The following is a 57,671-nucleotide window of genomic DNA, read 5'->3' as shown; positions in this document are numbered from 1 at the left end:
TAGACATCACTCACATTGAACCCTTTACCGAACATCCCACCAGACCCAATAGCCATTAAAGCATAAGCTAGTTGGAAAGACTGGCCTTGAGTATCGTGAAACGGATCTAACCAAGAATCGATACGTGCAAACTGATATTCTTTAAAGCCGACATTATAGAGAAACTCTCGTCCCATATCTGTTGTAACTAAAAAGATGGTCCCGCCCCCTATCAAAACAAAAGCGGCGATAACTGGGATCACGATCTGCCAAGAAATCCCCGACATCAAAAAGATCCCACCAAAAATAGCTAAGAAAACTAACATCGTTCCAAAGTCTTTTTGCAGCATGACTAAAACTAGGACCGGAATGGTTACAGCTAACATTTTAGCGATCAATAAGCCATCCGTCTTTAAATCTCGATCTCGATGACGAACATTGTGATGGGTGACCACCAGCGCCAACATCATGATAAAGGCAATCTTCATCAATTCCGAAGGCTGGATCGTAAAGGAGCCAAAACGCAGCCAGTTTCGCGAGCCCGTAGAGTCGGCTAACCCTGCATCATAGAACTTCAAGAGACCCAGCATTACCAGCAATCCTGCTCCGTAAATATAGGGAGTCAACTTCCACAACCACTTGGATTTTATATGCATGATCACTATAATTGCGATAACTCCTAGTACATACCATAAAGCTTGAAATCCTAAGGTTTTTCCCACGGATGGATTCCTTGGATCATTCGTCAATGCGACATACAATGACGCAAACCCAATCAAGCACAATAAAAATACGGGTAATATCACACCGTAGTCAATTCGATTATCATTCTTTTTTATTCGTGTATTTTCCATGCCCACACTCTCTTCTGTAGAATCTTTATCCATTATAGTGATGTTTGCGCAGAAAAGAAAGGATTCCCCGTTCTCATTCAGAAAAAATTTAGAAACTTTAAAGTTTTCTCTAAAAAAATCATCTAAAAAAAGAAGCAGTCTAATTAGACTGCTTCAATGCCAGCTGCAGGATTCGAACCTGTGACCTACGCGTTACGAGTGCGTTGCTCTACCAACTGAGCTAAGCTGGCAACTAACACAAAGAAGATTATAAGAAAAAAACACAACTTTGTAAAGAGAAGTTTAGGGAAAAAATAGGATTACTGAAAATTTTCAAAAAATGTGGTATAATTTAACTATATCAAGGAGGTTTTTACATGGCAACATTTGGTAAGTTCGAAACAACCGTTGTCCCGTCAGCTGAAGGTGCAAATTTTGAGGTCGCTACTCCTGTCATGTTCACGATCCATGGAATAAAACAAACCGGTACAGTCACTAAGCAGCTTAAGAACTCTGCGGTTGTTGAATTGAATCAGACAGCGGAGAATCAAAAGCTTGTTACACAAAGTAATGGTGTATTGATCATTAATTATAAACAGTTAACGAAAATGTAGTTCGTTCAAAAGGAGACTGGGACAAAAGTGGTAATCTCCAAGAAATAAGGAGGAATACACGGAAATTGCTTTTCAAATGTTTGAGTAGTTTTTGAGTAGTTCGATTTATTTCCGAAGGAGTTGCTCCTACTCCCAGCGTTTAGACGTGTTTAGAGCGTGGAACAAAAGTGTTTTTCACTTTTTGTTCCACGCTCTTTCTTTTATTTTGTTCCAAACAAACGGTCACCAGCATCGCCTAATCCAGGAACGATGTAGCCATGTTCATTCAAGCGGTCATCTAAGCTTGCTGTGTAGATATCCACATCAGGATGGGCATCCTGCAATGCTTTCACACCTTCTGGCGCAGCAACTAGGCAAACAAACTTCATGTTAGAAGCACCGCGTTTTTTCAACGCATCGATGGCCATGATCGCTGAACCACCAGTTGCTAACATTGGATCAACAATAAATAACTGACGAGTGTCGATGTCTTCAGGCAATTTAACGAAATACTCATGTGGTTCAAGGGTTTCTTCATCACGATACATACCAATGTGTCCTACTTTAGCCGCTGGGATCAACTCTAGAATACCGTCGACCATGCCTAGTCCGGCCCGTAGAATCGGTACGATTGCTACTTTTTTACCACTAAGTGTTTTTTGGGTCGATTCTTCGATCGGTGTTTCGATCACTACATCTTCGAGGGGCATATCCCGTGATACTTCATACGCCATCAACATGGCGATTTCATCGACAACTTCACGGAACACTTTCGTTCCACAGTTCTTGTCGCGGATCATTGTTAATTTGTGTTGAATCAAGGGGTGGTCAATTACTTGGAATTTACCCATTTTAAAAGTCTCCTTTGGTTTTTCTTTTATTTTAAAGCAAATCAACGATTGATACAACCTTGCATCACGTCATAGCCATATTCCTTCAAAAAAGGATCTGAGCATCGGCTCAAACCCTTTTCCTGCTACATCTTAATACAACGGATACTTGTCCGTCAACTCTTTCACTTGTGCTTTTGCTTCTTCCAAAACAGCCGTATCTTCAGGGTGTTCCAACACTTTGACAATCAGTTTTGCTACTTCCACAGCATCTTCTTCTTTGAACCCACGGCTAGTGATTGCCGGTGTGCCGACACGAATACCGCTCGTTTTAAATGGGCTAAGGGTTTCAAATGGAATCGAATTTTTATTGACTGTGATGTTGACTTGGTCAAGCAATGCTTCGGCTTCTTTTCCGTTAAGCTCAAATCCTCGCACATCAATCAGCAATAAATGATTGTCCGTTGCACCAGAAACAAGCCGTGCTTGCGGTGCTTGATTGAACACTTTTGCCATTGCTTGCGCATTTCTGATCACTTGCTCTGAATAGGATTTGAAGTCTTCATCCAATGCTTCTTTGAATGCGACTGCCTTGGCAGCGACCACATGTTCCAAAGGTCCGCCTTGAATGCCAGGAAAGACTGCACTGTTGATTTTTTTCGCTAAGTCTTCGTCATTGGTCAAAATCAAGCCGCCACGAGGCCCTCTAAGGGTTTTGTGGGTCGTAGAAGTAGTGATGTCTGCATAAGGAACTGGATTTGGATGCAGACCAGCAGCAACTAATCCTGCGATATGTGCCATATCTACCATCAACTTAGCACCGACTTCATCAGCAATTTCACGGAATTTGGCAAAATCGATTGTTCGTGAATACGCACTTGCACCAGCAACGATCAATTTTGGTTGATGCTTTCTCGCTAAGATCCGTACGACATTATAATCAATCACTTCAGTCGCTGGGTCTACGCCATAGCTAACAAAGTGATAGGTTTTCCCACTAAAATTGACTGGAGAGCCATGGGTCAAATGCCCACCTGCGGATAGATCCATGCCCATCACCGTATCTCCTGGTTCAATCAACGCTAGATATGCTGCAGTATTGGCTTGTGAGCCTGAGTGAGGCTGTACGTTTGCATAGGCCGCACCAAAAAGTTCTTTGGCACGATCAATTGCTAAATTTTCAACAACATCGACAAATTCACAACCACCGTAGTAACGGCGACCTGGATATCCTTCGGCATATTTATTTGTTAAAATACTGCCTTGAGCCGCTCTTACACCTGCGGAAACGATATTTTCAGATGCGATCAATTCTAAATTGTTTTGTTGGCGATCCGCTTCCTTTTCAATGGCTTGCCATAAATCAGGATCAAACGTTTGATAGTCCATTCATACAACACCCCTTTACCTTAATGCTAGCATTGTATCATATTTCCTAAGCACTACCTATGATCAAAGCAGCGTTTTTTCTATTTTACCTGAAAAAAATTTTGATTGGCTGCTTTTTTCAAGCGATTCATATAGGCGCTGCCCATCCCTGTCTCAGGAAAAGCGGTCACTAAAATGATCTCCAAGCCAGCGATCGATTCATCTAAGGCTCGCAAACCTGCAAAAAGTCCTTTTGCTGCTGCCTCAACCGTGTCGTCCGCATACATGTAAACAGCTGCTGTTTCAAATCTGGCTGTCTCACAAATTGATGGGCCTGCCAAGACACCTGCTCGCAATCGCTGCTGCTTGACCCAATCGAGTGCTGCTGGCCAGTCCTCTGACCGAACCATCACAACCTTTGTATCCGGAGCATAATGTTTGTATTTCATTCCCGGTGCTTTGGGTCTTTCACCTTCAGATACTAGGTGTTTATCTATTTCGACTTCACTGCCTAAAACCGTTTCTAATTGTTCTTTGGTCACGGCTCCTGGACGCAAGATCATTGGGTTTGCTGTCGGATCACTTAAATCCAAGACTGTTGATTCAACTCCGATCCTAGTAGTCCCATCATCGATCACACCAGCTATCTTTCCTTTCAAATCATGCAATACATGTTCAGCTGAGGTCGGACTTGGCTTGCCAGAGGTATTTGCGCTAGGTCCGACTAGTGGGACATGTGCCTGTTTAATGACTGAAAGTGTTTTTTTATTCGCTGGCATACGGAATGCCGCTGTGGATAACCCCCCGGTCACAATAGACGGTAAACTGTTATTTTTGATAGAAAAAATCAATGTTAGGGGGCCAGGCCAAAACTTTGCCATCAATTTTTCCGCTGCTGGATGCAAGTTATCCACATAATCCTTCAGTTGTTCCGGGTCGGCGAGATGGACGATCAATGGGTTGTCACTAGGTCTTCCTTTGACGGCATAGACTTGTGCTACCGCTTCAGGCAAAAGAGCGTTAGCGCCTAAGCCATACACTGTTTCTGTAGGAAAAGCAACTAATCCACCCGCGGCTAAAATTTTTGCTGCTTCGGATAATTGTTCTTCACTAAATTTTTTTGTTTCCACAGTTTATCCACATCCTTTTTTTGAGGACTTCCACACTTATCAACATTTTTTCGGTTTTTATCCACATTTTGTGGATAAATCGTTTGTCAAGTGTGGATAACCCTGTTTATAACTTTTATTCGCAAGTAAGTCTTACTCTATCACTGTTTTTTATCAAAAAAATTTTTCAAAAAAATGGTTGTCCACATGCTGTGGATTATTGTACTGCGACCAACCGATCTTTTCCAGATAAATCTTGAATGACCGTAACTTTTTTATCTGGAAAAGCTTCCGCAAAAATACGCTGGACAGATTTGCCTTGTTGAAAACCGATTTCGACGAAGATTTTTCCGTCAGGTGTCAATAACTTCTTTGCCTGGTCTGCAATCTTACGATACATCACTAGACCATTCTCCGCTGCAAAAAGGGCCATTTGGGGTTCAAACTGACGCACACTGGCATCCATCAGCTCCCACTCCTGCTCACTGATATAAGGCGGGTTTGATACAATGATGTCCCATGATTGATCCCCCACTGGTGTCAGCGTGTCGCCTTGATAAAAAGCGACCTCCGCACCTAATTGCGCCGCATTCTCTTTAGCTACCGCCAATGCGGCCTCTGAAAGATCAACAGCAGCGATCTGCCAGTGAGGACGTGCCAATTTCAAAGAGACCGCGATCGCACCTGTCCCTGTCCCAATATCTACGACCCGCAAATTCTCTGCAGGTTCTGTTTGCTCCAGACACAAAGCGACTAATTCTTCCGTTTCCGGTCGAGGAATCAATGTGTCTTCTGTTACTTTGAAGCGATGGCCATAAAACTCTTCATAGCCTAAAAGGTATTGGGGGGGACGATGCGCTAAAAGCTGCTGCAGATCTGCTTCAATTTGCACTTTATCAGCTGGCGAAATTTGCTGATCCATATGCAGCAACCAATCTAGTTTTTGCCAATTTTTACGAGCCAGAAAAAGGTATTGGATCGCATACCCTTCCAGTCCCTTTGTTTCTAAAAAAGAAGAAGCCCGTGAAAGGACTTCTCGATAGGTTTTACCCATTTTGCATTTCTTCCAATTTTGATGTTTGATCGTACATGATCAATGCATCAATGATCTCATCAAGTTTTCCAGCCAAAATTTGATCCAATTTTTGGATAGTCAACCCGATGCGGTGGTCCGTCACCCGATTTTGCGGAAAGTTATACGTACGGATCCGTTCAGAACGATCCCCAGTTCCCACTGCTGATTTACGATTTGCATCGTATTCGCTTCGTGCTTCTTGCTGGATTTGGTCGTATACTCTTGCCCGCAAGACTTTTATCGCTTTCTCACGGTTCTTCAACTGTGAACGCTCATCCTGCATGGCAACGACGATACCAGTCGGCAAGTGTGTCAAGCGGACAGCTGATGCCGTTTTGTTGACGTGCTGACCACCAGCGCCTGAAGCATGATAGATATCTGTTCGGATATCTTTATCAGCAATATCGATCTCTACTTCTTCTGCTTCTGGCATCACGACTACGGTTGCTGTAGATGTGTGGATTCGTCCTTGAGATTCTGTCGACGGCACGCGTTGTACCCGATGCGCGCCACTTTCATATTTCAATTTTGAATAGACATTCTCACCGCTGATCATCATGATGACTTCTTTGTAGCCGCCGATGCCGGTAACGTTGGCATCCATCACTTCGACTTTCCAACCTTGTGTTTCCGCATATTTCTGATACATATTAAAGAGATCTCCAGCAAATAGTGCCGCTTCATCTCCACCCGCAGCCCCGCGAATTTCCATGATAATGTTTTTGTCATCATTGGGATCTTTTGGTAATAATAAGATTTTGATGCGGTCTTCAAGAACATCTTTTTCTTTTTTTAAGTCAGATAGTTCTTCTTTAGCCATTTCTGCCATTTCTGCATCCAAGTTTTCGCCCAATAGTTCCTCTGTATCTTTGATGCCTTCAACGACTTCTTTGTAACGGCGATACACTTCGACAGTCTCTCGGGTATTTGCTTCTTCTTTGGACAACTGCATGAACCGTTTCGTATCTGAAATGACAGCGGGATCACTAAGCAGTTCGCCTAGTTCTTCATAACGGTCTTCAATCGCTTGTAACTGATCGTACATGTTTTATTCTCCTTCTTTTTTGATTCCAGGGTGAAAATAGTGTTTGCGACAAACAGGGTAATAGGCTTCATTACCGCCAATTTGAACTTGATCGCCTTCATAGACTGGTTTACCGTCAATGTAATGCAGATTCATGGTCGCCTTTTTGTGGCAGAACCAGCAGATCGTTTTCATTTCTTCAATTTTATCTGCATAAAGAAGCAGATATTTAGAACCTTCGAATAATTCGTTGCGAAAATCATTTTTTAAACCAAATGCCATCACAGGAATGCCTAATTCGTCTACGATTTTAGTAAACGCCAAGACATGGTGTTTTTTCAAAAACTGTGCCTCATCAATCAAAATGCAATAGGGTTGATATCCTAGATCTTTTACTAAATGATACAAATCGGTCTCATCGAAAATCGGAATGGCGTCACGCTCTAACCCAATACGACTGGAAACTGTTCCGATCCCGCTTCGGGTATCGATGCCGCTGGTCATAATCACGACCGGCTTGTCTTGTTCTTCATAATTATGTGCAACTTTTAAAATCTCGATCGTTTTGCCACTATTCATCGCGCCATATTTAAAAAAAAGTTGTGCCATCTTGCCCATCCTTCCTGATACTCCTTTGGTATTATACTTGAAAACAAGGAATTTTTACAGGTTTAAATTCAGAAGTCGCTAAGAGGGGTACTGAACAGAACGATGCCTGCAAATGATTGGCTTTACTGCCCGTTTTCCTTCTGCGCCACGTCTCTCAAAATAGTCAATACTTGTTCGTACTCGGGATTCATCTGTCCCTGATAGTCTGTATCAATAAGTTTGAAGCCTAGTTGTTGATACAGTCCAATCGCAGCATGACTCCATGTTTGCGTATGGAGAAAAATAGCGGCAGCAGATTCTTCGGAATCTGCCGTTTGGTTCTGGCATGTTTCTATAACTTTGGTTACCAAGCCGCGAGCGATCCCTTGTCTTTGAGCGCTGGGAATGACTGCTACCCAATGAACGAGCGGCACAATGTTGCCATCTTGCTTCTTCTTCCACCAAGCAGTCGCTGTTCCTACCTTTGTTCCTTCTGGATCCACTGCAAAAAACATTCGTTGCGGCAATTGAGATTCATAGGGGAGAAAGTCTTTTTCAAAATACGCAAGTGCCGCGGCTTCTGTATCAAATTCTCCCACCGCTGTCTCAATCCGCGCCCACTCACTCGCATCACCGGATTGATAAGGTTGAATGATGTAGTTATTTGAGTCAGGGACCGGTGCTACTTCATCCGCAGCCATGCGCTCCATCCAAATTTCTGCATAAGGAATTGATTTGTCTAACATAGAGATACCTCACTTTAGTTTTTTTGGAAAACAGATCGTTTGCTTCAAGGCTATTTTTGAAACTGTTTCGTATCCTCCAAGATCATCGTGATCATTTCAGATATTGTCTGCTTCTCTGTAAACATCTTCTCTTTTGAGAGGACTGATTTATTACTCGTATCATTGCTCTTGGACGCTATGCCGTTTTCCCCAAAGAGAAGGTCTTTTTCGAGCCACCACTTTTGTAGCGATGATTCGGAAAAAAATACCCGTTGCGGCCGTGTTCGGTGTCTTTCAATCGTTGTTTGAAAAGGCACATCAAAATAATAAATGAGACACTTCTCAAAGGATTCTAGTAAAAAGAGCAAGAAGTCCTGGTATTTTTCACGGGCAAAAATTCCCTCAACGATGATGAAAGGAACCTTCCCTCGCGCATATAAAAGGGCCTCCATCATTAGACCTACAGCATGATTATTAGGCGTATCTTTCACGTGAAAAATTTCTCGGCGAAATACATCCTGTGAGATCAACACCGCTTCTGCCCCTAATTGTTGATGCAGCGCTTTTGCTACTGTCGTTTTTCCGCTGCCAGAATTCCCCCGCAATAAAATGATGATCATATCCACAGCAAACCTCGCTTTCTTTGGCCGTTTCTTATAAGCATATCGCTTGTCTTTCTCTATAAGAAGCATACCATAAAACCAAAGGAGGAATCACAATGAAAGATACTGCAATTTTTGCCGGCGGCTGCTTCTGGTGTATGGTCAAACCTTTCGATTCTTTACCAGGAATTCTTTCGGTAGTCTCAGGTTTTACCGGTGGACATGTCCCTCATCCTACCTATCAAGAAGTAACAACTGGAACCACAGGACATACAGAAGCCGTAGAAATCACTTTCGATCCTGAACAAATAACGTATGAAGAACTCGTGGCTATCTATTGGCAACAAACCGATCCTACAGATGCCTTTGGTCAGTTCGCAGACCGTGGGGACTCTTACCGTCCAGTCATCTATTACAATAGTGAAGAACAACGAAAAATCGCAGAAGCTTCAAAAGCCGCTTTGCAAGCAAGCGGTCGCTTTACAGATCCAATCGTGACAACAATCGAACCTGCTGAACCTTTCTATCCAGCAGAAGACTATCATCAAGATTTTTATAAGAAAAATACGGCGCATTACAACGCCTACCGTGAAGGTTCAGGACGAGCTGGTTTCATCCGTCAAAACTGGACATAACCTATTTTGAGAAGCGGCAGTTTGAATATTCCTTTAGTTTCTGAGATAGAAATAGTGCTGTTTTCTCGCCCAACAACTGACCCTCAAAAGGAGAGGATCTTCGCAAAACAGTCTTGATTATGCGAAGACTAGCAAGAACAAACTCTCCTTTGTTAGGGTCTTTCTTTATGCCCTCTTTACGCCTGCTTGCGCCGATTGGCTTTGGCCTGGCTGATCTGAACAAAACTGCTCAAAAGAAAAATTGACAGCAGGCGCTATTCCACGTTACACTAATTAGAAAATTCTGACGATTGCAAAGGAGTGTTGTGTTATGTTAGCCAATGAAGTCCGCCCTGGACCAAACCGGTATATTACTGGTGAAGGAGTTCTTTTTGATCTACCAGAGTATCTCAATGATTTTGATCAGGTTGCTGTCATTACTGGCGATCAATCATTTGACGTTTTTAAAACCTATTATCCGCATCCATTTGACTATCCTGTTTATCGCTATGATGGCTCCTCAAGTTATGAGAATGCTCAGGAGTTAGCGGATAAGATCAAACACGCAGATGTCCTGCTTGCGATCGGTGGTGGACGTGTCGCAGATACCGCAAAAATTACTGCAGAAAGAATGGAAGCGGAGCTGATCGTCATCCCTACATTGGTTTCCAACTGTGCACCCTTTACTCCTGTGATTGTCGCCTATTACCCAGACCACACAATCTGCAAGATCGATTACGCCAAAAAAGGGGCTTATATGACGATCGTCGATACTCGATTCTTGCTAGCAACACCCGTGGATTATTTCATTGCAGGCATCGCAGACACGCTAGCCAAGTATTATGAAATGGAAGCCATTGTACGCACGATGGCAGAAGAAGATAAAACAGCCTTGGTTCGGCTCGGTTTTCAAAGTGCAAAACTAATCAAAGAACTCTTGATCGCAGATGCCATCCAAGCAGTCACTGATTTAGAAGCCGGGCGCTTGACGCCAGCTTTTGCGCGAATCACAGATGCCATCATCGCTTTAGCAGGAGAAGTTGGTGGATTTGCTGTAGAGTTTGGCAGAACTTCTGGCGCCCACGCATTACATGACGGCTTATCTTATCTGAGCGAAACCCACAGTGTCCTCCATGGCAATAAAGTGGCCTACTGCATCTGGGTACAGCTTGCCTACACCAACGATTTTGCTGTTATCGAGGAACTGCGTCCTTTCTACGAAGCATTGCACTTACCTATGAAACTAAAAGACTTGCATGTCACTCGTGTGGATCGCGCTTATTTTGCGCCTGTTTTGACTTATGCCGTTAAAGAAGAAGAAACATTTGTCCTGATCGACCCAATGATCACTCCAGAAAAAGTCTTTCGCGCAATCGAAGCGGTGGAAGCACTCTAACTAACCGATCTCTTCAAAAAAACTGTATGCCCAACAGACTTATCGGGCATACAGTTTTTTGTCCGGCTCACCGCTATCTTCTAGTACTCTCTCAATGACAGGCTATCGTCTTCTCTGTTCCATTAATTGTTTTGCGGCACTATCTCATATTTTTGCAGAGCGTTTCTTTGATGATATTGGCTGCTACTTACTTTCAATCTTGCTTTCTTTTGAAACTGCTTGGTTCTTTGGTATACTGTGGGTAGTTTATTTAGTGAGGAGACTAGTTATGAATTTCACGCGGTTTGCTCGTCTGACACAACGCAAAAGCAAATATTTTATTGCCCAAAATGTTTCTTCGATCCAAGTGATCGTTTTTTACTATATTCTGATGACGATTATTTCCTTAGGTTTATTTTATCTTCCCTTTTTTCGTGAACCTCGTTCTCATGCTTCCTTCATCGATATGTTTTTTATGGCAGTCAGCACGGTCAGTGTCACCGGATTGACGACATTCCCTATCGATGATGTGTTCAATGATCGCGGTGTAGTGCTTCTTGAAGTTCTTTTTCAAGTGGGTGGACTAGGGATTATGATGATCTCCACTTTCTTTGCGATCGTTTCTCGGAGAAAGATCTCATTGAAGCAGCGTCAGTTGATTATGACGGATATGAATCAGCCAAAGCTAAGCGGAATCGTGCGGATGATTCGAATCACGTTTACGATCATCTTACTTTGCCAAGCCATCTCTGGCGCTATTTTTTCTATTTATTTTTATTTTAATGGCTATTATGACAATTGGCGGGATGCCCTATTTTATGGTTTTTACCAAGCTATTTCCGCGGTCACAAACTCTGGTTTTGACGTGACAGGAAATTCCATTTTACCTTTCGCACATGATTATTTCTTTTTGATTTGTATCATGTTTTTGATTTTTACCGGTGGGATTGGGTTTCCAGTGATTATGGATTTCCGAGAATGGGCCCTCTTCAAGCTGAAAAAAAATCGCCGACAACTGCCTTTTCGCTTTTCATTGTTTACAAAAATCGCGATGTTGGCTTTTGTGATTTTGTTTATCGGTGGAACGATCGCCATTTATTTCCTAGAGAAAGACCATCTGTTCAAAGATTACGGCTTTAGCAGCACCTGGATCAACAGTATGTTTTATTCCATGACTACCCGTAATGCTGGACTGCAGATCCATGATTTAGGGAACTTTCAGACTACGACATTGATCGTTTTTTCGTTACTAATGTTTATCGGTTGCAGCCCAAGTTCAGTTGGTGGCGGGATTCGTACGACAACGATCGCCATTATTGGTCTTTATCTTTATGCCTTCTTAAAGAGTGAAGACAATATCAACATATTTGGCCGACGGATCGATGAAGACGATGTGCGTAAGTCGGTTGTTGTCTTCATGTTATCCTTAGGAATGTGCTTTTTCTGCGTATTATTTTTGACTGCCACTGAAGATATCCCGTTGATCGCCATCATTGTCGAAGTAGCTTCTGCGTTTGGGACCACCGGTTTATCGTTAGGGATCACCGATGATCTCTCAAGTGTGGGTAAGTTAGTGATAGCCTTACTGATGTTCATTGGACGTGTAGGTATGCTTTATACGTTGTTGTTGTTTGTGCCAAAAGAAACCCGAGATTTAGGTTATGAATACCCAACCGAGAAGATTATTATTGGTTAAACAGCCAGTAAAATGGCGCTATTGAAGGTTCTAAGCGTTGTATCTTAAAGTCGCGAGCCTTCCACAAGCGTTTTGAAGCGGCAGAGACATCTTGTTTGTAACGAATGTCTCTGCCTTTTTTGGTTCAATAAACTGAACTCTTTGCAGAAACTTAAAGAAATCGAAAAGCCGTTTAACCTTTTTTAGAACATATGGTATGATAAATTGAATTTAAACTAAAAAGACAATCATCTCGTTTGGAGGTTCAACTATGGGGTTAAGAAGTCAACTGGCTGTCACAGTCGGTAAGACCTCTCAGTGGGTATTAAAAAACTTTTTTAAAGGCGGATCAAGTCTGCCTGGGAAAATAGCATTAAAAATCGATCCGCATATTTTAGATCATCTAGCAAAAGATTATCAAGTTGTCGTTATCACTGGTACGAACGGAAAAACCTTGACTACTGCACTGACGGTGAATATTTTACGGCAAGAATTTGATGATGTGCTGACAAATCCAACAGGTGCCAATATGGTCCAAGGAATCGTTTCTACTTTCTTATCTGCCAAACCAAAAGGCGGCAAAAAGTTTGCAGTACTAGAGATCGATGAAGCTAGTCTTAGCAAAGTAACGAAGTATATCAAACCTGAACTATTTGTCTTCACGAATATTTTTCGCGATCAGATGGACCGTTATGGTGAAATCTATACAACATATAAAATGATCGTTGAAGGAGCAGCAAATTCACCGACGGCCACAATTCTATGTAATGGTGATTCCCCGTTGTTCAATTCTGTCACTACTGTTAATCCAAGAAAGTATTATGGCTTTGATCACTTACCTAATCAGGAGCAGATGGCCCATTACAATACAGACGGGGTTCTTTGTCCAGAATGCCACCACATCTTACATTACCAAATGATTACCTATGCGAATCTAGGCAAATACTATTGTCCGAACTGCGGCTTCAAACGTCCAAAACTAGACTACAAATTGACAGCCATCACAGCAATGGACAATACTTCTGCTGATTTTATCATTGATGGGAATTCATATGGAATCGAAGTTGGCGGCATGTACAATGTCTATAATGCATTGGCAGCGACCGCTGTAGCGGAATATTATCAAGTCGCACCTGAAAAAATCAGAGCTGGATTGGCCTATGATGAAAAAGTCTTTGGCCGTCAAGAAGTCATTACCATCGATGGCAAAGAGTGTACACTCGTGTTAGTCAAAAATCCGGTAGGACTGAATCAAGTGATCGATATGATCGGCTTATCTCCGTATCCTTTTTCTCTCGTCAGTCTCTTGAATGCAAATTATGCGGACGGCATTGATGTTAGCTGGATCTGGGATGGAAATCATGAAGCATTTGCCGAAATGGCGATTCCTCAAGTCATTGCTGGCGGCGACCGCCATCAAGATATGACGCTGCGTTTAAAAGTAGCGGGAATTCCCGAAGAAAAGATCACCGAAACAAAAGACCTTGATGAGGTCATTAAAGATATCGCCAATCTACCAACTGAAAAAGTCTATATCCTAGCAACCTATACTGCTGTTTTGCAACTACGCAAAAAATTGGCAGAAAAAGGCTATATCAAAGGGGGGATGGATCGTGGCTAATTATCGTTTGAATGTTGCTCATCTTTACGGGAATTTGCTGAACACCTACGGGGATAATGGCAATTTGTTGATGTTGCGTTATGTAGCCGAAAAAATGGGTGTAGAATTCATTTCGGAAGTCGTCAGCATCCATGAACCATTTGATCCGAAGAAGTATGACTTAGTCTTTTTTGGCGGCGGACAGGATTTTGAACAGCTGATCGTTTCTGAAGATATCCAAACAAAAAAAGAAGCATTGACGGAATACATCGAGAACGATGGAGTCATGTTGGCCATTTGTGGCGGGTATCAGTTGTTAGGTCATTACTACATGGGAGCTAACGGAGAGAAAATCAAAGGAATTAGCGCATTGGATCATTACACATTGAGTCAAGAAAACAATCGCTTCATCGGAGATATCGTTATCCATAATGAAGAATTCGATGAGACCTATTATGGTTTTGAAAATCACAATGGTCGGACGTTTCTTGGCAAAGGTGAGAAACCACTAGGTAAAGTCGTAGAAGGGCAGGGAAACAATGGCGAGGACCAAACAGAAGGCGTGGTCTACCGCAATGTTTTTGGTTCCTATTTCCATGGTCCACTGCTTGCCCGGAATGAACATTTGGCAGAACGCTTAATACGCACTGCCTTAAAAAACCGCTATGGTTCGATTGACATTTGATCAAAATAAAAAGGATGAAATCAGAAATTCGTTTCTGGTCTCATCCTTTTTTTAATCGATTGTCTGCTTCCTGAATCTCTAGCCGATTCAAGCGATAGCAAGCGAATAATCGAAGTCGTCTCTATTCTTGGTTATTCAAAAACCACACAGATACCAAAATGATCGCTGACTATCGGCAGCCGCTGACCGTCAAAGACCACTTCATACTCTACGGGCTGTTCATTCTGTGAGGCAAAGACATAATCGATACGCAAGGCTGTCTGATTGTCTTGCCAGCCATCGATTGCTTTAACAACCGAAGCCTCACCGATCGTTTTTGTTGCGGCAAGAAAACTATCCTGCAGCTGCAATGAACTGTTTTTAACCAGCTGATAACCCAAGCTGTCTGCCTCATTATTGAAATCACCTAAAAGCAAGAGCGATGCTGCTCGCTCAGTCAAAAACGCTTCGGTTTGCTGCCATTCATAGGCAAACTTGCCGTCATTCCACCAAGAAAAATGGCAGCTTAACACTTGGATCATTTTGCCGTCTACTTCTGTGAGACCGCTAAGATTTTTTCGCGTAGTATGGTCCCAGACATCGGTTGTCTCAGAAGCCAAATATTCTTTGGCAATGATTGGATTTTTGGACAGTAAGGCATTCCCTTCATGATAGACATCATAACCCACATGACTGTAAGTCCATGACCAATAATAATCGTGATCCAGAATCTGCAGTTCTTCTACTAAGCGCAAAGCAAAATTGTCTTCTTTGATCTCAAGGATCGCCTCTGTCGGACAATAAAGACCATCCGGAACGATCGTTGTAGCAGCAATCGATTGATTGACTTCTTGCAACGCAATCAAATCATAATCTCCTGCTGCGATTTCTTGTGCGATCACTTTTAATTTTGCTTCTTGATCGTCTTCTAACCAGCTATGGGTGTTTAATGTTAAAACTTTCATGAATAACGCTCCTCTGCGTTTGATTATCTTCTTTCAAAATGTAAATAAAAGAACGGAGCTGTGCCATAAGTATGAACCAGACGAAACTATCCGCACTGTATGAGATCAGCTGTACTTCTCGTGAATTGCGACGAGAAACTACCAGACTGTAGCAACCCCACGATCGTTTGGATATTCAGTTTGGTAAAATACTTATGGCACAGCTCTTAGTCATTTTATTATAGTTTGACGATTCCAACAACTGCTGCAGCTTTTTGCTGACCAGTTTGGGACAATTCAAAGGAATCGATTTGATCGGTATTTGTCATTACTACAACGATCGTTGTATCCTTACCCGCTTCTTTGATAGCTGCGAGATCCATTAAAGCCAACGGGTCACCTTTTGTGACTTGCTGCCCTTCTGTGACAGAAACTGTGAATGGTGCCCCTTGAAGTTCAACAGTATCCAAGCCCATATGAACCAATACTTCGACTCCTTCATCAGATAGCAACCCAATCGCATGTTTCGTAGGAAAAACATTCGTCACTTTCCCAGAGACAGGTGAATACACCTGCGTGTTATCGGGAATCACGCCAAATCCGTCCCCCATCATTTTCTCTGCAAAGACTTGATCACTGACCTCCGTGATCGGAATCACTTGCCCATCGGCTACTGAAACAACCTCAGCGGTTATCCCTTGGCTTTCGTGATTCGTCTCATTAGTGACTTCTTTTATGACTGCTTCAGGAATCGCCACACCGGAATCCAAGATATCCTGGATGTCTGATTTAAGTACATCGGCTTTAGGCCCATATACCGCTTGCACTCCGTTATCTTTTACGATCAAACCTAATGCGCCAGCACCTTTCCAAGACTTTTCGTCTCCTACTGAGCTAGGGTCTTTGACAGAGACCCTTAAGCGAGTCATACATGCATCTACATCGCGGATGTTTTCACGTCCTCCCAACAGATGAATGATCTTAACCACTTGAGAGTTTGGATCTAACGTTCCGTCAGAGGCAGTTGTTGCTACGTTTTCGTCAGCTCCTTCTACTTCGTAGTTGCCGTTGCGTCCGGGCGTCGCAAAGTTGAATTTTTTGATTAAGAAGTTAGCCAAGAAATACATGCCGACCCCAAATGCGATCGTTACTAGGACAAAATTGATCAAGTCCTGACCCAGACCTGCATTGATCGCCATTGGTGTCCGAGTCAATAGTTCGATATTTCCAAAGGAGTGAACACGCAGGTGAACGATATCCGCCATAGCAAATGCTGCCCCTTGAACGACTGCATAAACAACATATAACGGTACAGCCGCAAACATGAACATAAATTCCAATGGCTCTGTCACACCTGTCAAGAAAACCGCAATGGCAGCGGATAAATACATCGAGGTATATTTATGGCGTTTGTCTGCATCGACATTGCGATACATTGCATAGGCAAGTCCCATCAAAATACCAGAAGAACCGATCATTTGTCCGACTTTGAAACGTGCAGGCACAAAATTCTCTATCAAGAATTGGTATTGTGAAGTATCCCCTGCATTTCGCATATTGACTAAATCAGTTGCCCAAGCTAACCATAGAGGATCTTGACCGAAAACTTGTGTCCCCGCTTGTGCACCAGATAAGATCGTATAGGTGCCTCCCAATTCAGTATAATTGATGGGAATAGTCAGCATGTGATGCAGCCCAAATGGCAATAGTAATCGTTCTAATGTTCCAAACAAGAAAGGTGCTAAAATCGGCGCACTTTCTTGCGATTGTGCGATCCACAAGCCAAAGTTATTGATTCCTGCTTGAATATAAGGCCAAACGATCGCTAACACGATCGCAACAACCACGGAACGAGCAATTACAACAAACGGGACGAAGCGCTTGCCATTAAAAAACGAAAGCGCATCGGGCAGTTTGCGGAAATTATAGTATTTATTATAAGCAGTCGCACCCACAAACCCGGCGATGATCCCTACAAAAACACCCATGTTCAGTGCCGGAGCTTCTAAGACACTTGTAAAAAAGCCATCCACCATAATTTTCGTACCGAACAATGTATGAGTAAAAGCCCCTTCTTCCGTCAGCATGGCGCTTGTGACCCCGAAGATCGAACCTGTGATTCGATTGATCAATACAAATGCAATCCCCGCAGCGAATGCCCCGCCTGCGCGTTCTTTCGCCCAACTACCACCGATAGCTAATGCAAATAATAAGTGCAGATTCCCAATAATTGCCCAACCAATATTTTCGATCACACCACCGGTCGTTACCAAAAATGCCCAATCGGCATTAATCATGGGGATCGTCTTCCCAATACTGATCATCAATCCGGCGGCAGGCATAACAGCTACCACAACCATTAGTGCTTTTCCGAATTTCTGCCAGAATTCAAAGCTTAGTAATTTTTTCATCCTCTTTCTTCCTCCTCCACCGTTTTACGCAATCGGTTTCTTAATAATCACATTGTAGCGGAGATTGAAAATTTTGTAAACCGAGAAATTTCAATTTACATTCTCCTCAGCCATTAATTTACAAAAATGCGCAAAAACAGCTCTTTGTCACACTTCTATTTAAAAAAGCATAGAAACCAATGATTTACGCTTGACTAACGCAATCGTTTGCATTTATTATAGAGTTATCAAAAAGATTTTGGAGGAAAAACCTATGAAAAAAATCCAGCGTTTGTTCGATATCGATCCTTGGAAAATCGCAACAACTACTTTAGATAAAGAAAATCGCCGACTACAAGAGTCGCTTACAAGTATTGGAAATGGCTACATGGGGATGCGGGGTAATTTTGAAGAACAATATAGTGGCGATCACCATCTAGGGACTTATCTGGCAGGGGTCTGGTATCCAGACAAAACTCGTGTTGGCTGGTGGAAAAATGGCTATCCGGATTATTTTGGAAAAGTGATCAATGCTGTTAACTTCATTGCAATGGATCTTTTCATCAACAATCAGGCTGTTGATCTTGCGAAAATCAGTCCGAGCGATTTTTATATGGAACTGGATATGCAAACAGGAATTTTACGCCGGACATTTACAGTTTCATTAGCTGGCGCAACTGTCAAATTTACTTTTGAGCGCTTTTTAAGTATCGTCAAGCGAGAAATGGCGGTAATCACGATGCAGGCAGAAATCCTTGAAGGATCAGCAGAAATCACAGTCATTTCTAAACTAGACAATAATGTCCGCAATGAAGATAGTAATTACGAAGAACGCTTCTGGGAAGAATTAGACCACGGCAGCTCAGGCAACTATCGTTATCTGACCACCCGTACCATTGAAAACAACTTTGACATTGAGCAATTCACGGTCACTGCCGCAATGCGTCATAGTCAAGAGCCAGCATCCACAGAGACGAGTGAATTGACGATTGCTGACGCGTTTACTTTTACAGGAGAAACAGGAGCTGTCTTTCATTTACAAAAAGACGTGATTATCGTTACCAGTCGTGATGTCAATCCTCATGATCAAGTAACAAAAATTGCAGAGCTTTTCCAAGTGTACAGCGCACCTTACGAAGACTTACGGCAAGAACAAGTCAATGCTTGGAAAGACCGCTGGGCACTAGCTGATGTGATCATCGAAGGCGATGCTGCTGCGCAACAAGGAATTCGTTTCAATTTATTCCAACTCTTCTCGACTTATTATGGAGAAGATGAACGTTTAAATATTGGACCTAAAGGATTTACCGGTGAAAAATACGGTGGCGCTACTTATTGGGATACAGAAGCCTATGCTGTGCCTCTTTATTTGGCATTAGCGAAACCAGAAATCACTCGGAATTTGTTGAAATATCGCCACAATCAATTGCCGCAAGCCCATATCAATGCGCAAAAACAAGGCTTGGCTGGCGCGCTTTATCCTATGGTGACATTTACAGGGATCGAATGCCACAATGAATGGGAAATCACCTTTGAAGAGATCCATCGAAATGGTGCAATCGCTTATGCCATCTATAACTACACGAATTACACAGGTGATACGAGCTATCTGAAAAAAGAAGGCTTGGAAGTATTAACGGCCATCGCTCGTTTCTGGGCAGATCGTGTCCATTATTCCAAACGTCAGCAAAAATATATGATCCATGGCGTTACCGGCCCCAACGAATATGAGAATAACATCAACAATAACTGGTATACGAACAAGATGGCTACCTGGGTCTTGAGCTATACTTTACAAAGTTATAAAGAATATGCCACAGAAGCAACCGTAACGATCCCAGAAAAAGAGCAAGACTACTGGCAGGATATCATTGACAATATGTATTTCCCAGAAGATCAAGACTTAGGAATTTTCGTTCAGCACGATACCTTCTTAGACAAAGATTTGATGCCAGTCACTGATTTAGATCCAGAAAACTTGCCATTGAATCAAAATTGGTCATGGGACCGAATCTTGCGCTCTTGCTTTATCAAACAAGCGGATGTCTTACAAGGAATCTATTTCTTTGGGGATCAATTTACAGAAGAGGAAAAACGAAACAACTTTGACTTCTATGAACCAATGACAGTGCACGAGTCTTCCCTGTCTCCTAGTATCCATGCCATCTTAGCAGCCGAGCTGGGAATGGAAGAAAAAGCACTGGAAATGTATGAACGAACGGCTCGGCTAGATTTGGATAACTACAACAATGATACCGACGATGGTTTGCATATCACTTCAATGACTGGCAGTTGGTTAGCGATCGTTCAAGGATTTGCCCAAATGAAGACGGACCATGCCCATCTAGGTTTTGCCCCGTTTCTACCGAAGACTTGGAACAGCTATGCTTTCCATATCAATTATCGCGGACGCTTATTATTCATTTCTGTTAAAGAAGAAACTGTCACACTAAAGAAAATCAGTGGTGAGCCATTGACGGTTCAGCTTTATGGAAAAGAGCATCTGTTGGAAGAAGAAGTCTCAGTAACTATTGCTTAATTATTGATCAGAAACCAAGAAAGAAGAAATGAAGGCATTTCTTCTTTCTTTTCTTTCCGGCTACCAAAATAACACAACTTTATGATACTATAAGCTAAAAAAGGAGGGAAAACAGTGAGCGTAACTGTCAAAGATGTCGCCAAAAAAGCCGGCGTCGCTACTTCAACTGTTTCTCGGGTCGTGAATGATCACCCTAGTATCTCTGAAGACACAAAAAAGAAAGTACGCAAAATCATGGCTGAGATGGGCTACGTGCCAAATTTGGCTGCGCGAAATCTAGGCAAGCAGATTTCAAGCGCGATCGGTGTTATCTTGCCGCCTTTGGATTCAAAGGAACGGCTAGGAAATCCTTTCTATTTAGAAACGATCGAAGCCATCAACGAAGAAGCTCGCCACCACCAAATGACGGTTGCGGTTGCCTCTGCCCGTGATTTTGATACATTATTGAAAAATGTGGAACGTATGCACCTTCAAAAACAAGTGGATGGTTTTATCTTAGTCTATTCCGATGAAAAAGATCCAATCATTGATTATTTAGTTCGTAAAAAAGTTCCTTTCACATTGATTGGACATCCTTACAGCAATGAACAAAATATCGTTTTTGTTGATAATGACAACCAAATGCTGGGAAAACAAGCGACAGAGTATCTGATCTCCCAAGGACACTCTAAGATATTGTTTGCTACGAATACAACTCACGAAAATCTCTATTTCGAACGTTTCTTTGGCTATCAAAAAGCAATGATGCTAGCCAACCTGCCTTTTTATCCGGCATTGACATTTGAACAGGCAGAAGACTATGTCAATTTCGAGACAACGATCAAAGAGACCGAAGCAACGGCAATCGTAGTAATCGATGATCTTTTTGCAGTTCGGATCATCCAACTGGCAACGATGTTCGGGTATAAAGTTCCGGATGATCTATCTGTGATCAGCTTTAATAACTCGATTTTTGCTACATTGACCCATCCTTACTTGACCAGCATTGACATCAACGTCTTATCCTTAGGAAAAATCGCCACAGAAAGCTTGATGGCACAATTAAACCATGAAGGTTCAAATGCGGTTCAGCTTGTCGTCCCGCATAAGCTGATTAAACGAGAGACTGTCTTGAACCTCAATAACTTAGCATAAATTGCACTGTCTCATGACAAATAAGAAGCAAGAAAGTCCAGAATAACCGAACTCTCTTGCTTCTTATTTGTATTCTTTGCTTTCTAACCGAAACAGGGGACTCATCGGTGTATTTTCGTGGATTCGTTTGACAGCCTCGCCCATCAGTTCTGCACAAGAAAGGTAAGACAACCGTTCTGGATGCCGTTCTTCGGCAGTCCAACAAGAATCTGTGACACAAATGTTTTCGATGACAGATTGATCAAGAATGTCTTTGGCTGGTGGTGACAATAACGCATGAGAGACGCACGCATAAATCTCACTAGCTCCTGCTTCTTTTAGCAAATCTGCTGCCTTTGACAATGTTTTGCCTGTATTCAAAATATCATCTACTAAAATACATTTTTTGCCGGCAACATCTCCAATCACATAGCCACCATCTGCCTCATCTTGATCAACGATCGCAATCGCTGTATCTAAATATTCGGCTAAACTGCGGGTCCGCTGAACTCCGCTATTTTTGGGAGAGACAACGACATATTCGTCTCCGATCATTTTTTTCTCGCGATAATAATGCGCGAAAAGCGGAATCGTAAATAGATTATCAACAGGAATATCAAAGAAGCCTTGCACCTGCACGGCATGCAGATCCAATGTCAAGATCCGTGTCGCCCCAGCTTCCACTAACATATTGGCAATCAATTTTGCCGTGATCGGTTCATGAGGATTTGCCGTCCGGTCTTGTCTTGCATACGCATAGTACGGTAAAACCACATTAATCGTTTTGGCACTTGCACGTTTCATGGCATCGATCATGATCAACAATTCAAGATAGTGATCATTGACTGGTTCATTGGTTGATTGAATGATAAAAATATGATCGCCACGAACACTTTCCTCAATATTGATCGCGATCTCTCCATCACTAAATTGTGTTACTTTTGACTTACCTAACTCTGTACCGAAAACTTTTGCAATTTTCTCGGCTAACGGTCTGTTACCGTTCAAACTGAAAATCTTCAATGAACTATCTTTATAACTTTCGCCCATGTCTGCCTCCAAGTGAAGTGAATTGTTTCTTTTATTCTAGCACATTATAGGTGCTTTTTTCATTAAATTAATTTAAGGTAACGAGACAGTTCCGTTAATCCAGCTGGCTGGAATCACTTGATTGTAATTCCCCCAGTTGTCATGAACTTTTAGATAACGTCCGGTCTCTGTTTCTAAATAAGCATATGCGACTACCCAGTGATTGCCGTAGGTACTTCCTAAAGGCTTCAAGAGACCAACGATCACCGGTTTGCCTTGATCGATCCGTTTGCAGGCTCGCTGCCAGCCGCCGAAAACTGTGGCACGCCCCCGATAAGGTAGATCAAAATGAGTGAAAAAGCGTGATAGTCCATGAGCCACCTGCCAAGCAATCGTTGGCAATCCATGAGGTTGAATCAAGAGCCGCAAGATGTCAGTCAGTGCGCCCGGCTGCAGCTGATTTTTCCTTCTCACTGTTTTAGGGATGATCTGCTCATCGATATAATCTTGATAATAAGCCAAAAACACGGTGGCAGCATAAGTTCCGCACAAATAGCCGGAAGGTGTTACCCAAGATTTGTAGCGGCGGAATCGTTCTTCTGGTATTCCCTGCCAAGTATCTATGTTCTCTCTTTCTTCCATCGCCATTCCTCCTTACCAAAGTATATCTTAATAGTACCACGGGAATTAGCCGGTTTAGACACTAAGGAACTTTTTCGTTAAGAAAAAAACAAACTTTTTTTGCGTACTGGAAAATTTTGTTCCATAATAGGAGAAAGCATAAAAAGGAGCGAAGCATATGACAACATTATTAAAAGATGATTTTTATGATTATGTGAATGGCGATTGGTTGGAATCAGCGGTGATCCCTGCGGATAAACCGGCAACTGGAGGTTTTCAAGATCTGGTAGACGGAATCGATCAGTTGATGATGGCTGAGTTCAAGAATATGGCGGCAGATCCTTTAGCAATTCCTAAAGGAAAAATGAAAGACGCCGTTGCTTTCTATCGCTTAGCAAGCGATTTTGCTACCCGTGATGAAAACGCAGGTCAAGAAGTTTTGCCGATTTTGGCAAAAATCGAAACCCTTGCGTCTTATGACGAGTTAAATGCACAGCTACCTGAATTCATTCTTAACGGCATCCAACTACCATTTGCTTTCGATATCGACTCCGATATGAAAAACGCGAAAATGAATACACTGTTGGCCTATCCGCCAGCAACGATCTTGCCTGACAAAACATATTATACTGACCACCCGCAGGCAGAAGAGTTACTACAAGTTTTCTTCGACAATGCTGTTGCGCTCTTAACGAAATTAGGGAAATCACAATCCGAAGCAGAGTCGCTGGTAGAACAAACACTGGCTTTTGATAAATTGATTGCTCCTCATGTTCGCAGTGCAGAAGAAAATGCCGATTACAGCAAAAATTACAATCCGCAAAGTCTAGATACCTTTGCACAGCATTCGGCGCAACTCGACTTCAAAAAGACATTAACCGCTTTATTAAATGCCGAACCAAAAGAGCTGATCGTGACTGAGCCTGAGTACTTTGAGGCATTCGATATCATTGTCTCTCCTACCCACTTTGATTTATTGAAAAGCTGGATGATCGTTCATCAAAGTTTGCGCTACACTGGATATCTTAGTGAAGAACTACGCCAACTCGGCGGAGCCTACAATCGGTACCTCTCTGGCGTTGATGAAGCGATGCCTAAAGAAAAAGCCGCCTATTATCTGACGATTGGCCAATTTAGTCAAGTCGTCGGTGATTATTATGGTCGCAAGTATTTTGGTGAAAAAGCAAAAAATGATGTAAAACATATGGTGGAAACGATGATCGGCGTCTATCAAGATCGTTTGACCAGCAATACTTGGCTCAGCGAGCATACCAAACAAAAAGCAATCATTAAATTAAATAAACTAGGAATCCATGTCGGTTATCCAGACAAAATCCCAGCCATCTATGATCGACTGCACACAGACCCTGATGCATCATTGTTACAAAATGCACTACGTTTTGGACGTATCTTCCGGGAAGATCTTTTTAGCAAATGGCAAAAACCGGTCGATCGCGAGGAGTGGGAAATGTCTGCAGCAACAGTCAATGCCTACTATCATCCTTTCAAGAATGTGATCGTCTTCCCAGCAGCTATTTTACAAGCACCATTTTACAGTCTTTCTCAATCAGCAAGTGCCAATTATGGTGGGATCGGTGCAGTGATCGCTCATGAGATTTCCCATGCGTTTGATAATAACGGAGCCAAATTTGACGAATTCGGCAACCTGAATAATTGGTGGACAGCAGAGGACCTGGCCCATTTTGAGACATTGGCTCAAGAAATGATCAATGAATTCGACGGCTTGCCATTTGCTGGTGGAACTGTCAATGGCACCTTGACAGTATCGGAAAATATTGCCGATGCTGGTGGATTAAGCTGTGCACTAGAAGCAGCAGAAAAAGAAACTGACGTCTCACTAGAAGACTTCTTTATCAATTGGGCAAAAATTTGGCGCACAAAAGCCAAAGAACAATATCAACAGTTGCTGCTGGCCATTGATGTTCATGGCCCTGCCAAGTTACGGGCCAACATCCAAGTTCAAAACATCGATTCCTTCTTCACTACTTTCGGTATTGAACCGGGAGATGGCATGTACCGGGCTCCTGAAGACCGTGTTCAAATCTGGTAAGATACAGCTTGCTACGAGGCATTTGTTACGAACTGTTTGGTTATGAATCATTGGTCCATTTGTTGATGCAACTTTTCTAAAAAAAGAGGATTCACCTCACATCATTAGCCAAAGTAGTTCAGAAATACAATCAGCCGTCACCTTCATCAAAAGATACAATATTAAGACCGCCCCCGAAAAGTTAGCTGTTTGCTGCTAACTTTTCGGGGGCGGTGATTTTATTTTCCTAGTGCTTTTTTGATCATTTCGATTAGAGAATCAAATTGGGAATGGTCCTTTACGACTTGGTCAGCATGATACCGGTTGCTTCTATCTTTCATAAAGTCCATGAGTTGATCTTTATCTTGAATGCCTAGTTTTGTCATCAATGCTTCCACATTTTCAAAATCGGTATACTTTTGCATGAACGTATCATTCGAAATCTTGTCAACATCCAATTCACCGCTTTTATAGGACTGATACAATCCTGTCAATTCACTGAAACTAAACTGTTCTTTTAATTGATCCATAAATCCCATTACACTCAGCTCCTTTTTTTAAAGAATAGTAGCCCCTAATGTCTGCTCAAAGTGGCGCAACGCCCATTCATGACCGACTGGATCGAAACTTGCGACAGCATCTTTGAAAATAAATAATCGATACCCAAGGTTATACGCATCGACAGCCGTATGCAAGATACAGATATCTGTACAGACACCAGTCAAATAAAGTGCAGTAATGCCCCATTCCCGTAAACGAATGTCAAGATCTGTCCCACTAAACGCCGAGTAGTGGCGCTTATCGATCCAGTAAACATTTTCTTTTTCTTTGTGATCTTCATACACTACAGCTAGTGTCCCGTAGAGATTCCGTCCCTCTGACCCTGCCAGATTATGAGGAGGAAACAACTGATTTTCTGGATGATAAGGATCTTCTGCTTCATGGCGATCAATGGCAAAGACAACAAAATCCCCTTGATCGATAAATCGTTGGGTATGATCTACTAATGTTGTTTCAATCGCTTGACCCGCTTGACCGGTCGTCAAACGACCAGTATCAGCTACAAAATCGACCGTATAATCAATTGAGAGTAATGCGTTCATTTGTGATCTCCTCCAATTTTATTTCAGCTTTTTAACAAAGGCGAGCACCATTTCTGCAGAGCGCTTGCCGGCTTCCAAAATGAATTCGTCAAAGGAAACTGTTGCAGCATGATCCGCAGTGTCACTGATGGCTCTTACGACAAGGAAAGGAATATTGAATTGCTTCGCTGTTTGGGCGATCGCAGCACCTTCCATCTCGCAAGCCAAAGCATCTGGGAAGTGCCTTAGGATTTCTTGTACTTTACGTCCGTCATTGATAAAGCTGTCCCCTGTTACGATCAAGCCATTTTTTACATTGTGATTCGTTGCTTCTGCGGCTTTGGTCATTTCGCCGATCAAGTAACGACTGGCCTCGAAATACAAAGGCATTCCCCCTGGGAGTTGCCCATATGTATACCCAAATCCAGTAACATCTACATCGAAATAAGCTAGTTTTTCTGAAATCACAAGGTCGCCGACGGCTAAACCAGCACCGATTCCCCCAGCAGATCCAGTATTGATCACCATGTTGACCCCATATTGCTGAATCAGCAAACTTGTTGTCAGTGAAGCGGCAACTTTCCCGATTCCAGATCGAACAACGATCACTTCATGATTGCCGATACTGCCGGAAATAAATAGTGCTCCAGCTCGCTCCCAAGATAAGGGAGCTTCCAATGCTTCCCGCAAGATCTTGATTTCTTCATCCATTGCACCGATAATACCAATTTTCATCTTGTAGCCTCCTGACGATCCTATACATTATATCTTAATAAAAGATCATTTTTTCTCCTTTTATGATAAACTAGTTTTACTCAAAGGAACAGTTTTTTGTCAGACCATTAAGGAGGTTTTTATGTCTGAGATATTTAATAAAATGGCCGACCATTACGATACACCCCCAAGGATTGCTCTAGCTGAAAAGATTACAGCAGCAGTAAGACCCCAACTGATGAATGCCCGTGAACAAATTCTTATTGATTATGGCGGCGGAACAGGTCTTGTTAGTTTACCGCTGGCCCCTTTAGTCAAGCAACTGCAGATTTGGGATACTGCGGAGGGCATGCTGGCGATCGTTGATCAGAAGGTCACCCAGCAAGGGCTGACAAATGTTTCTGGATCACTCCACGATTTAACGAAGGAGTCCATTCATGAAGAAGCAGATATCGTTCTGTTGTCGCTGGTAATGCTTCATATTCCCGACACAGAACATTTACTGCAGCAACTTTATCAATTGTTAAAACCCGGCGGACGTTTGTTCATCGTTGATTTCAATAAAAACCAATCCGTCTCACATCCTAAAGTACACAATGGATTTGAGCAAGACACGCTGCTCCAACTAGCAGAATCAGTAGGTTTTGATTCAGTAAGTTATGAAACATTTTTTGAAGGTCCACAGTTGTTTATGGGGCAAGATGCTGCTCTTTTTCTATATAGCGCTGCTAAGCCATCCCAGCCATAAAACAAAAAAACCAGCATGCTGAGCGCTGATGCTCTGCGTGCTGGTTTTTGATTAGATACATGTGCTGATCAACGAATTAAACCCGATTAATCGTGTTCCTTAAAGCAAAAAGATCGCTAATGCAACTACGATCAGCAGCAATGCCACTACCACGATTGCTTTGATCAAAAAAGTATTCAAGTTGCGGGACTTCTGATTTTCTCCTGCTCTCGTTTTAGTGATCGCTTTATTTTTTTTACGGACTTTCCGATAATAATTGTCGATTTGCTTTTCTTTTTGCTTCCACTCTTTGTTTGCTTGCTTAGCAACGATCTTTTGGTTTCGCTCAGAAGCAGCCATTTCTTCTTCACGACGTCGACGCAATTCAGAGCGGGTGATCAGTGGTTCTTTAGGCACGGCTGTTCCTCCGTTTCAATTCTAAAAGCTCCCAAAACTGAATCGCAAAAATCGTTTTTGCATCACAGATCGTTCCATCTGCGATTGCTGCTTTGGCTTCTTTCATTGTCAATTCATACACTTCCAATACTTCATCCTCATCTTGAGGCAGCGGGTTCTCTACTTTTTGTAATTGTTTCGCGTGAAACAAATGCAGCACTTCATTAGCAAAGCCCGGGGAAAGATACATCGAATGCACATGTTCCAACGTTGATGCTCGGTAGCCGGTTTCCTCTTCTAATTCACGAGCACCAGTCAATTCGGGCTGTGCACCTTCTCCTGGATCGATCTTGCCTGCCGGAATCTCTAAAATGACTTTCTCTAATGGCTTGCGAAACTGGCGGACAAAAATCATTTTATTTTCTTCTGTCACAGCGATCACTGCAACACCGCCTGGATGAAAGACCAACTCTCGTTTGCTAGTACCGCCATTTGGTAATGCGACATCATCAACAACGACATCAATGATTTTTCCATGAAAAATCTCGTTTCTGACAATCGTTTTTTCTTCAAAATCTTTATAGGTTAACATTTTTTCACCTGACCTTTAACGTCTTTTCTACAAAATACTTTAGCATAGTTTCTCAAAAATATCTCCTTAAGAAAGAGCAAGAAAGATTATGATTTTACTAAATATCGGAAAATCCACCCCAAGTCTGATATTTTTCTACTAGTGAACATGCTAAAATAAGGATGTCGAACAATCCCTATATTACTTGTCCAAAGAATTTTAGGAGGAGGAAAAATGAAAAAAAATATTTGGCTGATCGTTTCTGCGATCGCTGTAATCACACTTTTTGCCTTTATCAGTTCCACAGGCACTGATTTGTTTACTGTCTTGTTGCTGATCGTTGGCGCGATTCTGGTATTTATTGGTCTGAAGGGGCGTAAGGTAGAAGCAAATCCCAATGTGTTACCTATACTGACGAAAGAAAAAGAAGCGCATTACTTGAAAAGCGGTATGTCTCCAAGTGAAATCGAACTGTTCCGAGAAACCATGAATCAAACCAAACAACAGATCGAGCATTTACAAAAAAACATCAACCGCAGCAATAAATTAAAAGCGATCGACTTGCGTCATGATGCATTACGCGCTTCGAAAGCACTGTTCAAAGAGTTGGTCAAAGAACCGACGAAATTACATTCGGCGAGTCATTTTCTTTACACCCATTTGCCGAACATGGTTGATTTGACAGACAAATTCATTGAGATCAATGAACATGAGATCAAAAGCCGTGAAACCTATGAAAAAATCGAAGAAAGCACTCAAATCATTGAACAAATGGCCTCGTTGATCGCTAAAGATTATCAGCAGTTTGTGGCAGATGATTTAGATGATCTTGATATCGAGTTATCCATTGCCAAACAAAGCATAAAACGAGATAATGAATAGGGATGGATTCCTTTGCTCGATCTTCGAATGAAGCGATCCAAAAAAAAATCTAGCCCAGGCTAGATTTTTTTCGAAACAAGACTTAGGAGGAGTTAGAATGACGGAGACACCAAATCAAGTTAAACCAGTAAACGATACTCTTGATGATCTATTGAATAATCCATTTGCAACCCCTGTCGATACATTGACGACAACCCAGCAGGCAGAGATCAATGCCTTGCAAGAACAACAAAAAGCCTCTCGCTTAATTGATAAATTACCACCTGAGCGACAAGCACAGGCACAAGAGTTAGCGAATAAGATTGATCCAACCGACCAACAAGCAGTCATTACCTATGGCGCAGCTGCTCAAACCAAGCTGGGAGAATTCTCTCAATCGATGCTGAATCATGTGCAAGCAGCAGATATCGGACCTGTCGGTGATTCATTGACAGAGTTGATGTATCGTCTGCAAGAAGCTAATCCAGATGAATTACGTGCAGGAGAAGGCAATCTCTTCAAACGGATGTTTGGCAAAGTCAAACAATCGATTTTTGAGATCACCGCTAAATACCAAAAAATCGGTGCTCAAATCGATAAAATCGCTGTTAAATTAGACAAAGAAAAAGACGGTCTGTTAAAAGACAATTTGATGTTGGAACAGCTTTACCAAAAAAACAAAGATTACTTCGATGCATTGAATATCTATATTGCTGCCGGTGAGTTAAAAATGCAAGAACTACAAACAACGATTATTCCTGAAGCAATGAAAAAAGCACAAGAAACGAATGATCAGATGGATGTACAGATCGCCAATGACTATACGCAATTTTTGGATCGCTTAGATAAGCGGACCCATGACTTGCGCTTGGCCCGTCAGATCACGATCCAACAAGCACCACAGATCCGTTTGATTCAAAATACCAACCAAGCATTAGCAGAAAAGATTCAGGCATCTGTCAATACAGCGATTCCTTTATGGAAAAACCAAGTCGTTATCGCACTGACTTTATTGCGTCAAAAAGATGCGGTTACTGCACAACGCCAAGTTTCGGAAACAACGAATGATCTCTTACGTAAGAACTCTGAAATGCTGAAGGTCTCTGCGATCGAAACAGCTAAAGAAAACGAACGAGGAATCGTTGATATCGAAACGCTGCAAAAAACGCAAAACGATCTTGTCGAAACAATTCAGGAAACATTGCGTATCCAAAAAGAAGGAAAAGAAAAACGCCGAGCGGCCGAAGTGGAATTGGGTCACTTGGAAGAAGACCTCAAAGATCGCTTGTTAGACTTGACTGGAAACAAATAATTCAGGCAGACGCAATACTGTTTTCTATTAGCTGAACGAGCCTCTGGGAATCTCTCAGGGGCTCGTTTTTTACAGTGTCATCACTTTTGGTTTCCTGCCAAGACATGAACAAAAACAAGAGCGTTAGCAAACACTAACGCTCTTGCTGGTTTTCTTCATTCAATGCACTATTGCGGTACCCATAGATAAAATAGATCAGCAAACCAATGACGATCGTAATACCAAAAACGATCCAAGTGGCTGTCTGCAATCGCGTCATCAAGAACAAACAGCTAGCAACAGAAACTAATGGCAAGACTGGCACAAGCGGCACCTTGAATTCCCCTTTTTTGGGCATGCCCATCATTTTACGCAGCTTGATGATCCCCAACGACATTAAGATCAAGTAGGCCAATGCCACGATATTCGTTAATTCTGCCAAAATATTCAATGGAAAAGCTGCGGCAAAAAAGAAGGCGACGACTCCAGCTGCATAAGTCGCTTTTTTCGGTGTCTTATGCTTAGGATTAATTTTTTGCAATGATTTTGGCAACAAGCCATCCTTACTGATAGCATAAAGCAAACGTGCTAATGAGTACATCATGGAAATCGTCACTGTCAGCAGCGTTAAAATGGCACCCACCGAAATCACCGAACCAACTAAGCCGTGATCGATATATCGCATGGCAAAAGCTACCGGATCATTGACATTCAATTCTTTAAAGGGAACGATTCCAGTCAAAATCAGCGTGACCACGATATACAATAAGGTAGCGATCGCAATTGAACCGATAATTCCCCGGGGCACATCTTTTTGCGGATTTTCAACTTCTTCCGCAGCCATTGCGACCGCATCAAAGCCCAAAAAAGCAAAGAAAACAAGTGCCGCCCCATTAAAGACGCCCGAAAATCCGAAAGGCATGAACGGCTGCCAGTTGCTTGGCTTCACAAAAAATACCCCAAAAAAGATAAAAAGCGCAATGATCCCGAATTTGACCCAAACCATAGCATTGTTCAATCGCAAGGCTTTTTTGGCTTCTTGACTTACCCAAATCGTCACAAAAATGATCACTAATCCTGCAATCAGATCAATGTACGTTCCTTCGCCAGGATTATAGCCAGCAGTCAGCGCTTTTGGCAGATGCACACCGATACTTGTCAAGAACCCTTGGACATAACCGGACCAGCCAGAGGCCACCGAAGATACTGCCAACATAAACTCGCATAGCAGAAACCAGCCAGCGAGCCATGCAACAAATTCGCCAAATACAACATACACATACGAATAGGCACCGCCTAATACAGGGATACGGGAAGCAAACTCCGCAAATGAGAGCCCTGATAAGATAACGACAAAAGCCGCTAAGACAAATGACAAGATCAATGCTGGCCCTGCATATACAGCAGAAGCCGCGCCGGTCACAACAAAAATCCCTGTGCCGATGATTGCGCCAATACCCAACATGATCAAGTCTTTCAATTTCAAATCTTTTTTCAAATGACTAACGGGACTGGCTTCAATAGTTTTTTTACGAAATAAATCCATAAATCCTCCTAAATTTCACTACTTATGCAGCTTTCATATACCCTAGAAGGATACCACCAAAAATAACAAGCAAGCAACCAAAAACCACATATTTGAACTCTTTTTTGGTTTTTTTCTCCCCTAATAAGAATATGCCTCCCAGTGTAGAGATAATAATCCCCATCTGTGACAGCGAGAAACCCACGGCCAGTCCGATCTGTTGAACTGTTATCAACATACAAACATTTCCTATTCCCCACAACAATCCTGATAATGTATTCTTCCAGACCGCCCGATTGACTTTGGTTTTTCTTAGAGCAAAGAAACTAGCGCCAATCAGCATGCCTATACTCTGAGGCAAGATAATTGCCAATGGGTCAATTCCCGCCCAAGTAATAATGATTGTGTAAGCACCATAGCCAATTGTTGAGGAAATCAACGAACGAAAGCCTCTAGGAAAATCCAACATCTTGTTTTCTGTCTCAGGCATTTGTTCCCCGTCTTGTCGTGCGGTCAAATAGGCACCAGTTACTAATAAAATCAATGCGGTGATTCCCAACAAATAGTCTCGTGATTGCGTCCATTCGCCAAAAAAAAGGGCTCCAGCAATTGTATTTAAGATCAATTGCATACCAGTAGATAACGGAAGCCCCACCGAAACGCCCAGATATTTCATTCCATGAAATTGACCATTTTGACCAACTGACCAGCAAAGTCCTGACAGCAAACCAATCACTACGATCCAGCCATCAATCGTCGGCATAGTGACAAAGAAAACAATCAGTGAAAAAAGGAATGCACCAATTGTCATTCCTAATGTCTGTTGATTCGCATCCCCACCTAATTTTCCACTGACCAATCCGATACTGCCCCAGGCAAACATCGGTATTAAAGCAAATACTATACTCATCTTATCCATCCTTATCATTCAATTTGACACACAAGGTTCAGTGTATCAGTGAAAACGGTATAGAGACAAGAACTAAATGGTATTTCTCAAAAAATCATTAGCGATTTTCTTGATAGTAGCTTAGCAGAGGGAAGTAAAGCGTGACGGTTGTCCCTTCTCCTACAACCGATGAAATCGTTAACTCAATTCCTAATTCTTTGGCCAGATTCTTGGCTAAATAGAGCCCTAACCCTGTCGAGTGCATATCAGTCTTCCGACCATTCTCACCAGTAAATCCCTTATCAAAGACTCGCCTTAGATCTTCTGCCGGAATACCGATTCCAGAATCTTCTACCGAAAGACGCGTTCCTTGCCTATCTTTTTGGATTTGGACAATGATTCGCCCATTTTCCGGAGTATATTTCAATGCATTACTGAGGATTTGCCGAAAAATAAAACTCAGCCATTTGCCGTCAGTTAATACTTGCTGGTCTCCCCCTTTAATCGCATAGTGAATATTCTTCTGAATGAACACGTTGGCTTGACTGCGAATAACCGGCTGAATCGTCGCTTTCAATGACACTTCTTGAACAAGGTAATCTTTGGAAAAACTGTCCAAACGTGCCACATACAGCACTTGTTCCACATACTCATTGATCCGATTCACTTCGTTTTCCAGTAAAATATACTTTTCATCTGGAATATCAAATTCAATCGAATTTAACAGTAAGCGCGTCGCTGCCAAAGGTACTTTAATCTCATGGACCCAAGAATCAATGTATTCCTTTTGCTCTTCTTGATTGCTTATCACTTGCTGCATCAAGTCTTGGTGTTCGCGAATCAGCTGATTGATATAGTTTTGAACCAGTTCTTCCTCTGATGAACGCGCACCATGAATATAGTTTTGTAAGACACTGTCTGACTCATGGAATGTGAGCTTTTGCCAGAAACGACGTTTAGTAATATAAAAAACGCCCAAAAAAAGCAGTAGAACGACTGATTCCATCAAAAAAAGATAGCCAACAGTTCCCCAGTCGATGGGGAAATCAGGTGTCAGCCACATCACTAGAATCATCAGCAAGAAAAAAATCACCCAACCAATCAGAAGTAACCAGCGGTCTTTTAAGAAGGCAATGAATGACATCGGTTTGTTCATGGCACAATATACCCTTGTCCAACTTTGGTTTCGATGTAATTATCCATACCGGCTTGCTCAATCTTCCGACGCAAGCGATTGATATTGACAGTCAATGTATTGTCGTCAACAAAACGTTCATCATCCCAGAGCGCTCGCAACAGCTTTTCTCGACTAAGGATCTTCCCGTGATTCTTCATCAATATATATAATAATCGATACTCATTTTTGCTTAAATCAATTACTTCATCATTGATCTGCATGCTGCTGTTGTCGATATTCAAAGTAAGCCCATTGTGAACCAGCGTTTCGCTGTTGTTTTCGACATAGTTATAGGAACGGCGCAGCAGTGCATTGATTTTTGCAATCAAGACATCGATCTCAAATGGCTTCGTCACGAAATCATCTGCCCCCATGTTCATCGCCATGATCATATCCATATTCGTATTACGGCTTGATATAAAAATAATCGGTACTTTCGATGTCTCTCTGATTTTCTGGCACCAATAATAGCCGTCAAAAACCGGTAAATTGATGTCCAACAAAATCAATTGCGGTTCTTGCTCTTCAAAATCGTCAAAAACCTGATGAAAATCAGTTGTTCCAAATGTTTCGAATTGCCATTTTTCAAGTTCTTCGATGATCAGCTGGCGAATAACTGCTTCATCTTCTACTACCATGATTTTTGCCATCTGAATATTCCCCTCCACTTCTTTTCTTTACTTTAACAAATATCTAAATCGAAAGCGAATGATAATCCCAGCTTTAAAAAAAGCTAAAAAAACTCTCAAATCCGCCAGATAAAAAAGTTCCTTTTCTCTGACTCTCTAAGAGTTTCTTTGTCTATTCAATAATCATCGCTGCTTCTAATAATAACTTTCCAACAAATAAAACGATCCCATCTACAAACAAGACACTCATATTGACGCCCAGTAACATAGACAATCGTTCTACCACATCGATCTGCGGTCGTTTTCTCATGTATGCTATCAGAAAAAGATTCACACCATAAGTGACAGCCATGATCACTAACATAATAAATACCAACATTAACCCTTCATTCTCTATTCATTATTTTTCTAAAAATTGTTTGATTGCAGACTGATCGATCGCTTCAAACGGCAGCAAACGTTCACTGATTTCGCGGACGATCGCCGGCAAATGTCCAGGTTGGTCATTTTCGATCTGCAAGACCAATAATGGTTCATGCAAACTCAACCGCAACAAAAACCACCCTTGTCCATAAGGTGCAGAAACCTGTATACGGATGCCTTCTTCATTTTCATTGTCAATCTGCCACCCCGATGGGAGATGATGCGCTAGCGATGCGATAACCTTCTCCCCGGTTGCGCGATAATCTGAATCATTGATCTTGAAACGCAATTCTTGGGTTTCAACTGGCTGTTTCAGCGCCGCGATCAAGTCTTCCAAACTGATATTTTGCGCACGAAGTGTTGGCAGCAACATCAAGATCTTCGCAATAACATATGCACCATCATCTAAAAAATAGTTTTCCTTGAATGCTGCATGTCCACTAGTTTCAATCGCCAACTGAGCATTAATGCCTTTTTCGTTAAGAGCGATCGCTTTGTTGATGACATTGCGATACCCGGAAATATAACGCACTTGATGACCACCTAGCGATTCAATAAATGTCTTTAGATGAGTGGAGGTCGGGGAATTCGTGACAATACTCGCAGCCGGATGTTCGGATAAGACGATTTTACTTAAAACAGCAATCATGTTGTTGCGGTTCAGCGGCTGTCCACTTTTGGTCACCACAGCGGATCGATCGACATCGGTGTCAAAGATGATTCCCAAGTCTGCTTGTTCTCGTAAAACGGCTTCCATAATACTAGCCATCGCTTCTTTATTATCCGGATTAGGAATGTGGTTAGGGAAGTGTCCATCTGGCTCCAGAAACTGTGAACCATTCGTATCTGCCCCTAACGGCACTAAAACTTGCTCTGCAAAAAAACCACCTGCGCCATTTCCAGCATCCACAATGATTTTCATTCCAGCCAATGGCTGTTCTTCTTCTGTCTGCATCCCATGACGAATTTTCGTCACCATATCTGCTGCATAGGGAGTAAGTAAGTCTCGTTGGTAATACTCGCCGAGTTGGTCAGCCGGATGAGCTTCAGGATGTGCTAAGATAAACGAGATATCTTCTTTTTCTGCACCACCAGATTTACTAAAAATCTTGATTCCATTAAAGTAATAGGGCAAATGACTGGCTGTCAGCATCACACCGGCATCACAATCAAAATCAGCAAACTGGGTACTCATAAATAGCGCGGGTGTTGTAGCCAGCCCACAATCAATAACCGTAATCCCTTCTATTCGCAATTGGTTCATAAACGCCTGCTGCAGCGTTTCACCACTTAAACGACTATCACGACCAACTGCCACTTTTAAGGGTTCCGTATATCGCTGCAGCAACCAGGTCCGCAGACCTGAAGCAATTTCTTTCACTGCATCTTCTGTTAAATCCGCTGTAAGATCTGCTGTCGAAAGCGCGATTCCACGGATATCTGAACCATTTTGCAACTTCATTCGCTTCATCTTCTCCACTCCTTTTTTGTAAACGGAAACAACTCCATTATATCAAAGGTAGCATAAAAAGAACGCCTTTTTAGTATTTTTTACTTTTAAACAAACAATTTATGAAGCACTAAATTCGAGAAGAAGACCTAGTAAATTTTTGCAGAAAAAATGCGCTCAGTCCTTGAAAGGAATCCCTTCCAGCTGTAATAATTTCCGCTTGATCGGCAAACCTCCCCGATAACCAGTCAATCGACCATTTTTTCCCAGGACACGATGGCAAGGGACAATAATCATCATCGGATTGCGTCCGACAGCATTGGCAACCGCTCGGACGGCACTAGGACGTTGGATTCTCGCCGCTAATTCACTATAGCTGACAGTCGTTCCATAAGGGACTTCAGTTAACGCTTGCCAAACAGTTTGTTGGAACGGTGTACCGACAAAGTCAAAAGGAAAATCGAAGGCTACTGGCTCCCCGGCGAAATAGGCTTTCAGCGGCTTTGCATACCTTTCTGGTGTCTGAGAACATTCACGAATTTCTGCATATGGGAAAAAAAGAGCCAACTCTGCATGTTCTGCTAAACGACCAAAATAAGCAGCCCCCTGATCAGTGACACCCAGTTCATACATTTCCTCATTCAATTGGATCTGTGAAACCGTTAAATGCATCCTATTTCCTCCTATCTATCCACTTACTCCTCATAGTTTTTCTTTAGTATAGCACAGCAGCAAGAAAAAAAACGAAGACCCTTAAATCCGGTCTTCGTTTCCTGGGAAAAAATCAGTCTAACTCAATTTTTCCTGTATACAGTTGGTAATAGGTCCCCTTCTCTGCTAATAACGTATCATGAGTACCTCGTTCAATGATTCGACCATGATCCATCACCATGATCACATCTGAATTCTGAATCGTCGAAAGACGGTGAGCGATCACGAAAACTGTCCGACCTTGCATCAGCCGGTCCATTCCAGACTGGACGATCCGCTCTGTTCGCGTATCAATGCTGGAAGTCGCTTCATCTAAAATCATAACAGGCGGATCGGCGATCGCCGCTCTGGCAATTGCTAGTAGCTGTCGCTGTCCTTGCGACAGCCCTTCGCCATCCCCCGTGATTACGGTATCGTACTTCTCAGGTAAATGATTGATGAACATATCCGCATTCGCCAGTTTTGCTGCCGCTTCTACTTCCTCATCCGTGGCATCCAGTTTACCAAAACGAATATTTTCTCGAATCGTTCCTGTGAATAAATGTGTATCTTGCAAGACGATCCCTAATGAGCGCCGCAGAGATTCTAGTTGGATCTTTTGAATATTGATGCCATCATAACGGATCTTTCCCTCTTGAATATTGTAAAAACGATTGATCAAGTTAGTGATGGTCGTCTTACCGGCTCCCGTTGCTCCCACAAAAGCAACTTTCTGTCCCGGTTCAGCAAAAAGATTGATGTCATGCAGAACCATTTGATGATCCACATACCCAAAATCAACTGCTTCAAAACGAACATCTCCAGTCAATTCTGTGTACGTAACAGTTCCATCTTCGTGAGGATGTTTCCAAGCCCAGAGTCCTGTACGATTTGTTGTTTCCACTAAATGGCCAGATTCCCATTTGGCATTGACTAGCGTGACATACCCTGTATCAATCTCTGGGGTCTCATCCAACAAATGAAAAATACGTTCTGCACCTGCCAAAGCCATGATCACAAAGTTGATCTGCTGTGAAATTTGGCTGATCGGTCCATTCAGCGAACGGCTAAGCTGTAAGAAAGAAGCAATCATCCCTACGGTTAGTCCCGAGACACCATTGATGGCAAAGAGCCCGCCGATAATTGCGATCAGCACGTATTGAACATTCAGCAAGTTCATCATGATCGGCATCAATGTATTGGCATTGACATTGGCCTTTGTAGCACTGGATTGCAACTGGTCATTCAAAGCATCAAATTCCTGCATGACAACGTGTTCATGGTTAAAGATCTTGACAACTTTCTGTCCATGCATCATTTCTTCAATATAGCCATTGACTGCGCCTAGATCCCGTTGTTGTGCGCCAAAGAAGCGGCCGCTTTTGCGGGAGATGATCCGAATCACATTCAGCATCAAAATGACCGAAACCAGTACAAAGCAAGTCAATGGGATACTAATGGAAAACATCGCAATGAAAACCGAGCAAAATGTGACGGCAGCCATCATCAAATTGGGAATACTTTGAGAAATCATTTGCCGTAATGTATCCGTATCGTTGGTGAAATGACTCATCATATCACCATCAGAATGGCCATCAAAATAACCAATCGGTAATTTTTGCATATGTTTGAACATCTGATCGCGGATTTTTTTCTGAGTGCCCTCACTGATTTTGACCATCATAAAGTTGTAAGTCAAACCAGCAATGATCCCAATTAAATAAATAATTGCCATCTGAATAATAGCTGCCAGCAGTCCGCTGAAGTTAGGATTGCTTTGTCCCAGCAGCGGAGTGATATGGTCATCGATCACCACTTGCAAAAAAAGTGAGCCGCGAACATTGGCAAAAGCACTTAACAAGATCATGAACAATACGATAATCAACTGCAGTTTGTAATCGCCAAACATGGTCGCCAGCAGCCGTTTCAAGGTTCTCTGGGGATTTGCTGCTTGTCTATTCTTCACCTTCACCAAATCCTTTCTGCTGCGAGTCGTAGACTTCACGATAAATTTCATTGCTAGTTAATAATTCTTCATGGGTTCCGATTCCGTTGATTTTCCCATCATCCATCACAATGATTCGATCGGCATCTTCGATCGAATTGATCCTTTGGGAAATGATGATCGTTGTCGTTCCCGGGATTTCTTGTTTCAATCCTGCTCGAATACTACGGTCTGTCTTTGTATCAACAGCGCTAGTAGAGTCATCCAGAATCAGAATTTTCGGTCTTTTTAACAGCGCTCGCGCGATCGTTAACCGCTGCTTTTGTCCACCGGAGACATTATTTCCTCCTTGAGAGATCAATGTGTCATATTTATCAGGAAATTCTTGGATAAAAGGATCCGCTTGGGCAATTTTTGCTACCCGCTGAATCTCTTCATCCGTTGCTTCCGCGTTTCCCCAGCGAAGATTCTCACTGATCGTCCCGCTAAAAAGGACATTGTTTTGCAAAACCATACTGACTTGATCCCTCAATGCTGCCAAATCATAGGCGCGAACATCTTGTCCCCCAACGAGAACACGACCGTCAATGACATCGTACAAACGGGGGATCAATTGGACCAGCGTTGATTTTGCACTTCCGGTTCCGCCGATGATCCCGATTACCTCTCCGGATTCAATTCGTAAGTTGACATTTTCCAATGCCAATCTCGTTTGATCATTTGCGTAACTGAAACAAGCATTTTCAAAGACAATTGAACCATCTTTGACTTCTGTCAATGGCGATGCCGGATTTTTCAAGTCGCTTTCTTCATCCAAAACTTCCACCACCCGCTGTGCGGAAGTACGAGCAATCAGAATCTGAACAAATGCCATTGACATCATCATCAAACTCATCAAGATCTGCATAGTATAGTTGAACATGCTAACCAGTTCCCCTGTCGTCAAGCTGCTGTGCTCAACGATCAGTTGGGCACCGAACCAAGACAACAGCAACATACAGCTATAGATCGAGAATTGCATCAAAGGCATATTGAACGAGACGATTCGTTGTGCTAGCGTAAAGTTGCGGTAGACATCATTTGACACCTCGTCAAAAAGTTCTTCTTGCTGCTCTTCTCTGACGTAGGACTTGACCACACGGATTCCTTGAAGATTTTCTTGGACTACGTTGTTCAAACGGTCATAGATCCGAAATACTTTCAAGAAAAGCGGATGAGCAAAGCGAATCACTAAAGCAAGTCCGATGGCTAGAATTGGCAAGACGACTAGGTAAACCAGCATCAATTCTGGACTGATCGTGCTAACCATGATCAGTGAGAAAACCAGAATCAATGGACTGCGCACCAAGATTCGGATAATCATTTGGTAAGCATTTTGCACATTAGTCACATCGGTGGTCATTCTCGTGATCAAACTAGAGGAAGAAAAACGGTCGATATTGGAAAAAGAAAAATCCTGAATCTTGCTAAAAAGATTGTGGCGAAGATTTCGAGCAAAACCGGCAGAAGCAATCGCAGCTGTTCGTCCTCCTAAAGTTCCTAGCATCAGTGCCAATAATGAGCACAAAAAAAGCAGACCGCCATAGCGCAAAATGACGCCCGCGTGTCCTTTTTCAATTCCTTGGTCGATCATCATTGCCATGATCAGTGGCATAATGACATCTAGCGCCACTTCGCCGGCAACATAGACCGGTGTCAATAGGCTGGCTTTTTTATAATCGCCAACATTTGCTAGTAATTTTTTGATCATTTCTTTCGTCCCTTCTCTATGTAAAATACTGCTTATTGACTGGTTATCAATTCAACTGTACCGTATCGATAAAAGGTTTTCAAGCATGCATGCTTGAAAACCTGTGATTACTTGATAACAAAAAAACTCTCTCCATTTTTCAAAATCCAAGTAAAAAAAAAGAAAAACTATCTAAATGCAGGTAGATCCTTCTGTTTCAGTCTGTCATTGTCGACAAACAGAAGACACACTTCATTTAGATAGTTCACTCACTTATTGCTTGGGTTCTGTAGCTTTGTTACGGGCCCGATTGCTAAATGTCTCATTCGGTAGTGGCACTGTTGACTGTTTCTAGCGGATCCTTTACATTTTCTGTCTCAGGACTGACCGGTAATGATTCGGTCTCGCCTTGCAGATTTCCGCGACTAATCCCGATGGTGATCGATACTTCCAATGGAATAAATTCACCATAACGACTCATCTCCACAACTGTTCCTTTTGGTTCTGCTGAATCTACATAGTAGACATCATAATATACAGAAGCACCTTTCGATTTGTACTCATCAAAGAACATTTTTGGCAGATCGCCTTCCGTTGCTTGGTGCCGGATATCCTTCAAATACGGTTGCCCCAGTGAATAAACCACTTTCACTGTTGGCAATGTATCGCTGTCACTATATTCTTTGCCCGCCTCTTCCGACTGACTGATGAAATTGCCATAACCGATTTGATCAGAATAAACTGTCTTGACTTGAATCGGTATCTTCGATTCTAGCCCCTCTGCCTGCTCGATGGTATACTGTGAGAAATCAGGAACAACTAATGCTTTCCCTTTAGAAACTTTGACAAGAAATTGATCCTTTTTGGCCAATTTGCTGCCTTTGACTGGTTCTTGGGAAACCACGACGTCTAGAGCAACTGTATCAGAAAAAACAGCTTCTTCTTTGTACTTCAATTCATTTTTCTTAGCCCACTCTTGAGCTTCACCTTTGTTTTTCCCTGTAAAATCAGTAACTTCGATGTTCTTCTCGAAGACTTCTTTTCCTTTTGAATAATAGATGCTTAAGCGATCTTTGCGCTTATAAGCTTTGAGATCTTGCTCTTTATTTGCTGCTTCTTGTTTGATGAATACACCTGCTTCGACTTTGTCGTCATACTGTTCGATCAACGAGATATTTTCTGCCTTTTGTTTCTCGATCCATTCTTTTGCCGCTTCGGTAGTCAGTGACGAAAAGTCGGGCAGCTCGATCATTTCTTCTGGGTCAGGACCTAGGCTTGCTTTGACTGTCAAAGTCTTGCCTTTTTTGATCTTCTGATCTGCAGCAACACTTTGACTAACGATTCGATTGGTCTCTACCTCAAAATCATACACTTGATCGACTTTGATCGCCACGCCTTCTTCCATGCCCCATGTTCGGGCTTCGGATAAATCTTTCTTAGCAAAATCAGGAACCTTCACATGAGTCAATTGATAATACACCACACTGCTGATGGCAATCAGCACAATGACAGCACCAGCGATCAGCGCGTATTTTTTACGCTGCCGCTTGCGATAAGTTGGATCAAACTCTGTCTCTTCTTTTCCGAACCGACTGACCGGTTGAGAAGAGCTAGTTTCCTTGCGCGTTCTTCGCTTCATTTCCTTCGGATCCGATGCTGCTGCAGCTTTACTCTCTCCTGCGCCCTGATCAGATGTCTGAGAATCTGGAATTGGTTCTGCTTTACGCTCTGTTTTTTCGTCAAACTCAGTTTCTTTAGGAGAGCTTTGCTTCTTGCCATCGTAATTACCAGGACTGAAATTTGATAAAAAATCACTCATCTTTATTCAACACACCTTTACGCAAATAGAGTACTTCGTCTGCTTGTTGGGCGATTTCATTCGCATGGGTCACAACAATCACACATTTGTTATGCATATGAGCCAAATCTTTAAAAATATCGATGATTTCCTGTTCCATTTCTTCATCTAAATTACCCGTTGGTTCGTCTGCCAAAATAATATCAACATTCGTCGCCAGTGCACGAGCTATTGCCACCCGTTGCTGTTCCCCACCAGACAACTGATTGACTAAACGATCTGCTTTTTCTTTCGTGATCCCAATATAGTCCAATAAATTGTATGCGACTTCCCGCTGGTTCTCCGGCAATTGATTATCCGTGATCGACATTGGGACTAGAACATTTTCTACCGCAGACAGGTAAGGAATCAAATTGTAACTTTGAAAGATGATACTGATATCGTCTCGGCGATATTTCTCATGTCCGATTTTTTGAATATCTTCTCCATTAAAGAAAACAGCGCCACTTTTAGGTGTATCCAACGCACTGATCAAAGAGAGAAATGTGGTTTTTCCTGACCCTGACTGTCCTAAAATGGCATAAAACTTGCCTTTTTCAAACGCCACCGATGTTTCTTTCAAAATATAGCGCCGCTGATCGCCATCTTGATAATAGTAATCTACTTCTTTTGTTTCCAACAAAGCCATTTTTTCTTCCCCCTACATCATGATTTTCTTTGGATTCAGCCGTAGAATATACAACAACGGCAAGATTGCAGACAATAAGACTGTACCTAATCCCAATAAAAGATAGGTGATGACATACCCCATAGAAAAAGTGACTTTATAAGCACTTTGGACATCCGCATAGCTGAGAGTATTTGTCATCATTGTGCTTGAAATGGAATAGGTATCCGTTTGGGACAGATTCGTCATCCAGTCACTTTGCATCAATGTTTGAGAAACCGCACTTCCTAATAGATTTCCCGTCACCAATGAGCAGATTAGAGCGACTAAGCTGACGAGCACCACTTCAATAACGATTTGCCCAATCACTTTCCCACGGCCTTCTCCTAAAGATAGATAGATCCCTAATTCCTGCTTGCGGTCTCGCAAAAACAATAGAACGACTAATGAAATGATAAAGACCGTAGCAATAGCAGCAACAATCACGATATAGCGGGAAATCGTTCCCAGACGATTCATTCCTCCGGCAATCTGATCGTATTGATCTGTGGAAGCTACCACATGATAGTAATCTGGTAATAATGGATTGGCTTCTTGTTTGAATGCTTCAACATCGTCGGTAGAGTTCAAAACATACATCGCTTGATAATACTCTTCCGGTTCGGCCTCCGTATCTTCGGCCATTACCGTATCTCCCCACAATTTTTCGTTTTGGAATTTACTAAAATCTTTCACCAACTGATTGGCAGCATAAATCGTATTGATCTGTTCAACAGCTTGCCAGATTTGATTGGATTTTTCTTCTTGCGAAGGATTACTATTGGCCGATTCCTTTTTAACTACACTAAAAATCCCTGCAATTTTGACAGGATAATCAGCTGTGACAACTTTTGTTTGGATTTCTGCACTTTCACTCTCTGCATCTTCATCATCTGAAGTAGCCGTACTATCATCACTGTCACCCATCGGATCTTGAGGGACTTCACTATACATATCCCAAACAAATTGATCGCCAACCGACAAATTATTTTTTTCAGCGACTTCTTTACTAATCAAAATCGAGTTAGTGGTTTCTGACAAGTCTTTTTCACTAAACACTTCTCCATCGATCAGCTTGATGTTGCCTTCTTCCATATCTAATGGCTGTGGTCGATTGCCGCCCTTTAAATTAAAATAATTGCCGCCCGCCATGCCAAAAGATTCATCTTCTGTTGTATAGGCTTTGAATTTCTTGGTCTCTAACCAACCCATCATGGTATAGTCGTAATATTTGACGTAATCTAATTCTCCCACTTTGTCATAGTCCGCCGTTTTTGGCGTTTTCGGACTATTTTCTTCAGAATAAACTTCCTCATCTGATTTTCCTGAATTGTCTTTCTCAAACTGCTCATAATCAAACTCGACTGTAGCAACGTTGCCCATTTTCTTTTTCGTTTCCCGTTCCACATTCATAGTAGACTGCTGCACAGCTACCGCACCTGCGATCACGTTACCTAAAATAAAGATGACTAAAAATAAAATAAACGACTTCCCTTTCCTGCGAGTAACACTTTTTAATGCACGCTGCCAAAAATTCATTGTCATTTCCTCCAGTGACATTATTTTTTTAACTATTATTTCACATTTGCGCTTTAAGGACAATCTAATTTATTGAAAGTTTTTTAGGGATGGATAAAAATAAATAACTTTTTTGTAACTGCTACCATTACGAAAAGGAATAGATTCAGCTCTTAAATAACTATTTCTGATCAGAAAGAACTATCTTACAGTTTTGTAAGATAGTCCAAAGACAAAAGGGTTGGTACCAGAAGTGCTACAAGATGGACTTATTTCCACTAAAAAAAGACTACCAACTTGCATGTTGGCAGTCCTCTTTAAACTATTTGCTTTGGTTCTTTTGGCATGTTGGATAGGCAGTCGTTGTGAACGCAGCCTATTTTTCCTTCGTATCGATCAGGATCGTTACAGGACCGTCATTGATTAATGACACTTGCATGTCTGCGCCAAAGCGACCCGTAGCCACTTCGATACCTGCAGCGTGCAGACCCGCATTGAAAGCTTCGTACAATGGTGTAGCCACTTCAGGTCTGGCAGCTTGAATAAAGCTTGGACGGTTTCCTTTTTTGGTCTCGCCATACAATGTGAATTGCGAGATACTCAAAATAGCACCTTCGATTGCTTCAATCGATTGATTCATTTTTCCCGCTTCATCTTCAAACACCCGCAAATTTTTGATTTTTCGAACCAAGTAATCCACATCTTCTTGGCTATCTTCATGAGTGATTCCCAAGAGAACTAAAAAACCTTTTTGGATTGCTCCTACAGTAGTTCCATCGATTGCAACACTGGCTTCACTTACACGTTGAATGACTGCTCGCATGTCTCGCGTCTCACCCCTTTGTTCTTCTGACACTATATACTTCTGGGATTTGTTTGATTTTGTCCACAATTGACTTAAGATGTGTTAGGTTCTGAATTGAGACCGTGATTCTAATGGTGGCCATCTTGTCTTTGTTGGTTTTCGCTTCCACACTGACCAATCGTTTAGTAACAGCGTTGACTGTTTGCAAGACATCATTCAACAATCCGGAACGATCATAACCATAGATTTCCAGATCTGCATCGTATTCTTTGCCGCTGTTAGAAGTATCTTCCCACTCGACATCGATTAGACGATTGACGATCTCTTTGCTTTGGACATTCGGACAGTCACTGCGATGGATCGAGATGCCGCGGCCCTTCGTGATATACCCGACAATGGCATCACCAGGAACTGGATTACAGCAACGAGAGATTCGGATCAGTAAGTTGTCCACGCCTTCGATCACGATCCCGCCTTCATGGCGGACTTTCATTTTCTCTGGTTCTTTCTTCGCTGGCTGATTGATCATGTCTTGTACTTGTTGTTTTTGTTTTTCGATCTGCTTCTCACGGCGTTCTTCTTCCGTCAAACGATTGGCCAGTGTAGTTGGACTCACTTCGCCAAAACCGACAGAAGCAAATAAATCATCTTCTGTTTGATAATTAAATCGTTCGCAGGCTTCTGCCATCTTGCTTTTCGTTAAAAATTCTTTTGGTACAAAGCCCATGTCTTGCAATGTTTTGACCACTGCTTCGTGCCCTTTGATGATGTTTTCGTCACGATCTTGGGCCTTGAAAAAACGTTTGATCTTGTTTTTAGCTTTGCTGGTAGCTACAAGCTTGATCCAGTCGCGGCTTGGTCCGAATGAATTTGGTGATGTCAAAATTTCAATGATATCGCCATTTTTCAATTTGTAATCCAACTGGACCATCTTGCCATTCACTTTTGCACCAGTGGTTTTGTTCCCGATATCGGTATGAATACTGTAGGCAAAATCCAGCGGACTTGAACCTTGAGGCAATTCTGTGACATCGCCTTTCGGTGTGAATACATATACTTTGTCACTGAAAATGTCCCCTTTGACACCTTCCATAAATTCAGAAGCATCGTAGCTTTCATCCTGGAGTTCCAAAATTTCGCGGAACCAACCGACTTGCTGGGTCATTTTGTCTGCTTTGACTTTCTCGGTTCTACCCTCTTTATATGCCCAGTGAGCAGCAACCCCGAATTCAGCAATCTCATGCATCTCATGGGTACGAATCTGGATTTCTACTGGATTGCCTTTGGGACCGATCACTGTCGTATGTAGTGACTGATACATATTCGCTTTAGGCATCGCAATGTAATCTTTAAATCGACCTGGCATTGGTTTCCATTTTGTGTGGATCGTTCCTAAAACAGCATAACAATCTTTGATTGAATCAACGATTACCCGAATAGCCAAAAGATCATAGATTTCATTGAATTGTTTCTTCTGGTCTTTCATTTTGCGGTAAATGGAGTAGATATGTTTCGGACGACCATAGATCTCAGCAAAAATATCTAGTTCTTCAGTTGCAAGTCGAATCTGTTCAACGGTTTCCGACACATAAGCTTCCCGTTCTTCCCGCTTGGTTTGCATCAAGTGAACGATCCGATAATATTGTTGTGGATTCAAATAACGTAGTGAAATATCTTCTAGCTCCCACTTGATACGGCTGATCCCTAAACGATGCGCCAATGGTGCATAAATCTCCATCGTTTCTTGGGCGATTCGCCGTTGTTTGTCTTCCCGCAGGTGTTTCAATGTACGCATATTATGTAAGCGGTCCGCTAATTTGACCATGATCACGCGCAAATCTTGAGCCATCGCGATCAGCATTTTGCGATGATTCTCTGCTAGCTGTTCTTCATGGGATTTGTATTTGATTTTCCCTAATTTTGTCACACCATCGACCAGCATCGCTACATCTGCACCAAAGACTTCTTTTAGATCTGCTAGGGTCACTTCCGTATCTTCTACCACATCATGTAAAAAACCAGTGGCGACTGTATGAGGATCCATTTGTAGTTCCGCTAAAATCCCTGCTACTTGAATAGGATGGATGATGTAAGGCTCGCCGGACTTGCGAAACTGATCTTTGTGGGCTTCTGTCGCATAATCTAAAGCTTTCTGTACAAATGCAACATGTTCTTCACTCATATAATGGGCCACGAGCTTGATCACACCAGGTCCGGATAATATCACTTCTTTTGCCATGAAACGCGCCTCCTTTTTTCCTATTTTCAAAAAGCAAGACAGAAGCCGCTTCTAAAGAATTCTGCTATCCCCAACTCTCTGAATAGCAGAACTCTTGAAGCAATGCGCTTCTGCCTGGCCATCTTCTTTTATGATTAGTGTCATTATACAAATTTTTCTTGTTTTTTTCAATTCTCTCTATTCTGGTCAAGCGAGACAAAATACCGGTTTATTCATTCAACAGTAACGCTGACTCTGTAAAGGGCACGCCGATTTTTGCCGCCCCTGCCTGTAAAAGTTCTGCAAGTGATTTCTGATCCGTAACAGACGCTGCCGTGTTGACTTGGATCGTCAGTTGCGGTCCTCCATCTAAAGCAAAAATCGAGACATCATGCAACGCATCTGAAACAGTTAACTGCTGACCAAGAGTAATACTAGGCCAGTCCCATGCTTTCAAACGCTGTGCTACTTGGATCTTTGTCAACTCATTCATAAGTGAAGTATTGACAGCCCAGCGGATCTCACCACCAGACAAAGCCAGTGACCGGCTTGTCTCCATTAACTCCGCCAGATCAGCCGTCCGTTCTTTTTCCACCAACAAAGCCGCTGGTAGCCAGACTTCTAAAAAATCAGCGCCATCCATAAAGGAATGACCGATCTCAAAAGCTTTCTTAGCGATTGTTCCTTGTGCCAAGGGAAAATCAACTGCACAGCCGACTTGGATCTCGGAGCCTTCAGTTAACTGCTTCGCTCTGCGCAAATCACTAGGCAACACGATGACTTCTTGGACACCAAGTGTCTTAAATTCAGTAAACGTATCTTTTAACAACCAATCCGTCAGTCCAGCTTGTAAAAATCGAAAACTAAGCTTGTCTTTGAATTGCGTCACTTGATCACTTCCTTACTAATTCAGTTAGTACGCTGACAGCACTCAAAAAATAAAATGGGGCGGTTTCGGTTCGCAAAATACGTGGCCCTAACCCACAGATCACAGCACCTTGAGATTCAGCACGAGTGATTTCAGCAGGTGTCAGCCCACCTTCGGGTCCGAAAATTGCTAAGATTTTGCTGCCGGGCGCTGCTTTGGACAAAATATCAATCAGTTTGGCATTCTCGCCGCTTTTAGCAGATTCCTCATAAGCAACGATCACATAGTCATAGCTTGAAAGACTATCCCACAACTCTTTGTCCGAAGCAGCCAGTTGGATGATCGGTACTCGTTGCCGCTGCGCTTGTTCAGCAGCCTCTTGGGCAATTTTTTGCAGCCGCTGCTGTTTCTTTTGGAGTTTCTTATGGTCCCACTTAACTACCGAGGATTGGGCGGGAAAACCGATAAATTTAGCGGCACCCAATTCTGTCCCTTTTTGGACGATCAATTCCAATCTATCTCCTTTAGGATACCCGCTGGCGATCGTAACATGAATCGGTAATTCTTTGTCTTGCTGTTCCTTTTCTACTTCAATCAAATGAACCACTTGTTCATCGATCTGCTGGATTTTCGCGAGGATCGCTACTTGGTCTTGAAAGACCAAGTAGACACAATCATCCGGAACCATCCGCATCACACGTACCATGTGATGAAACGGTTCTCCCTCTACTACATAAACAGGCTTCGCCTCATAATCCTCATTCAAAAAATATCGCTGCATATGACATTCCCTACTCTGGTTTTTTTAGTGCGATCGCATACCAATCTTTTTGATTCAAGATTTGGTCAACAACAAATCCTTGCTCTGTCATGGCATCGATCACAAGTTGTTTTTTCGCTTCGATGATTCCAGAAACAATTAATGTTCCGGTAGGCTTCAGCAACCGCCAAGCATCTGGGATCATCAGTAAGATGATATCAGCTAAAATATTCGCTACAATAATGTCTGATTCGATTTCAATACCTGTTAAAAGGTCATTGGCAGCAACATTCACTGCTTCGGCAACTGAGTTTAGTGCCATATTTTCTTTTGCCGCCCGAACAGCCACCTCGTCAAGGTCATAGGCATATACTTGATTGGCCCCTAAGTGGCGGCTGGCAATACTTAAAACCCCTGATCCGGTTCCAACATCCAGGACCGTTTCCTCGCCTCGTAAATACATTTCTAACGCCTGTAACGTCAAGCGCGTCGTCGGATGGGTACCAGTTCCGAAAGCCATTCCTGGATCTAGCGTAATGATTTTCTCGGCAGGGTCCGTCGTTTCATATTGTTCCCAGCTGGGTACAATCGTCAAATAACGAGTGATCCGTACTGGATGATAATATTTCTTCCAAGCAGTCGCCCACTCTTCCTCTACTACTTCGCTGGAGGTAATCTCATTTTTGCCAATTGCTAACCCATATTCCGGTAAACGAGCGATCGCCGCCTCAATAAATGGCAAAATTTCAGGTAAAAAGATAGTCTCGGGGAAATAAGCCGTTACCTGGGCGCCTTCATCCAGCGTTGTATAGGTTTCTTTGTCTAACACTTCACCATAGGCATCGCTTTTAAAGTTTTCAATGTCAAGAACATCTTCGATTGCTACACCACTGGCCCCTTGTTCCATCAAAATGTTGGCGACCGCTTCAACTGCTTCACTTGCAGTAGCTACTTTCACTTCATTCCATTTCATCTATCTGCTCCTTAATAACTTGGATAAGGAATATACGATTCCCCATCGCTTTCTTGGTAAGTATTCATACGGTCTAACAACTGATCTTGATCGAAAACTAGTTCGAAGACCGCTTCTTCACTCTCATCGTTTAGAAAATCTAGTAAATCACTTTCTCCCTCCGTCAGAATCTCTTTGATGTAATCAACCAAAGCATCCAGCAACGCTTTTTGGATTCCTTTTTTGCCTGCGTAGGGAATGACTGCCAAAAAGTCCTCTTCTGCAAAGGAAGACTTTTGGGGATCAAACAATAAAATACCGTCTTCAAATTCGATGATCTCTTCTTCAGAGGCTACTCCTTGGACATCATCTACCTGCAAATGATTCGGGTTCTCTGCAAATAAGCGTAAAACAAGTTCGATGGTATGGTTTCTTGCATCCCAATCAAGGGCAACATCGTACTCAGGGATTTTTTTTGTTAATTGTCTGTCCAAATAAGTCAGCATTGTTTCTTTAGCCATTATACGTTCCTTCTTTCCTATTGCCAGCCGTGATCTGGCTGGACAGCAGATTTTCTGCTGTTGGTAATATATGGATTACCTGCTACGACAAACCGCAGCGGCTTATGGGTCCACTCCCCTTTATTCGGGATACCGATTCTGGGAACAGCGAGTATTTCTTTCGGTGTTCGCCGTTTCTCGTTGACAAGATGCAGTGGACTTGTAAAAATTGAATGGCCATAATAATCAGGCGTAATTCCCAAAGCTTTCACGAGCTTTCCAGGTCCGTTCGAGAGATCAGGACCGGATTTACTGCGATTTATCTCCATTTGTGCGATTCCTTCGACGGGCTCCACGCCGCGGATCATGATCCCTTGGGGAATGCCTTCAGGCTGTGTGATAAAATTCAAAATCAAATGAGTATGCATCGTATATAAATAAATCGTTCCCGGCTTTTCATACATTGCTCGAACTCGTGGCGTGTTACGCATCCCGAAACTATGAGCAGCCAGATCTTCTGGTCCTAAATAAGCTTCACAGTCGACGATATAACCGCCTAATTTCCCACTGGGCGTCTCATGTTCCAGATACATCCCTAATAATTGCCGGGCAATCGCTGTTGTTGATTGTTGTGCAAATAATTGTTCAATTTCATTCATTTTCTTCACCTTCTTTATTTTACACAATTCTCAAGGAACTTACTATTGATTACGACCATCTTATCAATTGTTTGACCTTTCTATCGCCACTGACTAGTTTCAATAGCAAAATACCCGCTTCCTTATGGGAATATACGTTCTTATGATATACTAAAGAAAAAAGAAAGGAGCTTATTATGCAGCAACCACTTGCGTACCGCATGCGTCCCCGCAACCTTGATGAAGTCGTAGGTCAACAGCATTTAGTTGGCCCCGGAAAGATCATTCGCCGGATGGTTGAGGCCAAGATGCTCTCTTCCATGATCCTGTATGGTCCACCAGGGACCGGAAAAACAAGTATCGCTAGTGCAATCGCCGGTTCGACACGTTACGCATTCCGCATGCTGAATGCTGCGACTGATACGAAAAAAGACCTTCAAATCGTCGCCGAAGAAGCCAAAATGAGCGGCACAGTCATTTTACTTTTGGATGAAGTCCATCGTCTGGATAAAACAAAGCAAGATTTCTTACTGCCTCATTTAGAAAGCGGAAAAATCATTATGATCGGGGCCACAACTGAAAATCCTTATATCACTATCAACCCAGCCATCCGTAGTCGTACACAGATTTTTGAAGTAAAACCATTGCAAGAATCAGATATTTTAGCCGCCATTGATGCGGCTTTAGCTGATAAAGAACGTGGCTTGGGAACAGAATCGATCCAGTTGACAGAAGAAGCTCGTCTCCATCTTTCACGAGCGACCAATGGGGATCTCCGCAGTGCACTCAATGGATTAGAACTCGCTGCTCGCTCCACGCCGCCAAGTTCTGATGGGAAAATCCATTTGACTTTGCCAATTATTGAAGAGTGTGTTCAGCGCAAAGCATTGACCCATGACAAAGATGGCGATGCCCATTATGATGTCATCTCTGCTTTTCAAAAATCGATCCGCGGCAGTGATGTTGATGCGGCACTCCATTATCTGGGTCGTCTGGTAGAAGCAGGAGACTTGGCAATCATCTGCCGGCGTTTGATGGTGATCGGTTATGAAGATATCGGGTTGGCCAATCCAGCGGCAGCTGCTCGAACAGTCAATGCTGTCTTAGCAGCGGAACGATTAGGCTTACCTGAGGCGAGGATCCCTTTAGCAGATACTGTGGTCGACCTTTGTCTATCCCCTAAGTCCAACTCGGCTTATATGGCACTAGACGCTGCCATCGCAGATATTCGTGCAGGCAATGCCGGGGATGTCCCTGATCATCTAAGAGACAGTCATTACAAAGGAGCTGAAGCCTTGAACCGAGGCGTCGGTTATCAATACCCGCACAACTTTGATGATGCGTGGGTCGATCAGCAATACTTACCCGATAAAATCAAGCAAGCTCACTATTATCAGCCAAAGGCTACCGGAAAATACGAGCAAGCTCTAGGTCAAAGATATCAACAATTGCAGCAACGAAAAAAACAGACCTAACCCTCAGCAGCCGCTTCATGGAAGCGAAAAAGGTTTTTGTCACCGTTTTCAATCTTCTTTATTGCTACTTTTGTTGTCCTATGCTACTATGAAGGTGGGAATTCTGTGATGTACGAGTTGTCCCATCTGTGTGTTGACCGAACATTTTTATTGATATATTGGGATCCGTCTTGTGTCAAAGCTGGTAACATGCCTTTTCATTTGGTAGTTCGATGCTTAGACCGTGGAACCCACCTGCTAGAATTTGCGGGATCAATACTACGGGAAAAAGAACGGCATCTACGGATATTACCCATTCTTTATTGAATGTGCCATCTGTTTTAGACAGATGGCTTTTTTGTGCTTTTTGCTATTCCTTTAGCACTTCGCTATACTAAAACTATCTTATAAGAGAAGGACGGATTTCACGGATGATTTTTCTATTATTTTTGATTGCTGCTGTTTTGTTGTTTGGCGTCTGCTACTTACTGTTAACAAAACATGCCATTTTCTTTTCCCTTATTCCTGAAAATACTAAAAATCAAACTTTTTTGACCATTTATGGCTATCTTCATGGTGTTTTAGGTATTCTTGCAATCATCGTGGCTTTTTTAGACAAAAAATTGATTGCCCTCGTTTATTTAGCAGTGTTAATGATTACTTCTGCCTCATTCAGTTTGCTGTTTGCCCGTAAGATGAAAAAAACAGATAATTAGGTTTTTCTTTTTAGTCAAAAAGTTTTACAATAAAGATGAAGTTATCTGAGAGGAGTGTTTCATATGTTACAACAATATCAACGAATCATGGTTGCAGTCGATGGCTCAAGTGAGTCAGAATTAGCTTTTAAAAAAGCGGTCAATGTGGCCCAACGGAACAATTCTGAACTGGTACTAGCCCATGTAATCGATACCCGTGCCTTTCAAACTGTTTCTTCCTTTGATGGCATGTTGGCTGAGCAAGCGACTGAAATGGCTAAGCAAACATTGAAAGATTATGAAGACTATGCCCGTAAGAACCAAGTAACTGCAGTAAAGACTGTCATCGAATACGGTTCGCCAAAACCAATCATTGCGAAACAATTACCAGAAGATAATCAAATCGATTTAATCATGATCGGCGCTACTGGTCTCAATGCCGTCGAACGAATTTTTATTGGTTCAGTCTCTGAGTATGTAATCCGTCATGCCTCTTGTGACGTATTGGTCGTACGGACAGACCTTGACAATCATCTGCCAACAACCAACGAAAAAGAGGAAGCATAATCTCTGAATGAACCAACACATACTCAAATCAAAAACAAAAACACTCTGACAAAAAGGTTCTTGTCAGAGTGTTTTTTTCTATTTTTCACGATTTGTTAGTTTTAGCCATTAAAAAAACTGCGCCATCCGTCTCAGCTCAAAATGACCCAGCTGTCTTTCTTGAAGCGGACAACTTCTGGTTCCTTCTAATCAGTATGACGTTTGGCACAGTCTCTTGCAACAAGCCTGTGGAGCAAGCTTGCCAGCAAAAAATGAAAGCAAAGTAATAGGTTATTTATTATCTAATCATGTTTCTGAATACTTGTAAAGTCTTTTTTCTGAATTTTCTGATTAAATCTATTTCTTTTTCTATGCGCTATTGATGACGACTAGACTCAGTGAATCAACTGCCAAAATTTTCTTTGATAGTAGTTGTGCCATAGCACGCTACCAATTAACAGAACTAGCAAGACTGGACCATTCAAGAGCCAAAATGGAATCATCGTTGCTGCAAAACCGTAACCGACGAGTAACAGAATACTAAGGAGAAGTGCCACCATCATACCGACGATCATTCCCACACTTCCGGCACCCCGGGTAAACAATTGACTGACATTGGTCCAATCAAGCAAAAGCAAGCGATAATCACGGGCAAAATATTTTAAGCATAGCAAGTAACAACCAAGTAACGTACCTAGAAAGAAAGTCGTTGCCAATAGGATCGGCATCTTAAAGAGCAAAATCGCCAATAAGGCAATCCCGCCAGTCAAAACCATTTGAAGCATTAGGCCAAATCGGAATTTTGCTTGTAAATATTTTTTCATAGACAACGGCAATGAACGAACAAACAGAAAATTTTGCTGATCCAATGAAATCAAGGTACTGATAAAAGAGGTTGGATTGACCATCATCACAGCTAATGCGATACCTGCCAAAAAGAACACTCCACAAAAACGAGCATCCATTTGTCCTAGATCAAACGTACCGCTCAATGCAAATGTCACAATAAAAATGATCGGTGTCATCAGTGAAGTGGACAATACTTGCATAATCAAGTTGGGATCACGAACCAGCTGGGAATTATAACTGAATAACATCTGCGACAATCCTTGCCCGGATTTCTGCTTCCGTCGCACGCTTCCATGGTCGGGCACAGCCATCGCCACCTGATCATAAAACTTCGGTAAAATAAAGAACCGAATCGCTCCTAGCAGCAACAAACAAACCACTAGAACAATAGCAAAGCTCCCGATTCCTGCAACTGCAAAGGGACTGTGCATGATATAGAAAAATGGCAGTAAAAAGGCAATGGCCCCGCGATCCATGATCTGTGTATCGTAGGAACTGGTTTGATTCATCATCAAGATCCCTACCACTACTACGATCATAGAAATTCCCAACAACAAGCTGGTCATCATTTTTTTATGTTCACGAAACAATTTTGTTCGAGCTAATCCAAAAACGATCAAACTACAAATACTAAAAACAATCACGAGAAATAATAAAAAGAGCACAATCGCTAACAAAAGCGTGAGCAGAATAAAGACCTGTGAACGCATTCCTGTTAAAAGAAATAAGACAAATAACGGAAAAACAAATGGTGCCACTGTTAAAAAGACAACAAGAATCTTGGCGGTGAAAATTTCTGCTTGCCGGAAAGGCAATGGCAAATATGCAGGCAAGTCTTGACTCTCAAAGAAGACATTAAAAATGGACGAGATTCCTTGAGAAAATCCTAGAACGCCAAAAAGAGCAACATAATAAGTGAAAAAACCTGGCAAACGGCTGAAATCCAGTGCGATCATTGTTAGACCGTAAATCACTAAAAAAACGAAACCTGATAATACATATTGTTGGATCAAATAACGAGTCAATTGTGTCCCGCTTTTTCCTTTTTTACGGGCTTTATCTGTGACTTGCGGATTGGCGTACCGAAGATTGACGCTTGTCAACGTCAATAACTGTCGCTTGTTCATCTGAACTCGCCTCCATTTTCTGTCAACGATGGCTCTTCCGCGCCTCTACCTGTCATTTTTAAATAGATCGCTTCCAAAGAAAGATCTGGATTTTGTGCAAGCAATTCATCGACAGAACCGTTATAAAGCAATTCGCCTTTTTTCAAAATAGCTAACTGATCACAAAGCTGTTGGGCAGTATCCAAGACATGCGTCGAGAAAATAACCGTTTTGCCTTTCGCAGCATGTGCTTTCATCATTTCTTTTAGATCAAACGCTGCCTGCGGGTCTAATCCCTGCAAAGGCTCATCTAAGATCCAAATATCCGGATCCGGCAGTAATGCTCCAATTAGAATGGTTTTTTGCCGCATACCATGGGAAAAACTGGCTAGCGTTTCTTCTGCATGCGTCGTCATATCAAATAACTGTCCCAGTTCATTTAAGCGTACCTTTTTTTGGGTTTCCGGTACTTCATAAGCAGCTGCGATCAAATCCCAATATTCTCCGGCGGTCAACTGCAAAAACATGTCCGGTGAATCCGGGACATAAGCAATCTGTTTTTTTATTTCTTCTCGGTATTGGGCTAATGCTTTGCCATCAAAAACGATTTCGCCACTCGTCGGCTGTAAAATACTAACTAGACTCTTGATGGTCGTTGATTTTCCCGCACCATTATGTCCTAAAAAACCAAAGATCTCACCTTGCTGAATCGTCAAAGAAAGGTCCTTCAATGCTTTTTTTGTTCCGTACGTTTTACTTACATGTTTCAATTCAATCATTTACTATCCCCCTTAGAAATAAGACTTAACGTAATTTTAC

54 protein-coding genes, 1 tRNA gene and 1 other RNA gene (1 of these 56 running past the window's edge) are annotated in these 57,671 nt (G+C 42.3%); 16 read left to right on the top strand and 40 right to left on the bottom strand.

Going from position 1 to position 57,671, the window contains the following annotated elements; all coding sequences use genetic code 11:
- A protein-coding gene (locus AB5Z52_RS00660; RefSeq protein WP_005472807.1) for an FtsW/RodA/SpoVE family cell cycle protein crosses the window boundary here: on the bottom strand, positions 1-833 show its 5' portion. The gene continues 349 nt to the left of window position 1, outside the view; 833 of the gene's 1,182 nt are visible here — the first part of the coding sequence; it begins with the start codon at positions 831-833; its stop codon lies off the left edge, out of view.
- 157 nt (positions 834-990) lie between these two features.
- Positions 991-1,063 (bottom strand) — tRNA-Thr (locus AB5Z52_RS00655).
- A gap of 126 nt (positions 1,064-1,189) precedes the next feature.
- Between AB5Z52_RS00655 and AB5Z52_RS00650 the strand changes: the two genes are divergently transcribed.
- Positions 1,190-1,426: a hypothetical protein gene (locus tag AB5Z52_RS00650; RefSeq protein WP_003128523.1), complete on the top strand. Its 237-nt coding sequence runs from the start codon at positions 1,190-1,192 to the stop codon at positions 1,424-1,426.
- 200 nt (positions 1,427-1,626) lie between these two features.
- Here the strand turns inward: AB5Z52_RS00650 and upp are convergent, their stop codons facing one another.
- The 8 genes from upp to AB5Z52_RS00610 all read right to left on the bottom strand — a co-directional run bounded on the left by upp (position 1,627) and on the right by AB5Z52_RS00610 (position 8,744).
- The gene (gene upp, locus AB5Z52_RS00645) at positions 1,627-2,256 is read right to left on the bottom strand and encodes a uracil phosphoribosyltransferase (protein ID WP_005472811.1); all 630 of its coding nucleotides are present in this window, start codon (positions 2,254-2,256) and stop codon (positions 1,627-1,629) included.
- 132 nt (positions 2,257-2,388) lie between these two features.
- On the bottom strand, positions 2,389-3,624 hold the full coding sequence (glyA, locus tag AB5Z52_RS00640; protein ID WP_005472813.1) for a serine hydroxymethyltransferase: 1,236 nt from the start codon (positions 3,622-3,624) through the stop codon (positions 2,389-2,391).
- Positions 3,625-3,704: 80 nt separating this feature from the next.
- Positions 3,705-4,733 (bottom strand): L-threonylcarbamoyladenylate synthase, encoded by a 1,029-nt coding sequence (locus AB5Z52_RS00635; RefSeq protein WP_005472815.1) that lies wholly within the window; start codon positions 4,731-4,733, stop codon positions 3,705-3,707.
- 196 nt (positions 4,734-4,929) lie between these two features.
- Positions 4,930-5,766, bottom strand: a complete 837-nt coding sequence (gene prmC, locus AB5Z52_RS00630) for a peptide chain release factor N(5)-glutamine methyltransferase (protein ID WP_003128516.1) — start codon at positions 5,764-5,766, stop codon at positions 4,930-4,932.
- On the bottom strand, positions 5,759-6,832 hold the full coding sequence (gene prfA / locus AB5Z52_RS00625) for a peptide chain release factor 1 (RefSeq protein WP_288551389.1): 1,074 nt from the start codon (positions 6,830-6,832) through the stop codon (positions 5,759-5,761). Before prfA ends, prmC begins: the two co-directional genes overlap by 8 nt.
- Before the next feature lie 3 nt (positions 6,833-6,835).
- Positions 6,836-7,420, bottom strand: coding sequence for a thymidine kinase (locus AB5Z52_RS00620; protein WP_029487305.1), 585 nt, complete (start codon positions 7,418-7,420; stop codon positions 6,836-6,838).
- 122 nt (positions 7,421-7,542) lie between these two features.
- Complete coding sequence (locus tag AB5Z52_RS00615) at positions 7,543-8,145, bottom strand: GNAT family N-acetyltransferase (protein WP_003128513.1); 603 nt, start codon at positions 8,143-8,145, stop codon at positions 7,543-7,545.
- A gap of 50 nt (positions 8,146-8,195) precedes the next feature.
- Positions 8,196-8,744 carry an AAA family ATPase gene (locus AB5Z52_RS00610; RefSeq protein WP_288551399.1) on the bottom strand — a complete coding sequence of 183 codons (549 nt, stop codon included), beginning with the start codon at positions 8,742-8,744 and terminating at the stop codon, positions 8,196-8,198.
- Positions 8,745-8,842: 98 nt separating this feature from the next.
- Between AB5Z52_RS00610 and msrA the strand changes: the two genes are divergently transcribed.
- From msrA to AB5Z52_RS00585, 5 genes are all read left to right on the top strand, one after another.
- Entirely contained in the window at positions 8,843-9,361 is a 519-nt protein-coding gene (gene msrA / locus AB5Z52_RS00605) for a peptide-methionine (S)-S-oxide reductase MsrA (protein WP_003128511.1), read from the top strand.
- 310 nt (positions 9,362-9,671) lie between these two features.
- Complete coding sequence (locus AB5Z52_RS00600; protein ID WP_005472820.1) at positions 9,672-10,736, top strand: iron-containing alcohol dehydrogenase family protein; 1,065 nt, start codon at positions 9,672-9,674, stop codon at positions 10,734-10,736.
- Positions 10,737-11,004: 268 nt separating this feature from the next.
- Positions 11,005-12,411 carry a TrkH family potassium uptake protein gene (locus AB5Z52_RS00595; protein WP_005472821.1) on the top strand — a complete coding sequence of 469 codons (1,407 nt, stop codon included), beginning with the start codon at positions 11,005-11,007 and terminating at the stop codon, positions 12,409-12,411.
- A 250-nt stretch (positions 12,412-12,661) separates the two neighbouring features.
- Positions 12,662-14,011 (top strand): Mur ligase family protein, encoded by a 1,350-nt coding sequence (locus tag AB5Z52_RS00590; protein WP_003128505.1) that lies wholly within the window; start codon positions 12,662-12,664, stop codon positions 14,009-14,011.
- Positions 14,004-14,675, top strand: a complete 672-nt coding sequence (locus tag AB5Z52_RS00585) for a type 1 glutamine amidotransferase (protein ID WP_003128503.1) — start codon at positions 14,004-14,006, stop codon at positions 14,673-14,675. The genes AB5Z52_RS00590 and AB5Z52_RS00585 overlap by 8 nt, the downstream gene beginning before the upstream one ends.
- A 131-nt stretch (positions 14,676-14,806) precedes the next feature.
- On the opposite strand, the gene AB5Z52_RS00580 is transcribed toward AB5Z52_RS00585, so the two are convergent.
- Positions 14,807-15,619 carry an endonuclease/exonuclease/phosphatase family protein gene (locus AB5Z52_RS00580; protein ID WP_003128501.1) on the bottom strand — a complete coding sequence of 271 codons (813 nt, stop codon included), beginning with the start codon at positions 15,617-15,619 and terminating at the stop codon, positions 14,807-14,809.
- A 218-nt stretch (positions 15,620-15,837) separates the two neighbouring features.
- Positions 15,838-18,009 carry a PTS transporter subunit IIBC gene (locus AB5Z52_RS00575; RefSeq protein WP_005472822.1) on the bottom strand — a complete coding sequence of 724 codons (2,172 nt, stop codon included), beginning with the start codon at positions 18,007-18,009 and terminating at the stop codon, positions 15,838-15,840.
- A gap of 253 nt (positions 18,010-18,262) precedes the next feature.
- Here AB5Z52_RS00575 and AB5Z52_RS00570 point away from each other — a divergent pair, with 253 nt between their 5' ends.
- Both AB5Z52_RS00570 and AB5Z52_RS00565 read left to right on the top strand, forming a co-directional pair.
- Complete coding sequence (locus AB5Z52_RS00570; protein WP_005472823.1) at positions 18,263-20,527, top strand: glycoside hydrolase family 65 protein; 2,265 nt, start codon at positions 18,263-18,265, stop codon at positions 20,525-20,527.
- A 114-nt stretch (positions 20,528-20,641) separates the two neighbouring features.
- On the top strand, positions 20,642-21,661 hold the full coding sequence (locus tag AB5Z52_RS00565; protein ID WP_003128498.1) for a LacI family DNA-binding transcriptional regulator: 1,020 nt from the start codon (positions 20,642-20,644) through the stop codon (positions 21,659-21,661).
- 63 nt (positions 21,662-21,724) lie between these two features.
- Here AB5Z52_RS00565 and AB5Z52_RS00560 read toward each other — a convergent pair whose 3' ends face one another.
- On the bottom strand, positions 21,725-22,690 hold the full coding sequence (locus AB5Z52_RS00560; protein ID WP_005472824.1) for a ribose-phosphate diphosphokinase: 966 nt from the start codon (positions 22,688-22,690) through the stop codon (positions 21,725-21,727).
- 72 nt (positions 22,691-22,762) lie between these two features.
- The gene (locus AB5Z52_RS00555) at positions 22,763-23,311 is read right to left on the bottom strand and encodes a C39 family peptidase (protein ID WP_005472825.1); all 549 of its coding nucleotides are present in this window, start codon (positions 23,309-23,311) and stop codon (positions 22,763-22,765) included.
- Positions 23,312-23,468: 157 nt separating this feature from the next.
- Between AB5Z52_RS00555 and AB5Z52_RS00550 the strand changes: the two genes are divergently transcribed.
- Positions 23,469-25,361 (top strand): M13 family metallopeptidase, encoded by a 1,893-nt coding sequence (locus tag AB5Z52_RS00550; RefSeq protein WP_368243115.1) that lies wholly within the window; start codon positions 23,469-23,471, stop codon positions 25,359-25,361.
- Positions 25,362-25,579: 218 nt separating this feature from the next.
- Here AB5Z52_RS00550 and AB5Z52_RS00545 read toward each other — a convergent pair whose 3' ends face one another.
- The 3 genes from AB5Z52_RS00545 to AB5Z52_RS00535 are packed head-to-tail and all read right to left on the bottom strand — an operon-like array spanning position 25,580 to position 27,157.
- Positions 25,580-25,879, bottom strand: coding sequence for a hypothetical protein (locus AB5Z52_RS00545; RefSeq protein ID WP_288551390.1), 300 nt, complete (start codon positions 25,877-25,879; stop codon positions 25,580-25,582).
- An 18-nt stretch (positions 25,880-25,897) separates the two neighbouring features.
- On the bottom strand, positions 25,898-26,443 hold the full coding sequence (locus tag AB5Z52_RS00540) for a cysteine hydrolase family protein (RefSeq protein ID WP_137264502.1): 546 nt from the start codon (positions 26,441-26,443) through the stop codon (positions 25,898-25,900).
- Positions 26,444-26,461: 18 nt separating this feature from the next.
- Entirely contained in the window at positions 26,462-27,157 is a 696-nt protein-coding gene (locus tag AB5Z52_RS00535; protein WP_003128490.1) for a 5'-methylthioadenosine/adenosylhomocysteine nucleosidase, read from the bottom strand.
- Positions 27,158-27,179: 22 nt separating this feature from the next.
- Here AB5Z52_RS00535 and AB5Z52_RS00530 point away from each other — a divergent pair, with 22 nt between their 5' ends.
- On the top strand, positions 27,180-27,884 hold the full coding sequence (locus AB5Z52_RS00530; protein WP_306297876.1) for a class I SAM-dependent methyltransferase: 705 nt from the start codon (positions 27,180-27,182) through the stop codon (positions 27,882-27,884).
- Positions 27,885-27,983: 99 nt separating this feature from the next.
- Here AB5Z52_RS00530 and macP read toward each other — a convergent pair whose 3' ends face one another.
- Both macP and AB5Z52_RS00520 read right to left on the bottom strand, forming a co-directional pair.
- Positions 27,984-28,280, bottom strand: coding sequence for a cell wall synthase accessory phosphoprotein MacP (macP, locus tag AB5Z52_RS00525; RefSeq protein WP_137264501.1), 297 nt, complete (start codon positions 28,278-28,280; stop codon positions 27,984-27,986).
- Positions 28,273-28,851: an NUDIX hydrolase gene (locus tag AB5Z52_RS00520; RefSeq protein ID WP_003128485.1), complete on the bottom strand. Its 579-nt coding sequence runs from the start codon at positions 28,849-28,851 to the stop codon at positions 28,273-28,275. Before AB5Z52_RS00520 ends, macP begins: the two co-directional genes overlap by 8 nt.
- Positions 28,852-29,064: 213 nt before the next feature.
- Here AB5Z52_RS00520 and AB5Z52_RS00515 point away from each other — a divergent pair, with 213 nt between their 5' ends.
- Both AB5Z52_RS00515 and AB5Z52_RS00510 read left to right on the top strand, forming a co-directional pair.
- A complete protein-coding gene (locus AB5Z52_RS00515) occupies positions 29,065-29,712 on the top strand; it encodes a 5-bromo-4-chloroindolyl phosphate hydrolysis family protein (protein WP_003128484.1) in 648 nt (215 codons plus the stop codon).
- A gap of 97 nt (positions 29,713-29,809) precedes the next feature.
- A complete protein-coding gene (locus tag AB5Z52_RS00510) occupies positions 29,810-31,003 on the top strand; it encodes a toxic anion resistance protein (protein WP_003128483.1) in 1,194 nt (397 codons plus the stop codon).
- Between the two features lie 133 nt (positions 31,004-31,136).
- Here the strand turns inward: AB5Z52_RS00510 and AB5Z52_RS00505 are convergent, their stop codons facing one another.
- The 19 genes from AB5Z52_RS00505 to AB5Z52_RS00415 form a co-directional block, all read right to left on the bottom strand.
- The gene (locus tag AB5Z52_RS00505; RefSeq protein ID WP_029487307.1) at positions 31,137-32,528 is read right to left on the bottom strand and encodes an APC family permease; all 1,392 of its coding nucleotides are present in this window, start codon (positions 32,526-32,528) and stop codon (positions 31,137-31,139) included.
- Between the two features lie 22 nt (positions 32,529-32,550).
- On the bottom strand, positions 32,551-33,417 hold the full coding sequence (locus AB5Z52_RS00500; RefSeq protein WP_003128481.1) for a GRP family sugar transporter: 867 nt from the start codon (positions 33,415-33,417) through the stop codon (positions 32,551-32,553).
- A gap of 97 nt (positions 33,418-33,514) precedes the next feature.
- Entirely contained in the window at positions 33,515-34,540 is a 1,026-nt protein-coding gene (locus AB5Z52_RS00495; RefSeq protein ID WP_288551400.1) for a HAMP domain-containing sensor histidine kinase, read from the bottom strand.
- 8 nt (positions 34,541-34,548) lie between these two features.
- Positions 34,549-35,223 (bottom strand): response regulator transcription factor, encoded by a 675-nt coding sequence (locus tag AB5Z52_RS00490; protein WP_003128479.1) that lies wholly within the window; start codon positions 35,221-35,223, stop codon positions 34,549-34,551.
- A gap of 151 nt (positions 35,224-35,374) precedes the next feature.
- Positions 35,375-35,581, bottom strand: coding sequence for a hypothetical protein (locus tag AB5Z52_RS00485; protein WP_003128478.1), 207 nt, complete (start codon positions 35,579-35,581; stop codon positions 35,375-35,377).
- Positions 35,582-35,602: 21 nt separating this feature from the next.
- Positions 35,603-37,096: a phosphomannomutase/phosphoglucomutase gene (locus AB5Z52_RS00480; RefSeq protein ID WP_086269339.1), complete on the bottom strand. Its 1,494-nt coding sequence runs from the start codon at positions 37,094-37,096 to the stop codon at positions 35,603-35,605.
- 156 nt (positions 37,097-37,252) lie between these two features.
- Complete coding sequence (locus AB5Z52_RS00475) at positions 37,253-37,747, bottom strand: methylated-DNA--[protein]-cysteine S-methyltransferase (RefSeq protein WP_003128475.1); 495 nt, start codon at positions 37,745-37,747, stop codon at positions 37,253-37,255.
- A 112-nt stretch (positions 37,748-37,859) separates the two neighbouring features.
- The gene (locus tag AB5Z52_RS00470; RefSeq protein WP_197081171.1) at positions 37,860-39,782 is read right to left on the bottom strand and encodes an ABC transporter ATP-binding protein; all 1,923 of its coding nucleotides are present in this window, start codon (positions 39,780-39,782) and stop codon (positions 37,860-37,862) included.
- Complete coding sequence (locus AB5Z52_RS00465) at positions 39,721-41,460, bottom strand: ABC transporter ATP-binding protein (RefSeq protein WP_021149056.1); 1,740 nt, start codon at positions 41,458-41,460, stop codon at positions 39,721-39,723. The genes AB5Z52_RS00470 and AB5Z52_RS00465 overlap by 62 nt, the downstream gene beginning before the upstream one ends.
- Positions 41,461-41,761: 301 nt before the next feature.
- Entirely contained in the window at positions 41,762-43,258 is a 1,497-nt protein-coding gene (locus AB5Z52_RS00460) for a PASTA domain-containing protein (protein ID WP_003128472.1), read from the bottom strand.
- Entirely contained in the window at positions 43,251-43,925 is a 675-nt protein-coding gene (locus AB5Z52_RS00455; protein WP_003128471.1) for an ABC transporter ATP-binding protein, read from the bottom strand. The genes AB5Z52_RS00460 and AB5Z52_RS00455 overlap by 8 nt, the downstream gene beginning before the upstream one ends.
- A gap of 12 nt (positions 43,926-43,937) precedes the next feature.
- A complete protein-coding gene (locus AB5Z52_RS00450; protein ID WP_288551392.1) occupies positions 43,938-45,482 on the bottom strand; it encodes an ABC transporter permease in 1,545 nt (514 codons plus the stop codon).
- Positions 45,483-45,837: 355 nt separating this feature from the next.
- Positions 45,838-46,284, bottom strand: a complete 447-nt coding sequence (gene dtd, locus AB5Z52_RS00445; RefSeq protein WP_003128467.1) for a D-aminoacyl-tRNA deacylase — start codon at positions 46,282-46,284, stop codon at positions 45,838-45,840.
- 10 nt (positions 46,285-46,294) lie between these two features.
- On the bottom strand, positions 46,295-48,505 hold the full coding sequence (locus AB5Z52_RS00440; RefSeq protein WP_003128466.1) for a bifunctional (p)ppGpp synthetase/guanosine-3',5'-bis(diphosphate) 3'-pyrophosphohydrolase: 2,211 nt from the start codon (positions 48,503-48,505) through the stop codon (positions 46,295-46,297).
- A 208-nt stretch (positions 48,506-48,713) separates the two neighbouring features.
- Positions 48,714-49,373, bottom strand: a complete 660-nt coding sequence (locus AB5Z52_RS00435; RefSeq protein ID WP_003128464.1) for a hypothetical protein — start codon at positions 49,371-49,373, stop codon at positions 48,714-48,716.
- Positions 49,374-49,377: 4 nt separating this feature from the next.
- Positions 49,378-50,133 carry a 16S rRNA (uracil(1498)-N(3))-methyltransferase gene (locus AB5Z52_RS00430; protein WP_288551393.1) on the bottom strand — a complete coding sequence of 252 codons (756 nt, stop codon included), beginning with the start codon at positions 50,131-50,133 and terminating at the stop codon, positions 49,378-49,380.
- Between the two features lie 10 nt (positions 50,134-50,143).
- The gene (prmA, locus tag AB5Z52_RS00425; RefSeq protein ID WP_288551394.1) at positions 50,144-51,085 is read right to left on the bottom strand and encodes a 50S ribosomal protein L11 methyltransferase; all 942 of its coding nucleotides are present in this window, start codon (positions 51,083-51,085) and stop codon (positions 50,144-50,146) included.
- 11 nt (positions 51,086-51,096) lie between these two features.
- The gene (locus AB5Z52_RS00420; protein ID WP_288551395.1) at positions 51,097-51,585 is read right to left on the bottom strand and encodes a DUF3013 family protein; all 489 of its coding nucleotides are present in this window, start codon (positions 51,583-51,585) and stop codon (positions 51,097-51,099) included.
- Positions 51,586-51,602: 17 nt separating this feature from the next.
- Positions 51,603-52,223: a DNA-3-methyladenine glycosylase gene (locus tag AB5Z52_RS00415; protein ID WP_005472850.1), complete on the bottom strand. Its 621-nt coding sequence runs from the start codon at positions 52,221-52,223 to the stop codon at positions 51,603-51,605.
- A 176-nt stretch (positions 52,224-52,399) separates the two neighbouring features.
- Here AB5Z52_RS00415 and AB5Z52_RS00410 point away from each other — a divergent pair, with 176 nt between their 5' ends.
- From AB5Z52_RS00410 to AB5Z52_RS00395, 4 genes are all read left to right on the top strand, one after another.
- Positions 52,400-53,677: a replication-associated recombination protein A gene (locus AB5Z52_RS00410; protein WP_005472852.1), complete on the top strand. Its 1,278-nt coding sequence runs from the start codon at positions 52,400-52,402 to the stop codon at positions 53,675-53,677.
- A 97-nt stretch (positions 53,678-53,774) separates the two neighbouring features.
- Positions 53,775-53,969: non-coding RNA, 6S RNA (gene ssrS, locus AB5Z52_RS00405), on the top strand.
- Positions 53,970-54,087: 118 nt separating this feature from the next.
- Complete coding sequence (locus AB5Z52_RS00400) at positions 54,088-54,372, top strand: hypothetical protein (RefSeq protein WP_148394905.1); 285 nt, start codon at positions 54,088-54,090, stop codon at positions 54,370-54,372.
- Positions 54,373-54,435: 63 nt separating this feature from the next.
- Positions 54,436-54,918 (top strand): universal stress protein, encoded by a 483-nt coding sequence (locus AB5Z52_RS00395; protein ID WP_003128457.1) that lies wholly within the window; start codon positions 54,436-54,438, stop codon positions 54,916-54,918.
- 374 nt (positions 54,919-55,292) lie between these two features.
- On the opposite strand, the gene AB5Z52_RS00390 is transcribed toward AB5Z52_RS00395, so the two are convergent.
- Both AB5Z52_RS00390 and AB5Z52_RS00385 read right to left on the bottom strand, forming a co-directional pair.
- Positions 55,293-56,873 (bottom strand): hypothetical protein, encoded by a 1,581-nt coding sequence (locus tag AB5Z52_RS00390; RefSeq protein WP_003128454.1) that lies wholly within the window; start codon positions 56,871-56,873, stop codon positions 55,293-55,295.
- Entirely contained in the window at positions 56,870-57,631 is a 762-nt protein-coding gene (locus AB5Z52_RS00385) for an ABC transporter ATP-binding protein (RefSeq protein WP_003128453.1), read from the bottom strand. The genes AB5Z52_RS00390 and AB5Z52_RS00385 overlap by 4 nt, the downstream gene beginning before the upstream one ends.
- Positions 57,632-57,671 lie beyond the last annotated feature (40 nt).

Origin of the sequence: Enterococcus sp. RTP21361st1_A6_RTP21361_211029 (assembly GCF_040910045.1) — a bacterium.
In the GTDB taxonomy this organism is placed as follows: Bacteria; Bacillota; Bacilli; order Lactobacillales; family Enterococcaceae; genus Enterococcus_D; species Enterococcus_D gallinarum.
Note: the sequence above shows the minus strand (reverse complement) of the source record. Positions and strands in the feature narration are given on the sequence as shown.

What these genes read in the sequence shown, in the direction of transcription:
- AB5Z52_RS00615 (WP_003128513.1), bottom strand. Translation starts at nt 8,145, where the DNA reads ATGTTAGACAAATCAATTCCTTATGCAGAAATTTGGATGGAGCGCATG.
- AB5Z52_RS00575 (WP_005472822.1), bottom strand. Translation starts at nt 18,009, where the DNA reads ATGAAAAAATTACTAAGCTTTGAATTCTGGCAGAAATTCGGAAAAGCA.
- AB5Z52_RS00595 (WP_005472821.1), top strand. Translation starts at nt 11,005, where the DNA reads ATGAATTTCACGCGGTTTGCTCGTCTGACACAACGCAAAAGCAAATAT.
- AB5Z52_RS00560 (WP_005472824.1), bottom strand. Translation starts at nt 22,690, where the DNA reads ATGGGCGAAAGTTATAAAGATAGTTCATTGAAGATTTTCAGTTTGAAC.
- AB5Z52_RS00475 (WP_003128475.1), bottom strand. Translation starts at nt 37,747, where the DNA reads ATGCATTTAACGGTTTCACAGATCCAATTGAATGAGGAAATGTATGAA.
- AB5Z52_RS00495 (WP_288551400.1), bottom strand. Translation starts at nt 34,540, where the DNA reads ATGTCATTCATTGCCTTCTTAAAAGACCGCTGGTTACTTCTGATTGGT.
- AB5Z52_RS00485 (WP_003128478.1), bottom strand. Translation starts at nt 35,581, where the DNA reads ATGTTGGTATTTATTATGTTAGTGATCATGGCTGTCACTTATGGTGTG.
- AB5Z52_RS00420 (WP_288551395.1), bottom strand. Translation starts at nt 51,585, where the DNA reads ATGGCTAAAGAAACAATGCTGACTTATTTGGACAGACAATTAACAAAA.
- AB5Z52_RS00480 (WP_086269339.1), bottom strand. Translation starts at nt 37,096, where the DNA reads ATGAAGCGAATGAAGTTGCAAAATGGTTCAGATATCCGTGGAATCGCG.
- AB5Z52_RS00505 (WP_029487307.1), bottom strand. Translation starts at nt 32,528, where the DNA reads ATGGATTTATTTCGTAAAAAAACTATTGAAGCCAGTCCCGTTAGTCAT.
- AB5Z52_RS00430 (WP_288551393.1), bottom strand. Translation starts at nt 50,133, where the DNA reads ATGCAGCGATATTTTTTGAATGAGGATTATGAGGCGAAGCCTGTTTAT.
- AB5Z52_RS00535 (WP_003128490.1), bottom strand. Translation starts at nt 27,157, where the DNA reads ATGAAAATTGGTATTATCGGTGCAATGGATGAAGAAATCAAGATCTTG.
- AB5Z52_RS00450 (WP_288551392.1), bottom strand. Translation starts at nt 45,482, where the DNA reads ATGAATTTTTGGCAGCGTGCATTAAAAAGTGTTACTCGCAGGAAAGGG.
- AB5Z52_RS00580 (WP_003128501.1), bottom strand. Translation starts at nt 15,619, where the DNA reads ATGAAAGTTTTAACATTAAACACCCATAGCTGGTTAGAAGACGATCAA.
- AB5Z52_RS00550 (WP_368243115.1), top strand. Translation starts at nt 23,469, where the DNA reads ATGACAACATTATTAAAAGATGATTTTTATGATTATGTGAATGGCGAT.
- prmC (WP_003128516.1), bottom strand. Translation starts at nt 5,766, where the DNA reads ATGGGTAAAACCTATCGAGAAGTCCTTTCACGGGCTTCTTCTTTTTTA.
- AB5Z52_RS00600 (WP_005472820.1), top strand. Translation starts at nt 9,672, where the DNA reads ATGTTAGCCAATGAAGTCCGCCCTGGACCAAACCGGTATATTACTGGT.
- AB5Z52_RS00520 (WP_003128485.1), bottom strand. Translation starts at nt 28,851, where the DNA reads ATGTTAACCTATAAAGATTTTGAAGAAAAAACGATTGTCAGAAACGAG.
- AB5Z52_RS00470 (WP_197081171.1), bottom strand. Translation starts at nt 39,782, where the DNA reads ATGAAATTTATCGTGAAGTCTACGACTCGCAGCAGAAAGGATTTGGTG.
- AB5Z52_RS00610 (WP_288551399.1), bottom strand. Translation starts at nt 8,744, where the DNA reads ATGATCATCATTTTATTGCGGGGGAATTCTGGCAGCGGAAAAACGACA.
- msrA (WP_003128511.1), top strand. Translation starts at nt 8,843, where the DNA reads ATGAAAGATACTGCAATTTTTGCCGGCGGCTGCTTCTGGTGTATGGTC.
- AB5Z52_RS00545 (WP_288551390.1), bottom strand. Translation starts at nt 25,879, where the DNA reads ATGGGATTTATGGATCAATTAAAAGAACAGTTTAGTTTCAGTGAATTG.
- AB5Z52_RS00455 (WP_003128471.1), bottom strand. Translation starts at nt 43,925, where the DNA reads ATGGCTTTGTTGGAAACAAAAGAAGTAGATTACTATTATCAAGATGGC.
- AB5Z52_RS00590 (WP_003128505.1), top strand. Translation starts at nt 12,662, where the DNA reads ATGGGGTTAAGAAGTCAACTGGCTGTCACAGTCGGTAAGACCTCTCAG.
- AB5Z52_RS00400 (WP_148394905.1), top strand. Translation starts at nt 54,088, where the DNA reads ATGATTTTTCTATTATTTTTGATTGCTGCTGTTTTGTTGTTTGGCGTC.
- glyA (WP_005472813.1), bottom strand. Translation starts at nt 3,624, where the DNA reads ATGGACTATCAAACGTTTGATCCTGATTTATGGCAAGCCATTGAAAAG.
- AB5Z52_RS00385 (WP_003128453.1), bottom strand. Translation starts at nt 57,631, where the DNA reads ATGATTGAATTGAAACATGTAAGTAAAACGTACGGAACAAAAAAAGCA.
- AB5Z52_RS00465 (WP_021149056.1), bottom strand. Translation starts at nt 41,460, where the DNA reads ATGATCAAAAAATTACTAGCAAATGTTGGCGATTATAAAAAAGCCAGC.
- AB5Z52_RS00440 (WP_003128466.1), bottom strand. Translation starts at nt 48,505, where the DNA reads ATGGCAAAAGAAGTGATATTATCCGGACCTGGTGTGATCAAGCTCGTG.
- upp (WP_005472811.1), bottom strand. Translation starts at nt 2,256, where the DNA reads ATGGGTAAATTCCAAGTAATTGACCACCCCTTGATTCAACACAAATTA.
- AB5Z52_RS00555 (WP_005472825.1), bottom strand. Translation starts at nt 23,311, where the DNA reads ATGGAAGAAAGAGAGAACATAGATACTTGGCAGGGAATACCAGAAGAA.
- AB5Z52_RS00415 (WP_005472850.1), bottom strand. Translation starts at nt 52,223, where the DNA reads ATGAATGAAATTGAACAATTATTTGCACAACAATCAACAACAGCGATT.
- AB5Z52_RS00460 (WP_003128472.1), bottom strand. Translation starts at nt 43,258, where the DNA reads ATGAGTGATTTTTTATCAAATTTCAGTCCTGGTAATTACGATGGCAAG.
- dtd (WP_003128467.1), bottom strand. Translation starts at nt 46,284, where the DNA reads ATGCGAGCAGTCATTCAACGTGTAAGTGAAGCCAGTGTTGCAATCGAT.
- prmA (WP_288551394.1), bottom strand. Translation starts at nt 51,085, where the DNA reads ATGAAATGGAATGAAGTGAAAGTAGCTACTGCAAGTGAAGCAGTTGAA.
- AB5Z52_RS00650 (WP_003128523.1), top strand. Translation starts at nt 1,190, where the DNA reads ATGGCAACATTTGGTAAGTTCGAAACAACCGTTGTCCCGTCAGCTGAA.
- AB5Z52_RS00510 (WP_003128483.1), top strand. Translation starts at nt 29,810, where the DNA reads ATGACGGAGACACCAAATCAAGTTAAACCAGTAAACGATACTCTTGAT.
- AB5Z52_RS00570 (WP_005472823.1), top strand. Translation starts at nt 18,263, where the DNA reads ATGAAAAAAATCCAGCGTTTGTTCGATATCGATCCTTGGAAAATCGCA.
- AB5Z52_RS00515 (WP_003128484.1), top strand. Translation starts at nt 29,065, where the DNA reads ATGAAAAAAAATATTTGGCTGATCGTTTCTGCGATCGCTGTAATCACA.
- AB5Z52_RS00410 (WP_005472852.1), top strand. Translation starts at nt 52,400, where the DNA reads ATGCAGCAACCACTTGCGTACCGCATGCGTCCCCGCAACCTTGATGAA.
- AB5Z52_RS00540 (WP_137264502.1), bottom strand. Translation starts at nt 26,443, where the DNA reads ATGAACGCATTACTCTCAATTGATTATACGGTCGATTTTGTAGCTGAT.
- AB5Z52_RS00390 (WP_003128454.1), bottom strand. Translation starts at nt 56,873, where the DNA reads ATGAACAAGCGACAGTTATTGACGTTGACAAGCGTCAATCTTCGGTAC.
- AB5Z52_RS00500 (WP_003128481.1), bottom strand. Translation starts at nt 33,417, where the DNA reads ATGAGTATAGTATTTGCTTTAATACCGATGTTTGCCTGGGGCAGTATC.
- prfA (WP_288551389.1), bottom strand. Translation starts at nt 6,832, where the DNA reads ATGTACGATCAGTTACAAGCGATTGAAGACCGTTATGAAGAACTAGGC.
- AB5Z52_RS00395 (WP_003128457.1), top strand. Translation starts at nt 54,436, where the DNA reads ATGTTACAACAATATCAACGAATCATGGTTGCAGTCGATGGCTCAAGT.
- AB5Z52_RS00620 (WP_029487305.1), bottom strand. Translation starts at nt 7,420, where the DNA reads ATGGCACAACTTTTTTTTAAATATGGCGCGATGAATAGTGGCAAAACG.
- AB5Z52_RS00490 (WP_003128479.1), bottom strand. Translation starts at nt 35,223, where the DNA reads ATGGCAAAAATCATGGTAGTAGAAGATGAAGCAGTTATTCGCCAGCTG.